General features: G+C 68.3%; 60 protein-coding genes (1 of these 60 only partly in view). 16 read left to right on the forward strand and 44 right to left on the reverse strand.

All coding sequences use genetic code 11. The features are described from left to right. Nucleotides 1-89 precede the first annotated feature (89 nt). The 8 genes from D7X32_RS10980 to D7X32_RS11015 all read right to left on the reverse strand — a co-directional run bounded on the left by D7X32_RS10980 (nt 90) and on the right by D7X32_RS11015 (nt 7,459). Complete coding sequence (locus tag D7X32_RS10980; protein ID WP_120602482.1) at nt 90-386, reverse strand: hypothetical protein; 297 nt, start codon at nt 384-386, stop codon at nt 90-92. Nucleotides 387-523: 137 nt separating this feature from the next. Continuing rightward, on the reverse strand, nt 524-961 hold the full coding sequence (locus tag D7X32_RS10985) for a hypothetical protein (RefSeq protein WP_120602483.1): 438 nt from the start codon (nt 959-961) through the stop codon (nt 524-526). A gap of 7 nt (nt 962-968) precedes the next feature. Beyond that, nucleotides 969-2,882, reverse strand: a complete 1,914-nt coding sequence (locus D7X32_RS10990; RefSeq protein WP_120602484.1) for a hypothetical protein — start codon at nt 2,880-2,882, stop codon at nt 969-971. Between the two features lie 64 nt (nt 2,883-2,946). Continuing rightward, complete coding sequence (locus D7X32_RS10995) at nt 2,947-4,284, reverse strand: phage tail protein (RefSeq protein ID WP_120602485.1); 1,338 nt, start codon at nt 4,282-4,284, stop codon at nt 2,947-2,949. Nucleotides 4,285-4,293: 9 nt separating this feature from the next. Continuing rightward, nucleotides 4,294-4,689 (reverse strand): hypothetical protein, encoded by a 396-nt coding sequence (locus tag D7X32_RS11000; RefSeq protein WP_120602486.1) that lies wholly within the window; start codon nt 4,687-4,689, stop codon nt 4,294-4,296. A gap of 5 nt (nt 4,690-4,694) precedes the next feature. Then, nucleotides 4,695-5,390 carry a hypothetical protein gene (locus tag D7X32_RS11005; protein ID WP_120602487.1) on the reverse strand — a complete coding sequence of 232 codons (696 nt, stop codon included), beginning with the start codon at nt 5,388-5,390 and terminating at the stop codon, nt 4,695-4,697. 7 nt (nt 5,391-5,397) lie between these two features. Next, nucleotides 5,398-5,928 carry a hypothetical protein gene (locus tag D7X32_RS11010; protein WP_120602488.1) on the reverse strand — a complete coding sequence of 177 codons (531 nt, stop codon included), beginning with the start codon at nt 5,926-5,928 and terminating at the stop codon, nt 5,398-5,400. Between the two features lies 1 nt (nt 5,929). Continuing rightward, nucleotides 5,930-7,459, reverse strand: a complete 1,530-nt coding sequence (locus D7X32_RS11015; RefSeq protein WP_208752389.1) for a baseplate J/gp47 family protein — start codon at nt 7,457-7,459, stop codon at nt 5,930-5,932. A 313-nt stretch (nt 7,460-7,772) separates the two neighbouring features. Here D7X32_RS11015 and D7X32_RS47820 point away from each other — a divergent pair, with 313 nt between their 5' ends. Then, nucleotides 7,773-8,066, forward strand: a complete 294-nt coding sequence (locus D7X32_RS47820; RefSeq protein ID WP_369333681.1) for a 4-fold beta flower protein — start codon at nt 7,773-7,775, stop codon at nt 8,064-8,066. Nucleotides 8,067-8,134: 68 nt separating this feature from the next. Here the strand turns inward: D7X32_RS47820 and D7X32_RS11020 are convergent, their stop codons facing one another. The 9 genes from D7X32_RS11020 to D7X32_RS11060 are packed head-to-tail and all read right to left on the reverse strand — an operon-like array spanning nt 8,135 to nt 15,544. Further along, complete coding sequence (locus D7X32_RS11020; RefSeq protein ID WP_120602489.1) at nt 8,135-8,515, reverse strand: GPW/gp25 family protein; 381 nt, start codon at nt 8,513-8,515, stop codon at nt 8,135-8,137. Nucleotides 8,516-8,525: 10 nt separating this feature from the next. Further along, a complete protein-coding gene (locus tag D7X32_RS11025; RefSeq protein ID WP_120602490.1) occupies nt 8,526-9,200 on the reverse strand; it encodes a hypothetical protein in 675 nt (224 codons plus the stop codon). Nucleotides 9,201-9,208: 8 nt separating this feature from the next. Next, nucleotides 9,209-9,787 (reverse strand): phage baseplate assembly protein V, encoded by a 579-nt coding sequence (locus D7X32_RS11030; RefSeq protein WP_120602491.1) that lies wholly within the window; start codon nt 9,785-9,787, stop codon nt 9,209-9,211. 10 nt (nt 9,788-9,797) lie between these two features. After that, on the reverse strand, nt 9,798-11,081 hold the full coding sequence (locus D7X32_RS11035; RefSeq protein ID WP_120602492.1) for a phage late control D family protein: 1,284 nt from the start codon (nt 11,079-11,081) through the stop codon (nt 9,798-9,800). Then, entirely contained in the window at nt 11,078-11,419 is a 342-nt protein-coding gene (locus D7X32_RS11040) for a LysM peptidoglycan-binding domain-containing protein (RefSeq protein WP_120602493.1), read from the reverse strand. The genes D7X32_RS11035 and D7X32_RS11040 overlap by 4 nt, the downstream gene beginning before the upstream one ends. Next, entirely contained in the window at nt 11,419-11,931 is a 513-nt protein-coding gene (locus D7X32_RS11045; RefSeq protein WP_120602494.1) for a CIS tube protein, read from the reverse strand. The genes D7X32_RS11040 and D7X32_RS11045 overlap by 1 nt, the downstream gene beginning before the upstream one ends. 14 nt (nt 11,932-11,945) lie before the next feature. Beyond that, entirely contained in the window at nt 11,946-14,630 is a 2,685-nt protein-coding gene (locus D7X32_RS11050; RefSeq protein ID WP_120602495.1) for a phage tail tape measure protein, read from the reverse strand. Nucleotides 14,631-14,633: 3 nt separating this feature from the next. Then, entirely contained in the window at nt 14,634-14,825 is a 192-nt protein-coding gene (locus D7X32_RS11055) for a hypothetical protein (RefSeq protein WP_120602496.1), read from the reverse strand. Then, complete coding sequence (locus tag D7X32_RS11060) at nt 14,822-15,544, reverse strand: hypothetical protein (RefSeq protein WP_244238952.1); 723 nt, start codon at nt 15,542-15,544, stop codon at nt 14,822-14,824. Before D7X32_RS11060 ends, D7X32_RS11055 begins: the two co-directional genes overlap by 4 nt. 141 nt (nt 15,545-15,685) lie before the next feature. On the opposite strand from D7X32_RS11060, the gene D7X32_RS44930 reads away from it, so the two are divergent. Beyond that, nucleotides 15,686-16,219, forward strand: coding sequence for a GIY-YIG nuclease family protein (locus tag D7X32_RS44930; RefSeq protein ID WP_147450103.1), 534 nt, complete (start codon nt 15,686-15,688; stop codon nt 16,217-16,219). 12 nt (nt 16,220-16,231) lie between these two features. Here D7X32_RS44930 and D7X32_RS11065 read toward each other — a convergent pair whose 3' ends face one another. From D7X32_RS11065 to D7X32_RS11150, 19 genes are read right to left on the reverse strand one after another with little or no spacing between them, the layout of a single operon-like run. After that, complete coding sequence (locus D7X32_RS11065) at nt 16,232-16,696, reverse strand: phage tail protein (protein ID WP_120602498.1); 465 nt, start codon at nt 16,694-16,696, stop codon at nt 16,232-16,234. 11 nt (nt 16,697-16,707) lie between these two features. Further along, nucleotides 16,708-17,577, reverse strand: a complete 870-nt coding sequence (locus tag D7X32_RS11070) for a phage tail sheath family protein (protein ID WP_244238953.1) — start codon at nt 17,575-17,577, stop codon at nt 16,708-16,710. Nucleotide 17,578: 1 nt separating this feature from the next. Further along, nucleotides 17,579-18,925 (reverse strand): phage tail sheath protein, encoded by a 1,347-nt coding sequence (locus tag D7X32_RS11075; protein ID WP_120602499.1) that lies wholly within the window; start codon nt 18,923-18,925, stop codon nt 17,579-17,581. Continuing rightward, nucleotides 18,922-19,251, reverse strand: a complete 330-nt coding sequence (locus D7X32_RS11080; protein ID WP_120602500.1) for a hypothetical protein — start codon at nt 19,249-19,251, stop codon at nt 18,922-18,924. The genes D7X32_RS11075 and D7X32_RS11080 overlap by 4 nt, the downstream gene beginning before the upstream one ends. Then, complete coding sequence (locus D7X32_RS11085) at nt 19,248-20,150, reverse strand: IPT/TIG domain-containing protein (RefSeq protein ID WP_120602501.1); 903 nt, start codon at nt 20,148-20,150, stop codon at nt 19,248-19,250. The genes D7X32_RS11080 and D7X32_RS11085 overlap by 4 nt, the downstream gene beginning before the upstream one ends. After that, nucleotides 20,150-20,755 (reverse strand): hypothetical protein, encoded by a 606-nt coding sequence (locus tag D7X32_RS11090; protein WP_120602502.1) that lies wholly within the window; start codon nt 20,753-20,755, stop codon nt 20,150-20,152. The genes D7X32_RS11085 and D7X32_RS11090 overlap by 1 nt, the downstream gene beginning before the upstream one ends. A 7-nt stretch (nt 20,756-20,762) precedes the next feature. After that, nucleotides 20,763-21,404 (reverse strand): hypothetical protein, encoded by a 642-nt coding sequence (locus D7X32_RS11095; protein WP_120602503.1) that lies wholly within the window; start codon nt 21,402-21,404, stop codon nt 20,763-20,765. Next, nucleotides 21,401-21,694 carry a hypothetical protein gene (locus tag D7X32_RS11100; RefSeq protein WP_120602504.1) on the reverse strand — a complete coding sequence of 98 codons (294 nt, stop codon included), beginning with the start codon at nt 21,692-21,694 and terminating at the stop codon, nt 21,401-21,403. The genes D7X32_RS11095 and D7X32_RS11100 overlap by 4 nt, the downstream gene beginning before the upstream one ends. Continuing rightward, nucleotides 21,691-22,215: a hypothetical protein gene (locus D7X32_RS11105; RefSeq protein WP_120602505.1), complete on the reverse strand. Its 525-nt coding sequence runs from the start codon at nt 22,213-22,215 to the stop codon at nt 21,691-21,693. Before D7X32_RS11105 ends, D7X32_RS11100 begins: the two co-directional genes overlap by 4 nt. Further along, on the reverse strand, nt 22,215-22,853 hold the full coding sequence (locus D7X32_RS11110; RefSeq protein WP_120602506.1) for a hypothetical protein: 639 nt from the start codon (nt 22,851-22,853) through the stop codon (nt 22,215-22,217). The genes D7X32_RS11105 and D7X32_RS11110 overlap by 1 nt, the downstream gene beginning before the upstream one ends. Before the next feature lies 1 nt (nt 22,854). Further along, nucleotides 22,855-23,232, reverse strand: coding sequence for a hypothetical protein (locus tag D7X32_RS11115; RefSeq protein WP_120602540.1), 378 nt, complete (start codon nt 23,230-23,232; stop codon nt 22,855-22,857). 8 nt (nt 23,233-23,240) lie between these two features. Then, a complete protein-coding gene (locus tag D7X32_RS45405) occupies nt 23,241-23,411 on the reverse strand; it encodes a hypothetical protein (RefSeq protein WP_158625657.1) in 171 nt (56 codons plus the stop codon). Next, nucleotides 23,402-24,181 carry a phage major capsid protein gene (locus tag D7X32_RS11120; RefSeq protein WP_120602507.1) on the reverse strand — a complete coding sequence of 260 codons (780 nt, stop codon included), beginning with the start codon at nt 24,179-24,181 and terminating at the stop codon, nt 23,402-23,404. Before D7X32_RS11120 ends, D7X32_RS45405 begins: the two co-directional genes overlap by 10 nt. 45 nt (nt 24,182-24,226) lie before the next feature. Further along, a complete protein-coding gene (locus D7X32_RS11125; protein ID WP_120602508.1) occupies nt 24,227-24,925 on the reverse strand; it encodes a hypothetical protein in 699 nt (232 codons plus the stop codon). Further along, the gene (locus D7X32_RS11130) at nt 24,922-26,277 is read right to left on the reverse strand and encodes an XkdF-like putative serine protease domain-containing protein (protein ID WP_120602509.1); all 1,356 of its coding nucleotides are present in this window, start codon (nt 26,275-26,277) and stop codon (nt 24,922-24,924) included. The genes D7X32_RS11125 and D7X32_RS11130 overlap by 4 nt, the downstream gene beginning before the upstream one ends. Continuing rightward, nucleotides 26,270-26,455 (reverse strand): hypothetical protein, encoded by a 186-nt coding sequence (locus D7X32_RS11135; protein ID WP_120602510.1) that lies wholly within the window; start codon nt 26,453-26,455, stop codon nt 26,270-26,272. The genes D7X32_RS11130 and D7X32_RS11135 overlap by 8 nt, the downstream gene beginning before the upstream one ends. 55 nt (nt 26,456-26,510) lie before the next feature. Then, nucleotides 26,511-27,590: a head morphogenesis protein gene (locus D7X32_RS11140; RefSeq protein WP_120602511.1), complete on the reverse strand. Its 1,080-nt coding sequence runs from the start codon at nt 27,588-27,590 to the stop codon at nt 26,511-26,513. Beyond that, complete coding sequence (locus tag D7X32_RS11145; RefSeq protein ID WP_120602512.1) at nt 27,571-27,852, reverse strand: hypothetical protein; 282 nt, start codon at nt 27,850-27,852, stop codon at nt 27,571-27,573. The genes D7X32_RS11140 and D7X32_RS11145 overlap by 20 nt, the downstream gene beginning before the upstream one ends. Beyond that, complete coding sequence (locus tag D7X32_RS11150; RefSeq protein ID WP_244238954.1) at nt 27,849-29,648, reverse strand: phage portal protein; 1,800 nt, start codon at nt 29,646-29,648, stop codon at nt 27,849-27,851. Before D7X32_RS11150 ends, D7X32_RS11145 begins: the two co-directional genes overlap by 4 nt. 522 nt (nt 29,649-30,170) lie before the next feature. Here D7X32_RS11150 and D7X32_RS11155 point away from each other — a divergent pair. From D7X32_RS11155 to D7X32_RS11180, 5 genes are all read left to right on the forward strand, one after another. Further along, on the forward strand, nt 30,171-30,428 hold the full coding sequence (locus D7X32_RS11155; protein WP_244238955.1) for a hypothetical protein: 258 nt from the start codon (nt 30,171-30,173) through the stop codon (nt 30,426-30,428). Between the two features lie 48 nt (nt 30,429-30,476). Then, nucleotides 30,477-31,238, forward strand: a complete 762-nt coding sequence (locus tag D7X32_RS46655; protein WP_244238956.1) for a hypothetical protein — start codon at nt 30,477-30,479, stop codon at nt 31,236-31,238. A gap of 228 nt (nt 31,239-31,466) precedes the next feature. After that, nucleotides 31,467-33,836, forward strand: a complete 2,370-nt coding sequence (locus tag D7X32_RS11165; protein WP_147450105.1) for a nucleotide exchange factor GrpE — start codon at nt 31,467-31,469, stop codon at nt 33,834-33,836. 487 nt (nt 33,837-34,323) lie between these two features. Beyond that, nucleotides 34,324-34,542: a hypothetical protein gene (locus tag D7X32_RS46660; protein ID WP_244238957.1), complete on the forward strand. Its 219-nt coding sequence runs from the start codon at nt 34,324-34,326 to the stop codon at nt 34,540-34,542. 576 nt (nt 34,543-35,118) lie between these two features. Continuing rightward, on the forward strand, nt 35,119-35,577 hold the full coding sequence (locus D7X32_RS11180) for a hypothetical protein (RefSeq protein ID WP_244238958.1): 459 nt from the start codon (nt 35,119-35,121) through the stop codon (nt 35,575-35,577). Nucleotides 35,578-35,709: 132 nt separating this feature from the next. Here D7X32_RS11180 and D7X32_RS44940 read toward each other — a convergent pair whose 3' ends face one another. Further along, nucleotides 35,710-37,182 carry a P-loop ATPase, Sll1717 family gene (locus D7X32_RS44940; protein WP_147450106.1) on the reverse strand — a complete coding sequence of 491 codons (1,473 nt, stop codon included), beginning with the start codon at nt 37,180-37,182 and terminating at the stop codon, nt 35,710-35,712. Nucleotides 37,183-37,300: 118 nt separating this feature from the next. After that, nucleotides 37,301-37,945 carry a phage terminase large subunit family protein gene (locus D7X32_RS46215; RefSeq protein WP_244238959.1) on the reverse strand — a complete coding sequence of 215 codons (645 nt, stop codon included), beginning with the start codon at nt 37,943-37,945 and terminating at the stop codon, nt 37,301-37,303. A gap of 404 nt (nt 37,946-38,349) precedes the next feature. Here D7X32_RS46215 and D7X32_RS46220 point away from each other — a divergent pair, with 404 nt between their 5' ends. Then, nucleotides 38,350-38,619 (forward strand): hypothetical protein, encoded by a 270-nt coding sequence (locus tag D7X32_RS46220; RefSeq protein WP_208752393.1) that lies wholly within the window; start codon nt 38,350-38,352, stop codon nt 38,617-38,619. A 196-nt stretch (nt 38,620-38,815) separates the two neighbouring features. Next, nucleotides 38,816-39,430, forward strand: a complete 615-nt coding sequence (locus D7X32_RS11195; RefSeq protein ID WP_120602518.1) for a tyrosine-type recombinase/integrase — start codon at nt 38,816-38,818, stop codon at nt 39,428-39,430. A 1,038-nt stretch (nt 39,431-40,468) separates the two neighbouring features. Here the strand turns inward: D7X32_RS11195 and D7X32_RS11200 are convergent. The 6 genes from D7X32_RS11200 to D7X32_RS11225 all read right to left on the reverse strand — a co-directional run bounded on the left by D7X32_RS11200 (nt 40,469) and on the right by D7X32_RS11225 (nt 45,191). Next, nucleotides 40,469-41,464, reverse strand: a complete 996-nt coding sequence (locus D7X32_RS11200) for an AT hook motif domain protein (protein ID WP_120602519.1) — start codon at nt 41,462-41,464, stop codon at nt 40,469-40,471. Between the two features lie 8 nt (nt 41,465-41,472). Continuing rightward, nucleotides 41,473-42,303, reverse strand: a complete 831-nt coding sequence (locus D7X32_RS11205) for a hypothetical protein (protein WP_120602520.1) — start codon at nt 42,301-42,303, stop codon at nt 41,473-41,475. Beyond that, nucleotides 42,279-42,617: a hypothetical protein gene (locus D7X32_RS11210; RefSeq protein ID WP_120602521.1), complete on the reverse strand. Its 339-nt coding sequence runs from the start codon at nt 42,615-42,617 to the stop codon at nt 42,279-42,281. Before D7X32_RS11210 ends, D7X32_RS11205 begins: the two co-directional genes overlap by 25 nt. Beyond that, nucleotides 42,614-43,273: a 3'-5' exonuclease gene (locus D7X32_RS11215; RefSeq protein ID WP_120602522.1), complete on the reverse strand. Its 660-nt coding sequence runs from the start codon at nt 43,271-43,273 to the stop codon at nt 42,614-42,616. The genes D7X32_RS11210 and D7X32_RS11215 overlap by 4 nt, the downstream gene beginning before the upstream one ends. After that, the gene (locus D7X32_RS11220) at nt 43,274-44,449 is read right to left on the reverse strand and encodes a RecB family exonuclease (protein ID WP_120602523.1); all 1,176 of its coding nucleotides are present in this window, start codon (nt 44,447-44,449) and stop codon (nt 43,274-43,276) included. 130 nt (nt 44,450-44,579) lie between these two features. After that, nucleotides 44,580-45,191 carry a hypothetical protein gene (locus D7X32_RS11225; RefSeq protein ID WP_120602524.1) on the reverse strand — a complete coding sequence of 204 codons (612 nt, stop codon included), beginning with the start codon at nt 45,189-45,191 and terminating at the stop codon, nt 44,580-44,582. A 1,581-nt stretch (nt 45,192-46,772) separates the two neighbouring features. On the opposite strand from D7X32_RS11225, the gene D7X32_RS11230 reads away from it, so the two are divergent. From D7X32_RS11230 to D7X32_RS11265, 7 genes are all read left to right on the forward strand, one after another. Further along, nucleotides 46,773-47,582, forward strand: a complete 810-nt coding sequence (locus D7X32_RS11230; protein ID WP_120602525.1) for a sigma-70 family RNA polymerase sigma factor — start codon at nt 46,773-46,775, stop codon at nt 47,580-47,582. A gap of 155 nt (nt 47,583-47,737) precedes the next feature. Next, nucleotides 47,738-48,073 (forward strand): hypothetical protein, encoded by a 336-nt coding sequence (locus tag D7X32_RS11235; protein ID WP_120602526.1) that lies wholly within the window; start codon nt 47,738-47,740, stop codon nt 48,071-48,073. Between the two features lie 6 nt (nt 48,074-48,079). Next, nucleotides 48,080-48,817 (forward strand): hypothetical protein, encoded by a 738-nt coding sequence (locus D7X32_RS11240; RefSeq protein WP_120602527.1) that lies wholly within the window; start codon nt 48,080-48,082, stop codon nt 48,815-48,817. 87 nt (nt 48,818-48,904) lie between these two features. Further along, nucleotides 48,905-50,416 carry a DEAD/DEAH box helicase gene (locus tag D7X32_RS11245; RefSeq protein WP_120602528.1) on the forward strand — a complete coding sequence of 504 codons (1,512 nt, stop codon included), beginning with the start codon at nt 48,905-48,907 and terminating at the stop codon, nt 50,414-50,416. A gap of 28 nt (nt 50,417-50,444) precedes the next feature. Further along, nucleotides 50,445-53,645 (forward strand): hypothetical protein, encoded by a 3,201-nt coding sequence (locus D7X32_RS11250; protein ID WP_120602529.1) that lies wholly within the window; start codon nt 50,445-50,447, stop codon nt 53,643-53,645. A gap of 276 nt (nt 53,646-53,921) precedes the next feature. Continuing rightward, entirely contained in the window at nt 53,922-54,527 is a 606-nt protein-coding gene (locus tag D7X32_RS11260; RefSeq protein ID WP_120602530.1) for a DUF2924 domain-containing protein, read from the forward strand. Beyond that, a protein-coding gene (locus tag D7X32_RS11265; RefSeq protein WP_120602531.1) for a hypothetical protein crosses the window boundary here: on the forward strand, nt 54,524-54,636 show its 5' portion. Its footprint extends 91 nt past the window's final position; the window shows 113 of its 204 coding nt (coding positions 1-113); its start codon is at nt 54,524-54,526; the stop codon falls past the right edge of the window. The genes D7X32_RS11260 and D7X32_RS11265 overlap by 4 nt, the downstream gene beginning before the upstream one ends.

The raw sequence follows: 54,636 nt of genomic DNA on the forward strand, positions 1-54,636 counted from the left end.
GGGCTTGCGGGGTGTCATTGTCTAGTCCTTTCGTGCGCCTTGGGCGGCGCGCGTGAGGCATGTGCGCTCTGTTTTTCGTGTATGACAAGTCATTGTGCGCTGGGGTTTTGTAGATGCGCGAAGCACTCCAGGTCGATGGCGCGCGGGTCGAGATGCACGAAGGAGGTGGTTCCGTCCGGGTGAATGGGGGCCGCGTCGATGCAGTCCTCGGCCGTGACACCCCCGAGGCGCGCCAGCTTTTCGTTGTCATTCACGTAGTAGTCATCTGCGTCCGGGTTGGCGTCGGAGCGGAGGCTACCGCGCAACACCGCGAAGATGCGGACCCTCTGCCCCCGGAGACCGGGGATTTCGTTGCCGAGGTAGGTGGTGTCGGTGCCGATAAACATGCGTGTCTCCCTGGCGCGCGGTGGGCAGCGCGTGAAGGCATACACGCTCTGCCTTGGGGGCATAGCAAGTCGAGGAACGAGGGATTCGCGACGTCCCGGGGCATCGCGGCGCGGGGGGGGGTGCTGACAGTGTATGTCTACTGACTGGACTCTTCAGGGGTGCGGGGCTGCTCGTCGGCGAGCACCGCGATTCGGAGGCCCTGCGGGAACCAGCGCTCGCGAGCCTCCTGTGACAGGGGATGCGTCACCACCTGTGGGGCGCTTCCACCCTTCGGCTTGAGTGCCCTGTGTAGGCGCCCGCGCTGGACGAGCTCTGCATGGAGATGGCCGACGAGGAGTCGGTGCAGGTGGCCGAAGCTGCCAGGCGCTGGATGCTCCGGCTCTCCTTCGGCCGCGCGAATGAGGAACTCGGAGGAGCGGCAAGAAGCGCACGGAGGAAGTTGGACGAGGCCGTCGTCCACGTTCTCACGGCGGGCGACGCCTACCTCCAGGGAGTCGAGTGCGGAGCGGTTGGTGCTGTCACACCGCGCACAGCGCTGCAGGACGTGCGTCTCGGCGATTTCGAGGAGGGCCATGGAGTCCTCAAGCGATGGCGATGTACGCGCCGAACCAGTACGTGGCCCCAAGCGCGGGGATGGTTTGGTGGCTGTAGAAGGCGAAGCCGTCCCGGTCCGGCACCATGACGGTGGGGTTGCCGGCGAAGCTGCCGCTGGTGGCGTAGGGGGTGAAGGTGAGGGAGGAGGGCGCTGTGGGAAAGCGACTTCGAAACGTCACGGAGCCGCCGCCAGGAAGCAGGTCATGCGCCGCGGTGTCGCTGTTGCAGTACTCCATGCCGAAGCGGCCCTCCTCGCGCAGGCCGCTGCCCGTCAACTCGAAGGCGGAGTTGTTGGAGGCAGTGCCCATGGACAGCCTCCAGGTGCGCGTCCACGTGGTGAAGGTGGCGGCCATGCTGTTGTCGTGGAGGAACTCGGCTTCATTGCGCGAGAGGCGGAAGCCCCCAGCGGAGAGGGCGGTGTCGTCCCGGGCCCAGGCACTGCCATTCCAGTCGGCATTCAACACGAACCACACGGAGGCATTGTCGGCGAAGAGGCGCAGCCTGCAGGCCGAGCTACCGGCACCTCGGGAGTCGAAGAGAAGGACGCGACCGGCGCCCAGGACGGGCTGGACGATGGCCTTGTGCTGGCCCGCCGCCGCCTCGTTGCCGCGGAAGTGCCCGCCGCTGAAGGCAGTGAGGGCTTCGGCGAGGGCCGCCTCGACGGTGCCTGCCGTGAGGAGGTTGCCCGTGTCCGCGACGGAGACAGCGGAGGCCGCGTGAACCCCAGCCCCCTGGGTGACGTGCCCGTTGAGGATGCCCAGCAGCGCGGCCAACTGCTGCTGCAGGCTGCTGGCAGGAAGGGCATGGGGCGTCCCGGCCAGCGCGTCTCCTCCGACGCGAGACGCCCCCGGGCTTCCGGCCGTCGTCTCGCCGAGGCGGGTGACGACCTCCTGGAGTTGGGCCTGCACGCTGGTGGCACTGACGTAGCCATGCGGCGAGGCGCCGATGGCGCTGGCATGGTGGGCCCCGGTGGCCGCGCCTTGGTGGGCGTTGAGGAAGCCCAGCAACGAGGAGAGCTGCGTGTCCACGGTGCCCGCCGGTAGGAGGTTGGGTGTGCCGGGCACCGCGTCCGCGCCGACACGGGAGGCGCCTGGGGCGCCTGCGACGGCGGTGGAGAGCTTGTCGACGACTTCGTCCACGGCCTCCTGCACGGTGGTGGAGGTGATGAAGCCGTGGGGCGCGTAGTCCACGGCATCGGCCCGGTGTCGCCGGGCGGCGCCGGAGAAGTGGCCGGCCAGCTCGGCGTCTACCTCGTCCAGCGTCGCCTGCACCGTGTCCGCGCTGGGGCTCAGGACGTCCCAGGTGCCACTCTCCACGGCCACGGAGGTGCCCCGGGCGAAGATGAAGGCCTGCCGGCGGGAGGTGTCCAAGTCCGCGGCGAGAATCTGCGTCTGCCCCGGGCGGCGCCGGACGTCACACAACAGCAGCTCGTCGGGCTGGATGGCGGGCTTGGGCGCCTGGCCGACGGGGCCCTCCGGGGCCTGGCGCACCACCAGCTCGAAGGCCTCGTCGCGGCGGAAGTACACCTGCTGGGAGTTGCCGTCCGTGCGTGGCTCGGACAGCAGTCGGGTGAAGCGCAGGAAGATGCCCACCCACCGCTCGCTGCCCGAGGTGGAGACGTCGGTGGGGATGCCGGAGACGTCCACCGCACAGTCCACTGTCTGCCCGGTGCCGAAGAAGATGCGCTGCCCGAGGTTGTCGTAGGCTCGGCCCGGGGCCGTCAGGTCGACAGAGAGGTTGGGCACGGGCGCGTGCGGCGCGGGCACCGCCCCGGAGATGACGCCGTGGACGCCCAAGTCAGAGGCGAGGTTTCGGTCCGCCTGCTCCGACTGCGCGAAAGCCAAATCCAACTCGGCCTCCGTCACGCGCTGCCTGAAGAAAAAATCCAGCCGGTTGCTCATGCCTGTGCCCTCCAGAGGAAGGCAAAGGCAGGGCGCGAGAAATCGGGGACATGCCGTAGGGCATTCAGTGCAGCGTCGTCGTCTCGCCCAGTTCGCTGAGTCCCAGCTCCCAGTGCTCCGGGAGAATGGGCGGCAGGGGCTCCACCAGGTCCACGAAGTGGGTGTGTGCGGGCTTGAGGTACTCGATGAGGGTGCGCAGGCGCTGGCGCTCCGCGGGCGAGAGGAGACGCTCCACCTCGACGTTGAAGGCGTAGCGGGCGAAGCGCTCCGAGGGGCCCAGCACCCAGTCCACGCCCAACTCGGACTCGCCCAGCACGAGGGTGTCCGAGGCGAAGGGGGAGATGGCCCTCACCTCGATGCCGAGGAAGAAGCGAATGGCGTTGCGCAGGCCCAGTGCGGTGCCCTTCTGCTTGTACATGTCCACGAGGATGGCGCCCAGGCGGCGCCGGGCGAGGCCGTCCAAATCGAAGGCGAAGGGGTTGCCCAAGTCCTGGAGGATAGCGTCCAGGAAGGCCTCCGGCGCGCGCTCCAGGTCAAAGACGTCGGGGAAGGCGTCCAAGTCGGCGAGGAGCAGGTCCGTCACCTCCTGGAGGCAGGAGATGAAGCGGCGCAGGTCGCCCGTCACGTCGTCCCGGCGGTTGTGGCGGGGCAGCATGTCCCAGAGCTGGAAGTGCCGGGAGGGCGGCCGGGCTGGCCGGAAGCCAGGAAAAGTGGCGCGGTGGTAGGGGGCGAGCACCGGGTTGCCGTGTGCGTCCGTCACGCCCTCTACTCGCACTTCGTACACCACGTCCGGCGTCAGCTCCGTGTCGAGGACGAGGTGGACGAGGGGGCCGTCCGCCGCAGCCTCGAGGGATGCGACTGGGACTGCGGGCGCACCGCGAGGCGTGAAGGTGAAGCGCGCCGAGGGCGGCACCCGGACGGACTCGTCGAAGGCGAGGCGCACGGACTTCGGCGCCAGGGCCTGGGCGCCCACGAGACGGGGGGCCGTCCTGTCCTCCACAGTGAAGGTGTACGTCTCGTCGAGGAGGTGCGCGGCGCCTGCCGTGGCCGAGACGACGCGCACGGAGACGGGGGCCTGGCTGGCCAGCGGCACCGCCGGGTGCAGCACCACGCGCAAGGTGTCCGCCGACTGCGTCACCTCCGCCAGAGGCCCCGCGAAGGCGGGTGTCACCTCTGCGCTGGCGCCGCCCTCGAATGCGAGGACTCCACCCACCCAGACGCGTGTGGCCGCCCGGGCGATGCCGTCCACGCCGACGTCCACCAGCTCCAGTTCCAGCACGGAGTCGACGGAGACGTCCTCCTCCCCTGGGCCCGGAGCGCGGTTGAGGAGAAGGGTGCGGCGCGTCTCGGCGAAGAGGGAGACGGTGTCGACGTAGAGGGTGGGCAGCTCAACCGTGGCCATGGGGCTTCCTCACTGGGAGACGAGCTCCAGGCGGACGCCCACCGTGTGGACACCGGAGAGCTTCGAGACGTTGGCGGCCAGGTCCGCGACGAGGCGCTCGCGGCCGGGGCGCCCGAGGCAGCGGGCGTACTTCACCCCGCCCACGACGAGGGACGCTTCCCAGGCCAGGCCCGCGGGGGCGCCTGAAGGCACACGGAGGCGCAAGGCGGCGCGGAACAGGTCCACGCCGGTGACGTCCACGGCTTGCGTCACCTCGGCGAAGTCCCCAGGGGCCAACTCGAATCGGCGCCCGGGCTCCTCGTCGCCGAGGACGAGGAGGTACTCGCCCGAGGCGGGCGTGCCCCGCTGGGGCCGGATGCGTCCCTGGCCCAGGCCGAGGCGGCTGGTAAAGGCGGTGAGGGCCATGGGCGTCACACCTGCCGGGACAGATCGAGCGAGTCGAAGTAAGCCCGGCGGGTGACGTCCCGCACGGCGAAGCCGAAGCCGCCACGGCCCGAGGTGAGGGGCTGGCTGCCGGAGTTGATGCCGAGGGCGTCGTCGATGAAATCGGCCATGCCCGGCACGGGCTGCCAGTCGGGAGGCGTACCGAGCGGGTGCGCGGCCAAGTCGCTGTGGAAGGCCTTGAGGACGACGTCGCCGTTGGCGTTGACGATGACGTCCAGCCGCAGGTGCAGCCAGGTGCCCTGCGAGAAGCTGGCCGAGGACTTCAGGAGGACGCCGGGGCCGTCCGCGTCAGGCAGGCCCGTGGCCACCGCGCCCTTGCGCAGCACCACCCGGTGCGGCTCGTCGTCGGAGAGGCCCAGGAGGTAGGCGGAGTCGTTGACGGAGGTGCCCTGGCCGCACAGGAAGAGGAAGGGCGAGAAGCCGGTGGGACCGCCACCGGTTCCGCGCTGGAGGCAGCCGCGGATGCTGCCTCCCTTGGCCATGGGGGCGAAATCGGGGAGGTTGGCGAAGAGACCCACTGCGCCCTGCGCGGCGGTGAGGGAGTTGAAGGCGAAGAGGAAGTTGCCACCGCCCGGGGGACGGGCAATGCCCGCCGTCACGCCCCTGTCCACGGTGGCGATGTCCAGTCCGCCGTTGAGGTAAGTCCAGTCTGCGAGTGCCATGGTGTCCTCATTGCGTGGCGGCCAGAGGCCACCCGGTGTCGAAGTCCTCGGTGGGCTGCGTGGTGCTGAAGAGGGCCTCGCGCGCCGTCACGTCTTCCCAGCGCCAGGCGTAGGTCTCGTTGGTGTGCCAGCGCTGCCCGAAGTCCTCCTGCGGTGAGTTGCTGAAGAGGCCCGCCAGGGAGGTGACGTCCGTCCAGTCCTTGAGGAAGAGCCCTTGGCCCCACGTCTCGACGGCCTGCCCCTCGAAGCGGTGCGGGACGAGTTGCGCGGGCGGCAGCTCGAAGAGGAAGCCGTCGTTGTCCCAACCTCGGGAGAAGGCCTCGAAGCCCTCGCGCTGGCCGGAGAAGAAGGCAAGGGCAACAGCGCCGTCGGAGAGAGAGGCACGCCACGTGTACCAGCGCTCGAAGTCCTCGCAGGACTCCTCCAGCACACCGAAGCCCGCCAGGGCTTCGAGGCGAGCCACCGCCGTCAGTGTCCAGTGGGCAGCCTCGCCGGGCCGTCCGCCCGCGTCCTCGAAGCTGGGGTTGAGGAGGGCCATGTCAGAGGAGCCCTCCGGTGTCCCCGTCCTGCAGGGTGACGCTGCCCAGCACCGACAGCTCCCGCACCGTCAGCTTCACGTCCGCCGGCAGGCCGTTCAGCGTCAGGTCCATGCGTGAGTCGCCCATCTTCCGCACTCCAGGCACATCGCGGATGACGTTGAAGACGTCCGACCAGGCCACCTCGCCGGCCGGGAAGCCCTGGGCGTCCTTGAGGTTGAATCCAAAGTCGATGCGCGGGTTGGGTGTGCCGTCAGGCTCGCTGACGCGGAAGTGGGCAGCCAGCGCCTGGCGGACGCGCGCGGCGACGTCCTGGGCTGAGGCGCCCTGGCGCAGGAAGAGGCGCGCGGAGATGTCCACGCGCCGGTACACCGGCTCCTGGACGGCCACCTGGAAGGTGAGGGTGCAGGGGTAGACTTCCGTCACCTGCCGCAGCACCTGGGCCTTGAGGGCGGGCGTGGGGACTCCGCCGCCCTGGGGCACCACGTAGAGGATGCCGGCATTCTCGGCGATGGTGGCGTCCTCGTTGGACGTCAGCATCAGGGCGCGCGCTACTCCGGGGAGGCGCCGGGCGTTGATTTCGAAGTCCTCGCGGGAGACGGTGCGCGTCAGGGCCCGGAGACTCTCGGGGGCGAGCAGCTTCGCGGAGGCCACCGTCTGCCTGTCCGCGCCGCCGGAGGCAGGGGCGGCGTTGCTGACGGACACCTGCACCGCGTGGCCGTGGGCGTCCCGGAAGCTGCCCTCCACGACGACGAGGCGCCCCGCGTCTACGTTGCCGGCCGCGCCGCCACCCGTCCTGTACACCACCGCCACGGTGCCAACGGGCGGCAGGCCGTTGACGCCGTTGCCGAAGCGGACGGTGGCCTTGTCCCCCTGGTCCACACTGACGAGGAAGTGGGCGTCGGAGGCGCGGGAGTTGAGGAAGGTGTCCACCTCGCTGAATGCACCCTGGGCAGTGGACACGAGGGCGGTGCCATCGAGGTAGGGCGCGAAGTCCAGGTGCGCCTCGAAGTCGGCGAGGCCGCGCGCGTCGAAGAGCTGGGTATGCGCCTTCGAGTGCTCCACGACGGCGAGGACGCGCGGTGGGTTGGCGCCGGCCGGAAGGGTGACGGACGAGAGGAGCTGGAAGCGGACGGCCTCCGTCACCTCCTGGGTGCGGACGACGGTGCCGGTGGGGAAGGTGACAGGGGCGGCGGGAGGCTGGGCCAGGCGCAGCTCCACTTCGGCTGTGGCCGCCTGCGCGCCGTGAAGCCGGTAGCCCAGCATGCGCGCCAGGGCGATGACGTTACGGCGCTGAGTGGCCGTGGAGAGGCGTGATTCGCGGGCGAGGTTGTCCTGGTAGAAGCCGAGGACGTCGCCGAGAAAGGCGTGCATCTCCAGCAGGACGTTGCCGAAGCTGGCGACGTCGAAGTCGCTCCAGTCCGGGAAGACGCTCTTCGTCAGCGCCACGAGGCGCGCGCGCAGGGCGTCGAAGTCGCGGTGGGTGTAGTCGGTGGACGCAGGAAGAAGTGGCACGTCGGCGAAGGCCTCCACCAGGAGACAAAGACCTTCGGCCCACTTCTTCAGGGGACACTGGAGGCACTTCTCCTGGTGATTGCCGCCCAGTGCAGTACTGTTTTGGTGCGTGGCGGTGACTGCTGCGGGATAGGGCGCGCCGTGTAGCGCCGTTCGCGCGTGTCTCGCCGGGCACAACCTCAAATGGTAGTCCCTGCTGCGTAATGATATCAGATGCGCAGCACCGTGCCTATTGCACTTGAGTGCCGAGCCGGAGCGCTCCCAGACATAGATAGTACGAGGGTCGGCTCTATGTCGCTTGGTCGGGTTACAGCAATGGAGGAACTCCGAAATGGCTCAGTGGCTCTACAACTCGTCGGGTCAACCGGTTGCATTCGTTAGTGGTGGAGACAAGGTGTTTTCACACAGCGGCCAGTTCATTGGTCGCCTGGATAAGGACGAAGTGTGGCATGGCGCCTACAAAGGTGAGGTCGTCCAGGGCGACTTGTTTCTCTATAAGAATGGCAAGGGTTCAACGATGAGGGGTACCCCTGGCACCCCTGGCACCCCTGGCATACCAGGGAGGCCTGGGACGCGCGGGGCGCGCGGACTGCCATTCGGATATTCCGACGTCGACCTCGATTAAAGATCGGTTCAGGTAAGTGGCAGTACTGCTGGAACTAACTCTTCGGATGCCCAGTAGACTGCCGCTGCTCAGCCAGGGAGGGGAACGTCGAAGTCCGCTGTCGTGTCACCCTCGCGTACTCGCACACAAAGCGTCAGCATGGCTGCATCCTGCTCGACGCGGACCTGCACGAACTGGACGCCAGGCAGCCAGCGAGCGAGGGCATCACGGACGTACACACGCGCCAGCTCCGCCAGCACGGTGTCGTTGCGCTGGTGGCGAAGGCGCGAGAGTCCGGCCCCGAAGCTGGTGCGCCAGGGCAGCTCGCCGGTGGAGTGGGGCGTGGCGCCTTCCGTCAGCAGCACCTGCCGCACCTTCGAGGCGAGCAGCTCGGCCCCGGTGCCGGAGGCGAAGTCGCGCTTCTTGTCTCTGCGGAAGGGGACAAGGAGATTCTGGAGCGCCCGACTCATGACGTCCTCCTCACGGAATGGGGATGGCCGCGCGCACCTGCTGCAGCGCGCGGACGATGGCGTCGAGGGGCGCAGTGGCCTCTTCCAGGGCGCTCCCCTCGAGGCTGGAGAAGTCCGGCACCTGGGGGCCGCCCACCAGCCCCAGGAAGACGTTGAGGAGGGCCATGAGCTGGGAGAGGGCGGCCAGGGCCTTGCCGACGTTGGCGGCCTCCTGGGCGACGTTTGCCTCCGCGCAGCCGGCCACCGCGAGGAGGCCCGCGTCCCCAATCTGGGCGGCACGTTGCCGGGCCCGCGCCACACTCGAAAGGCGCAGCTGCAGGTGCAGGAGTTGACCACGGGCATGGCCCAACTCGCCCAGGACGATGTCGATGACGCCGACCACCGTGTACGGCACCGAGAGCTGGGGGACGAGACGGAGCAGCTTGGACACCTTCTCGGCCAGCTTCGGCAGTGCTGCTGCGATGGCCGTCGGATCCGGCGGAGGTCCCAGCGCGTCAGGTATCGCCTTCACGACGTCGACGAGGGCCAGCACCGCGCCGATGATGTCGAAGAGGGGCGTGAGCGGCGCGAGCGCTGGCTGGACGGCCTGCAGGAGCTGGTGGTGCTGTAGGGTGGCGCCGCCGGGCAGGGTGAGCGTGGGCGCTTCGGGAAGCGGGGGGATGTGGATGCAGATGGGCAGCGCCATGGGCTTCCTCAAATCGGCTCGGCGATGGGTCGCACCACCCGCCCGGCAATGGTGACTTGGGCTGCTTCCAGAGAGATGGCTCCCACCGCACGCAGACTGAGGGCGGTGGTGGCTTCCAAGGTGACGGTGTTCTCCTCCGCGTCGAAGGTGAGGCAGTCGCCCGTCTTCCGGTTGGTGAGCTTCAGCTTTCGGTGGCCAACCGACTCGTTCAACTCCACGCGGAAGGTGGGCGTAGCGAGGACGCGGTTGTCGGGCGGAGACACCTGGGCTTCTTCGGGCACCTCGCTCTGACCGCCGGGCCGCCCCCAGTGCGCGCTGAGGTAGTAGGGGGCGTCCACGTCTCCCTGGTTGAAGAAGACGGCCACCTCGGCGCCCACGTGCGGCACCGCGAAGAAGCCCGTGTCCTTGGCGCCCCCGCCGGAGGTGCCCAGGGGCCAGGCCCAGGCGGACTCAGGCTCGAGGACGCCGGGGATGCACACGCGGACGCGGCCGAGTCTCTCCGCGTCCTCGCGCTGCGTGACGTAGCCGACGTACATGCCCAACAGGCGCGTGTCGTGGGTGAGGAGGTCGTCGTCGAAGGTGCTCATGGTGCGTTTCTCATGGTGGGGGACTGCCGCTCGCCTCGGGGTCTCCCGCGCCGAGAGGCTGCCCGTTAGCGCGGTACTCGACGTGTGTGCGTCCCGACTTCTCGTCGACGACTTCCAGCTCCGTCAGCACACCGCCCGTCGCGGGCGCACAGACGTTGGGCTGACCGCCCTGGGGCTGGCCCTGCTTCTCAGCGCTGGCTTGCTGACGCTGCCCCGTGCCGTCACGCGACAGCTTCAAGTCCGTGGTGTAGCCGGAGGAGGAGAGGACGTGCTTCGCCTCGGTGACGTAATACTTCCCGGACAGGAAGCTGGAGATGCCGCGCACCTCCACGACGGACTTCGCGCGCAAGCTGGGGTTGCCCACCACCTGGAGGGACAGCTTTACGGTGCCGGCTTCCGCGCGCCGGAAGCGGGCCTCGGACTCGCGCTGGGCCTGGGCAGGTGTCGACGCCGAGGTGGGCTGGACGCTGGTTGTGCTGTTGCGAAGTTGCAGCGAAGTGGTGCCCGTGCGCTTGTCCACCACCTCGAGGAAGTCCGCGAGGGTGGTGCGCTCCACGGTGGCGCTGCTCGCCTGGGCTTCGATGTTCGCCTTGGCCATGGCGTCCCGGCCACGCACTTGAGCCTTCCCCACGCGGCGGCCCAGTTCGGACTCGACGTTGACGGAGAGGATGTCGCCCCGGCCCGCGTCGGAGTACCACCACAGCACATGGGTGGGGGCTGAGGCCTGGTTTCGCGGGGCGAAGGTGAGGCCCCTGTCGTCGACGTGGAACTCGAACTCCTCCCGCGCGGCCAGGCGCCGGAGGAGGCGCGCATCCGTCTCCCCAGCCTGATGGATGGTGTCGAGGGGCTCTCCCGTGTCCTCGACGTGGACGGAGTTCCCCTCGTAGCCGTACTCGGCGGCCACCTCGCGCACCACCTGGCCGCGCGTCTTGCCCGTCCAGGTGCGCGTCTTCGCCTCTCGGTGCATGAGGGTGCTGAGGGCTTGCCCCTCGACGGTGAGCACCTGGAAGCCCTTCAGCTTCTTCACGACGACTCGCCGCGGAGGAGCCATGAGCCCCGGGTAGCCCCAGGACACCTCCAGCACCGCGCCGCCCACCAGCTCCACCCTGTCGAAGAGGGCCAAGTCGAAGTTGTCCAACTGGAGAGACAGCTTGTCGGCCTTCTTCGCGGAGTCCTCGAAGGTGAGGCTGAGGACGCGGCCCTCGAGGGAGAGGGGCTCGCCGCTGCGGGCCTTCTCATGTGCCAGCAGCGTGAGGCGCACGCCAGGCGCGCTCCTGTCGAGGGGGGACGTCATTCGGACACCCTCCGCCGCTGCTCGCTGAGGATGACGTCGGTGAGGACGCGCAGCGAAGGGATGAAGAGGCGCCGGCCAGTCTCCAACTCCAGCGTCGCGTCGATGATGGGCTCCGGCTGGAAGTCGGCGAGTGCCCACCAGAATCCGCAAGCGCGCGGCAGGGGCGCGAAGTAGCGGCCGGCCAGCCCCCAAAGGGAGTCACCCTGGGCGACGAGGTGGACGCGCGTGTCCGCATGCGGCTGGAAGCCGTAGGGGACTCTCTCGGTGAGGAAGAGGCAGCCCACCTCGTCCCGCACACCGAGGCAGAAGGAGTAGCGGCTGCCGGCGTGAGGGGCCACTACGGCACCTCCTGCCGGAACTGCTCGGAGGTGACGCGCGTGTCCAACACCTCCTCGAAGGTGACGGTGGCGGTGTAAACGAGGACGCGGCCGTCGACGGCGAACTGGCGGTACTGGAACTCCACGCTGGCGACGACGCACTCCACGGTGAGGACGCCGGGCCAGAGGACGAGGACGCGCGGTGGCACCGTCGTCAGCACACCCTCGGTACCGGCCGGGGGCACGGTGAGAGCGCGCAAGAAGGCACGGAACGCCATGATGTTGGACGTGTCGGCCTGCTGGGTGGCGAAGAAGGCGTCCAGGTAGAACTCCACGCCCGCCAGTTGCCGGTTGGAGGTGCTCTGAAATTGGAGCACCTGGTGGGAGAGGCCCGGCACCGCGAGGCGGTTCCAGTTCACCTGGAGCTTCTCCACCAACTGCGTGGGGTTGAAGAGGCACTCCATGGCCTCGCCGGTGAGGACATTCGCCAGCACGCAGCGAGGAGGACGGGCGAGGCCAGCAGCGAAGGACACGTGGGGCCTGCCTTTCAGTAAGACGCCATGGGGGAGAAGCTGCGGGAGGCGGCGTCCCTCTCGGCGCGCGCCGTGGCTTGGGCAAGCACCTCTCCGTCCACCTGGACACTCACGAGGACGGGGTTGCTGGCAGGTGCGCCCGGCTGCGAGGAGAGCACCTCGGCCTGGGGCAGCGAGGCCTGGAGGGCCGCCACCGCCGGCATGGACGAGGACTCCAGGGGCCACTCCGCCGGCAAGGTGGAAGCCATGGTGGCGACGGGCGTCGGGGCCGCGTCGGGAGAGCCCTCGAGGCCGAAGGCGACGGACAAGTCCCGGTGGAGGGTAAGCCGAGCCGTCCGCAGCGCCTGCTGGAGGCCCGTGTCCTTGCCGAAGAGGCTCGCCACGGCGTCCACGACGCCGAGGATGGCGCCCACCAATTCCAAGAGGACGCCCGAGATGGCGTCCACCACCCCGAAGACGATGAGCTTCAGGCCCGTCCACGCCTCGGCCCAGTTGCCGGTGAGGGCGCCACTGAGCGTGAGCACGACGCCCCAGAAGACGTCTAGCACGCCGGAGAAGGCCGCCAGGGCCGCGTTGAGGATGCCCCCTACCACCGACACCACGAGGGAGACGGCGGACACCAACACGCCAATGACGGTGGTGATGTTGCCGATGGCAAACCCGATGGCTTCCCCCATGAGCGTCCACCCACTGGTGCCCTGCTGGACAGCGGAGGTGGTGCCAAAAAGGCCTGAGAGCGCCCCGCCGAGGACGCGGCCCAGGTGCCCCAAGCTGCCCAGGAGGACGTCGACGCCGGCCTTCATGTAGTGCCATTGCCCCGCCAGGCCTTCCGCCACCTCTGCACCGGCCGTCATGCCCATGACGACGAAGTCGAAGACGCGGGCGAGGGCGCGTCCCACCGTGGCCCCCGCGTCGCCGAAGGCGGCGAACTTCGCGGCGGCCGTGGCCGCGTCGTCCCTCTCGGAGAGGAAACCCAGCGCTTCGCCCACCCGCCCTAGCGTCGCCTGGAAGGCCTCGAGGGTGGGGCGCGCGGCTTCGAGTCCGGAGGAGAAACCGTCGGCGAGGCCCGAGAAGAAGCTGTGGATGCGATGGCCCCACAGGTAGATGTTGATGAGGAAGTCCTTCAGCCCGGCATTCTCGGCCCGGCCCAACTCCTCCCGAACCGCGTTGGAGAAGCCTCCGTCAGTGAAGAGCTGGACGAGGCCGCGGAAGGCGAGCGTCACCCGCTCCTGCACACGCTGGACGAAGTCGCCCAGGCCGCCGAGGTTGTTACGGCTGGCGTAGGCGAGGCCCGCCACCGCGACACCCAGGAGGACGACAGCGGCCACGGCCGGAAGCACCGTGGCCAGGAGGCCCCCCAGCGTGAGGCCCAGCACCTTGAGGCCCACCACCATCAGCGCCAGGCCCACCTGGCCTGAGACGACGGCGCCGACGAGGGCGATGACGCCTCCGGCCGCCAAGGTGAAGGCCGCGAGGGCGCGCTTCACCGGACCGGGCATTGCGTCGAAGACGCCCAGCACCTGCTTCACGGCGTCGGCGACGAGGGTGACGAGGGGCTTCAACACCTCGTCGAAGGGCTCGCCCAGGACGACGGCCAAGGCCTCCATGCGTCCGGCCAGCAGCTTCTTCTGCCCTTCGTAGGTGTCCAACATCTGCTGTCGGAACTTCTCGGCCGTGCCGCCTGCATGCTTGAACTCGTCGCGCAGGTACTCGAGGGCCGCGGCGCCGCGGACGACTTCGCCGGTTTGCTTGCGAACGCCGCCAGTGAGCTGCGTGAGGATGGCGTTGACGCCGCCGAGCGCCTCGCGGCCGAACGTCTTCAAGAGGAAGGCGGACCGTTGCGCCTCCGTCATGTGCTCAAGGGCGGGGGACAGCTCGTTGAGGATGCCGAGGAAGCTGACGAAGTTGCCTCCAGCGTCCGTGACGGCGACCCCGACGCCGCGCAACTGCTGCTGCACCTCCGGGTCCGCCATGCGCTCCATGGCCACGGCCACGGCGGTGGAGGCGCGCTCCACACCCGGGACGACATTCTTCACGAGACCCAGGGCGATGAGCGTCTCGGGCAGCTCCTGGTTGAGTGCCTGCGCGCCTCGGGCTGCGGTGCCGAGGGCCAGGGGCAACTCATTCGCGCTGAGGGCGAAGACGTTGACGGCCTGGAGCATCTGGTCGACGGAGAGGGAGGCCTTGTCGGTGGAGATGCCGAAGGCCTTCATCGCCTGGGACGCGAGGCCGGCCGCACCCTGGGGTGTCAACTCTCCCAGCGAGCCACCGGCCAGGTCCAACACGGGCTCCAGCAGCTTCATGGCCTCGGCGGCGGTGAAGCCGGCCTGGGTGAGCTCGCGCAGGCCCAGCACGGACTCGGTGGGGGTGAACTGCGTGGCGAGGCTTGCCTCGAGGGCGGCGTCACGCAGCTGCCGCAGCTCCTCGGCCGAGGCGCCGGAGACGGCTGCCACCCCCGCCACGGCCTGCTCGAACTCCCCGGCGGCGTTGGCCAGGGAGAAGGAGGCGCCGATGGTGACGGCGCCGGCCGTGAAGAGGGCCATCGCGACACCGAGTCGCTGGAAGGCGCCCTCAATTCGCGCCGTGCCCAGCCCCACGCGCCTGTCCAGGCGCGTGAAGTTGACCTCGAGCTGGGTGAAAACTCCGGAGGCCAAGTCTCTCGCGGTGAAGACGAAGCCCATGCCGAGGTTGTTGAGCACGTGCTACCTCCGCTTCGCGGACTTCTCCAAGGCCTTCGCCTCGCGACTGCGCTGCTGGCCGACGCGCTCGAGGAGCCAATCCCTGTCCGAGATGGGCAGCTCCAGGGCGTCACCGAGGGGGACTGCGAGGCCGCTGCCGCCGTGCTGGTGCCAGCACAGGTTGAAGAGGCCCTCGCGCCACGTCTCCAACGTCACGCCTGGGAAGAGGTGGAGCGCTCCCGGCGCCTCGCTGTCCGGGCTTGCCCCGGAAGGAAGAAACCCCGGTCGAAAGGGAGCTCCACCTCCTGGCGCATGAAGCACTCGGGGCACTCGACTTCGAGGGTGGTGTCCACGCCGCAGTCCACGCGGTCGAACTCGTCGACGAGGTAGTCGGCGTCGCGCAGGGTGAGGTCCTCGAGGAAGCGGCGCTTGTCGCGCGCGTCCACGCCATCAACGTCCTGCACCCGGTAGGCGAGGACGGAGGACAACAGCTTCTCCGGCGCCGCGCGCTGCAACTGCGGCAGGCGCCGCTCGTCCTCACCCGTCATCAGCTTGAAGCGCACGCGCTTGCCGGCGTCGGGCAGCGTCGTCTCGAAGCGGTTGCCGGCCATGAAGGCCGCGCGGCTGGCGTCCGAGAGGGAGCGCACCGGCAACTGCGTCAAGTCCAGCTCCCAGTCGATACGGGCCCGGCAGGTGGCAGCCTGACAGGGGACGGCGAAGGCGTACTCCGGCCCGTAGGTGAGGACGCGCACCTGGAGGAGCGCGTAGAAGCGGTCCCCCTGCAGCACCTTGCCCCAGTCCACCTTCGTGTCGGCGAACGTGTAGGGGCCTGCCTCCTGCGTTTCCTCCCAGCACGCGGAGAGCAGCTCGTCCACCTGGCCGCCGCTCTTCGCCAGCTTCCTGTCCGCGAGGACGCGCTCCTCCCGCACTCGCATTCCCCGAATACGGCCCGCCAGCCCCGAGGGGCATGAAATGATGTCCGCCATGTCGTCCTTCCTCCAGGAAGGACAAAGGCCTCGAACTACAAATCGGGGACATCACGAACCTCGTCGACACCACTCATGCAGGGGAACTCTATGGCACAGAAGAAGAGCCAGTTTGAGATGAAGGCGTTCAAGGTACATGGCCCGTTCAAGGTGCCACTGGAGCCAGACAAGCACGGGAAGATGGTTGCTCGCGACCTCTCAGGATTTTGGACTGGGGTTGGCGATGTGCGAACGATGCGAGGGGTCTATGTGTTCGCGATGCGTGCTGGTCGTGGCTATACCCCGCTCTATGTCGGTAAGGCAGCGAAGCAGTCATTCGAATGCGAAGCCTTCGCACATCACAAGCTGGCGGATCACTATGTCCCCTCGCTCCTAGACTACAAAAGAGGCAGCGCGGTCATGTTCTTTGTCGTGCACCCTTCAGGTCGAGGTGCGATTAATAAGAGGCTTATCGATCAAGTTGAGACGTTCATGATTGATGCCGCTTCAGCCAAAAATCCAAGCCTTAGCAATGTTCGCAAGAGGCAGGTCCATGAGTGGCGAGTATGCGGAGTTGTTCGTGGAGGTCGTGGTGAGGCAACATGGTCTACAGGAGCACTGAAGAAGGCCGTTGGGCTCCTGTAGTCGGGAGTATGGCTATCGCATGGCCAGCTCGAAAAAGTCGTAGGTGAGGGTGACGCTTTCGATGACATTTTCATCGGACTCGTTGTCCCACTCGCCCGCGACGAACTTCACCGGCCAGGCCCGGGAGAGGCTCCACCGACGCAGCGTGGTGCCGTCCCTGTCTTGCTGGACGATGTCGAGGTTGCGCTTGTAGAGGCTGCCCGGCAGGCCCAGGCCGCTGGTGGTGTGCACGACGTCCTGGAACCAGTCGAAGAGTTCGTGGTCCTGCGTGGCGCCGCGCTCGAGGGTGACGTCGGAGAAGGTGAGACGCCCCGGCGACTTATTGGGGATGAGGCTGCCGCCTTCGAAGTATTGGACGTTGGCGACCTCGACGGACAACTCGCTGCACTTCTGGAAACCGGAGTGCCCGAGGCCGTCAGCCTCACAGAGAAACTTGAAGCGCTTATGGAAGCTGCGCGGCTGTCCGATGATGGCCATGGAGAGGCTCCTCACAGGCCCGCTGAAGCCAGCTCGGCTTCGAGGGCGCGGGTGTCCTGGGCAATGCGCAGGACGATGAATTCGGCGGGCTTGTTCGTGGCGAGCCCGATGCGCGCCACCAGCTTGCCGGCGAAGACGACGGACGGTGGGTTGAGGGCGTCCGAGACGTCGACGAAGAAGGCCTTGGCGGGCTCCTGGCTGCGGAAGGCCCCGTTTCGCAGCTGCGCGAGGAGGAAGGCCGCAATGGTGCGCCGCACCTGCGCGCGCAGCCCCTCGGTGTTGTTGCGGTGCCGGGCGAATTGCAGGCCCGACTTGAGACTCCTCTCAATGAAGGACACCCCGCGCCGCTCGGCGACGTAGGGGAAGTTGCCGCTGGCCTTCAGCGTGCGGCTGCCATCGATGAAGCGCGGCAGGCCGGGCCCGGTGGTGAGGGGATTGATGCGGCGGGGGTAGACGACGTCCCGCTTCTTCTCTTCGAGGCACTCCTTGGACTCGAAGCCCAGGACGCCGAACATGCGCCCGGCCTCGATGCCCGCGGGCGCGTCATACACACCACCGGGGCGCGCGCCGTCGTTGCGCGCGAAGACGCCGGCGATGATGCCGGAGGGCGGGACGACGAACTGCTCCACGTTGCCGAAGACGCCGCGAGCGGGGTTGAGCACCGTCACGCGAGGCCAGTAGAGGGCCGCGTGCTCAGAGAGCCCTTCGAGGGCGGCCTCCTGCGAGACGTAAGAGACGATGTCCGTGGCGCTGTAGCCCGCGGGCGAGTCGAGGATGGCGAAGACGAGCCCGTCGCGTGCCACCTCGCAGTAGCGCACCATGGCGTTGTGGACGGCGGGCGTGGCGCGCCCGGGCACCAGGAGGAGGGAGAGGTCCTGCACTTCATCGAGCGCGTAAAAGACCGCTCCGGCCGGCCTCGGAGCCGATGAAGTCCGTGTCGTCCAAGCCGACGAGGCCGTCCGCGCCGCCCGAGAGGGCCACCGTCTGCACGTCCGGAATCGCGTCCGGCTGCACCATGAAGGCCCGGACGTAGGTGGAGCCGGTGCGCTCGTCATTGAGGACGCGCTCGACGTAGCGCGCGTCGCCATCGACGGTGGAGAGGTTGGGGAAGGACTCGCGGTAGGCGCCGTCCTCGAGGACGAGGACGTCGAAGGTGTCGGGAGCGCCATTCGTCGGGGGCCGCACCTCCACCTCGAGGCGGTTGGCGTAGGCGCCCGCGTCCTTCGCCTCCAGGTGGAGGACGTCGGTGGCGCCGGAGGCGTCGCCCGTGTGCAGGAGCGCGTCGAGTCCGAGGCCGGAGCCCGCGTCTCCCTGCACACGCAAGGAGGCACCAGGCCCCGTGGACTGGGTGAGCAACTGCAGGGCCCCCAGGGAGGACGGGGCCACGCGGACACCCGCCACCGCCGCCTCCACGAGGGCGCGCACCTCGGCCAGCTCGACGGCGCGCAGGCTCTGGACGTTGCCGCTCCCCACCTGCGGGCCGCCCGCGAAGCCGAAGACGGTGTTGGCCACCGCGTCGCCCACCTCCAGGCGACTGGAGGCGCCCTGGGTGTCGCTGGCGATTCTCAGCACACCGGCCTCCACGGTGGCGCGTCCGCCGATGAGTCCCGCGTTGAGGACGGCGGCCACCTGCTGGGCAGTGGCCTGGGCGATGTCGCCGAAGTCCTCCTCGCTGAAGGGGATGAAGACGTCCCGCCCGTCGTCGACGCGCACCCGGAGCGACTGCCCGGCGGTGAGGGTGTAGGGGCCGGGGCGGCCCGCGGAGACGGAAGCCGCGGTGCCGGAGAAGACGACGTCCACCGCCTCGGCGCCGTTGGCGGACACCTCCAGGCGCTGGCCGTCGGCCAGGGTGAAGGGGGGACGCAAGGTGCCGCGCACGACGGCGGGCGTGGGCCCGCCGCCCGTGGTGAGTGCCGCCGCAGCAGGCGTGGCCGTGTGCGACTCGGGGTCGGAGGCGTCCTCGTAGTGGGCGGTGCGGACCGCCCACAAGTGAGTCCCTCCGTTCTCGAAGAAGCCCATGGCGGCGAGGGTCAAGTCCGAGTCCGGCGTGAAGCCGCCGAAGGTGGCCTGGTACTCCTCGAAGGAGGTGCACAGCACCGCCTGGCCGATGGGGCCGCGCTCCGCCAGGCCCACGGCGCCGGCCACGGAGGTGGGCGCCGAGGGAATGCCACGGACGCGCGGCTCCTCCTCCTCCACGACGATTTTCGACGACAGCAACTCACGACTCATGAGGCACCTCGCTTCTTGCGGGACGCGCGCGCCGACACCTCCGGCGCGGCAGAGGGTGGCGACGACGGCGGGGCCGTGGGGGCTTGCCGCTTCAGGGCGACTTCGCCGCGGCGAATGGCAGCAGCCACCGCGGGCACGCAGAGAGTGGCCTCGGGCACGTCCTCCAGCGACACACCCGTGGCCAGGGTGAGGGAGGAGGGCAGGCGTCGGCCGCCACGGCCTGGCTGCACGCCGCAGGCGCACTCGCCGCGCGCGACGCAGTACGACTCATGGGGCAGGAGGAAGGTGACGAGCCTGCCCAGGGCGTTGGTGAGGGTGACACTCATGAGGTGCCTCCAGAGAGAGAGTCCGTTTCGAGGTGCGTCCCGGCGACGGCCTTGCCGAGGTCGAGGGGCAGGCCCGAGTCCACGTCGAAGCCGCGCACCACCAAGCCCCAGGTGAAGGCGCGCACGTTGTCGCGGCTGCCGAGCTGCGTGCGCACCTCGCCGTCCGCGTCCATCTCCCAGCGGACGGTGCCGCGCGAGGCGTCCTCGGCGTCCCTCGGCATGGCCAGCCAGCGGTTACGGTTGAGGAAGGTGGCCACGGCGGCCATGAGGTTGAAGAGTTCGGCGGTGCGCTCGGAGGCCACCGTGAGGGTGAAGGCCAGGTCCACCGTGTACGCGGGGCGCCTGCGCACCAGCTCCGCGCCGGAGGGGCCCTGCACGACGTCCTCGTGCAAGACGTTGGTGGAGTAGCGACGACTCGTGCGCATCGTGGGGCCTGACAGCACCACGGAGGGCAGCGCGGCCATGGCGATGACGTTGAGGCCGTCTGCCACCGTGTCGTCGTAGTCGACGGAGACGCTGGCGCTGACGTTGGCCACCACCTGGCGCTTCAACTCGCGCAGCAAGGTGCGCACGAGTCGGGTGAGGTCCGCTTCCTTCGTGACGCGTGGGCGCAGGTAGCGGTACGCGCCCGGAAGGACAGCGGCCTCGCCTGGGATGGGGCTGCCCTCCGCGGAGAGGTTGAACACCTCGACGTCGACGGTGCCCACCGCGTGGGCCGGCGTCCTCACGTCCGCGAAGTGAGTGCCCAACTCCACACGAAGCGACAGCACTTCGGCGGGCACTCCTCCCAAGCGCACGGCCACCCGCGCGGCGAAGCCAGTGCCGGCGAGGCGGAGAATGTCGCCGCCGCTGGTGGGCCCCGAGGAGGGCGTCACGGAGGTGAGGGAGGGGAGGGCCATTACCCGGGCCCTCCGAGGCCCAGCTCTTTCGCGACGCGCGCGAGGAAGCGGCGGCTGGCGCCCTGGCGAAACCGTGCGAAGGCTGGCCGCAGGAAGGGGCGCGCTGGCGTCTGCGTCACAATGACGCCGCGCCCCCTGCCGCTGTTACGCGACTCGCCGGCCAGGCCGGCTTGGCGCAGCAGCGCGAAGAGGAAGCGCCGCATCTTCGGCGTCATGGGGATGACGACGGGTGGGCCTCCGTACTCCTGGAGCTGCGCCACGTCGACGAGGGACTCGCCGTCCGGGCTCTTCGCCGAGCGCGAGACGCCGATGAAGGCCTCGTCGCCCTCCAGGACGACACTGATTGAGTTGCGCAGCGCGCCCGAGACGAGGAGGGACTTCGTCCCGCCGAATCCCGCGAACTGGCGCGCCGCGAGCGTGAGGGGGGAGGGCGGGCGGAGTGGCTCGCCACCCGGTGCCTGCTGGGTGAGGCCCTGCACCACCTCCTTGCGCAGGGCGTGCGCCTCCTGGCGCAGGGCCGTCTGCAACGCCCCTTCAAGGCGCGACGAGCCCGCCGCCAGCAGTTGGCGGGCCCGTTCCCAGTCTCCGGTGCGCGAGACGGCCATGGACGCCTCAGCCCTGCTTGGCCCGCAGGTGGGGGACGTGCGAGTTGAGCCACTCCAGGGCCACGTTCGTGGCCTCACTCACCACCGCGCCGTGGCGGACGGACACCGAGGTGAGGGCCAGGGTGTGGGCGGTGACTTCCACGTCCTCCGGCCGGCAGCCGTAGTGCTTGAGGCCCTCGGCGATGGGGCGCACGGCGGGCAGGGTGCCGTAGCGCCAGGAGTGCAGCTCCAGGTTGCAGGTGTACGCCTCGGCCTCGTAGCGGGCGCGCGCGGAGGCGCTGGTGAGGTAGGCCAGCTCGTAGCTGGGGCCCTCCTCGTCGTGCTGGACGACATGCTGGTGCTCGTGGACGCACACCACCACCTGGGCCCACAAATCCCAGCCCCCCTTCGGCACGCCCACCTCGAAGGGCAGGTAGAGGGTGCGGCCCACGGTGGTGGCGTACTTCTCCAGGAAGCGCTGCCTGTCGAGGATGCCCATGCGCTGCAGCGCCTCGGCCGCCAACTGCATCTCGAGGGAGTCGGTCTTGTTGGCCGTCTTGGTGCGCAGGCGCGACTGCATGTGCTGGTAGAAGGCCCACACCTCGGCGGGCTGGATGTCGCGCTGGAAGAGAGTGCCCACGCCGGGGAGGGACTGGAGGTAGCCCTTCACAGAGCACCCCCTTCCTCGACACCCGCGTCGACGGTGCCAGCGTCCACAGTGGTGGGCAGGCACGTGTGGCCGGTGACGCCCTCCTCGTTGACGTAGGCGCAGGTGAAGGCAGCGTTGCTGTGCTCGCTGACCGCGTCGCAGTCGGCGAGCACCTGCCAGTTGCCGTCGCCGTTGCAGATTTCGGCGACATTACCGGCGCAGCGCGTGGATACCGGCGCGCACCCGTCTGGCGCGCGGCAGCGGGTGAGGAGGGCGGTGGCGAGAAGTGGGGCGAGTAGCAGTGCTTTCATGCGAGTCCTCGGGCTTGGGGCCTGTCGTTGAATGTGACGAGAAGGAGGTTTCTGCGAGGCCTCCGGCGGTGGAGTCCGAAGCCCGTGGGGCGCGCCTCCGTGACGTACAGCCCGGGAGGCGTCCTCACGGCCTGCACGAGTGCGCCCATGACGTCGTAGAGGGCCCCCAGCCTGTCGCTGGGGCGGATGAGGGCGTCACCCGTGGCCGCGTCGACGAGGCCGAGGCGCTCCAAGTCGCGGAAGTGGAAGACGAGTTCGAAGCTCGTCCGGGGGCTGTTGCCGGAAGGAGTCATGCGCAATGACTCAAAGGCATCCGGCTCCACCTGGCAGGGGACACGCACGGGCGGAAATTCGCGGCGGAAGGCTTCGGCCAGGCCGTCGTCGTCCTCGTCCACCAGCACCGGCTCGCGGAAGTCCGCGTCGTACCCGCTGGCATGAGGGCCCGGGCCGGGCCCCGCCATGGCGACGGAGTCCAGGCGGTGCATCTCGGCCAAGAAGGGGAAGATGAGCTTGCCCCTCATCAGGCGGCCCCGGGCAAGGAGGGCTTCACGTAGGGGGCAAGGAGGGTGTCCACCTCCGGCTCGCCGGTGAGAGGCCGCACCGCAGGGCGGATGCTGTCCAGGCGGTAGCTCTGCTCGCGCGTCCTCTCCTCCACCACCCGCCAGCGCGTGCGCTCCTCCAACGAGTCTTCATCCGCCAGGGGCGAGAGGCTGCGCAGGACGAGGAGCATGCAGGCCCGGCGGATGGCGAGCGGTGTGCGCCCCTCCGGCGTCCCGTCCGTCTCCGTGTAGCCCCAGCGCGCGCCCACCGTGACGTTGCCCTCGCCGCGCGGGAAGACACGGCCATGGCGGAAGGTGAGGCGGGGCCCGTCGAAGCCCGGGCCCACCGGGGCACCCACCACCACCAGGCGCTCCTTGGAGAAGGACACGTCCTCCCCGTACAGCGCCAGGCGGTAGAGGCGGATGGGCGGTACCGGCGGCCAGAGAGAAGGAGTGCCGCGCCCGTCGAAGTGCAACGTCGCCGAGCGCGGCTCGAAGTGCCACCCCGTCACCTTGTCGATGGTGCGCGTCGCCTCCTCGAGGAGGACGGCCAGTCGGGTGTCGCCCGCCATGGCCGGTGTGACGCCCTCGGCGCGCATGTCGGCCACCGTGGCGTACACGTCAGTCCTTCTCCCGCTTGCCGCGGCGCGTGTCCTTCTCCTCGCTGGCCTTCGGCAGGTCCTCCGTCGTCAGCGTGCCGGCGGGCCGCGCCGCACTCAGCTTCAGCTCGTCGCTGGCGCTGCGCTTCACGCGGGCCTCGTCGGCCTCGGTGGCGTCGAGGGCCTTCGCCTCGGCCTCCGTGGACACGTCGAAGGCGAGCGGCGAGTAGCTGTCGCCGGGCAGTTGGTGGACGGTGCGCAGGTAGTCCGCCACCGGCTTCTCCACCCTGTACCAGCCGCGCTCCTCCTGGAACTTGATGCCGGCATACGTGTAGCGCCGCAGCACGTGGCCGCGGCGCGCGTCGTAAGCCTTGAGTCGGACGAGATAGGAGTTGTCCATGGTGAGCCTCACAACTGCACGTTGATGGCCTTGGCCGTGCCGGACTCCTCGGCGAACTTCGCGTCGAAGCGCAGCGTGGCCACCACCTTCAGCGTGCCCTCGGAGATGTCGCGCGCCGACTCGATGCGAATCTGCCGCCAGATGCCGACGTGGATGTTCTTGGGATTGGTCAGCAACACCGCCGTGCGGTCATTCGTCGCACCGAGGTTCTCCGGCCAGAGGGGGATGGGCCGCACCGGGACGCCCGAGTAGAGGACCGGCGCATCGCCCTCGAGGAACTTGTCGCCGACCGCCGTGGCCCGCTCCGCGAGCGAGTTCCGGTAGTCCAGGTCCGCGTCGACGCTGGTAAGAGGAACCCCATGCTGCCCTTGTCGCGCAGGTGCTCCGAGGGCAGCGACTTGAGCAGGTCGCCGAGGACGTCCTTGCTGATGGGGGCGCCGGCCGCGTCGACGACGTTGCTGGTGGCCTGCTTCAGCACGCCATCCATCGTGGCGAGGAAGGGGTCCGCCGAGGCCGTGTCCCCGTTGACGAGGATCTCCTCCATGTCCCTGGAGATGGCGTCCGCGAGCATCTCCATGAGCGTCTGTCGCAGCTCGCCGCGCTCGACGCTGTCTTCGAGCACTTCGTCGGAGAGGCGCACCTCGCCCTTGAAGAGCTTGGCGTCCAGCTCCACCTGGGAGAGGTCCGGCTTCACGCGCTGGGCGGCGGGGACGGCGGTGGCCTCCTGACCCGGGCGCAAGATTCGGCTCCCGAACTTCAGCTTGGAGAACTGCTGCTTGGGGGCCGCCATCGGGACGACGGTGCACTGCTGCAGCAGGACGGACTGCTTGATGAGCAGGCGCAAGAACTTCTGCGCCTGGGCGGGCTGGAGGATGCCGCCGCCGGCCGTGAGGTCGGCGAGGGCCAGGTCCGCCTTGGCCAAGAGGGTGCTGTTGTCGATACGACTCATGGGGATTCCTTCGGCGTTGAGGCTTCCTGGTGGCGGGTGGGGACGTCAGACGTCGTGGAAGGAGAGGGCCTTGTCGACGCTCTCCCGGTTGAGGGGCTTGTTCATGTCGAGGGGCCAGCCGACGTCCTCGACGGCGGGCTTGGGCGGGCGCTCCGCGGGGGCGCTGCTGTTGGGCAGGCCGTGCTGCTTCTCCACGCGCCCCAGTCGCTGGTGCTGCTCCTTCACGGAGCCCTCCAGAGCGCGGACGGCGTCGGTGAGCTTCGTCAGTCCTTCCATGACGCCGGAGGCGTCGGGGCTCGGCGCGGGCGGAGTCGGCTGAGGAGCCGGCACGGGGTTGGCGGCCTTGGCGCGCGCCTCGACGTCCTCCTCGACCTCGTCCTCGGAGTCGTCTTCGTCCTCTTCCAGGGCGTCGGCGAGCGCGCGCAGGTGCTGGGCCACCTCCACCACGCGCACGCAGTCGATGCCGTCCGTGGAGGTCAACGCCTCGACGAGTGCCGTCACTGCTTCGAGGGCCTGTTGGGCTGCGGCGAGGACTGCGTCATTGGCCTTGGAGGTGTCCGAGGCGGCGTGGTTGTCGCCCTCGGCCTGCGAGGTGTCCTGGGGAGCGTCGTGCATGGTGTCTCCGTCTCGCTTCACCAAGAGGAAGCGGTGCTTGTTGGCGGCCCTGTCCACGAGGGACACCTCCTCCACCACCATGTCGACGAGGCGGTGGACGGAGGCGGGGCCTTGGGTGGTGCTCGTCATGTGGCCTCCGGCTGGGAGTCAGCGGCAGGTGTGTCGGAAGGGGGCGGCTCGGTGGCGGGGGAGGCCTCGGGGAGACGGCGCGCGGTGCCGCCAATGCTGAAGCCCGTCAGTTGCCCGTCCTTCACACGCCCCCAGAGCTCGTCGGAGAGGACGCGCACCGCGAGCAGCCAGGTGCCCTTGCGCACCGGCACCTCGCCCAGGTTGAAGTCGACGGGAGCGAGGTAGCTCTCCAGCACCTTGACGTGCCCGTTGACGCGCATCTGGTGCATGAGGCCCAGGCCGCCGAACTCCTCCATGAAGCGGTGCGCGGCCTGGCGAATCTCCGCGGCGGAGTAGATGTCGCCCTGCGCGTCCACTGTCTCCGGCTCCAGGACGACACCCAGGACGTACCGCTCGTCGTCGGGCTCGACGCCCTTGAGGAGGGACGTCGTGGTGGCGAAGGGAGCGGTGCCGGGCGGCTCCTCCGGCTTCCATTCGTCCACGGCGAAGTCGCTGCCGCCTTCCAGCGCCTTCGCGGCGGGCTGGTAGTTGCTGACGAGGAGCTGCGTCAGCACGGAGGAGCCGCCCACGCCGCGCATGGCGGCGATGGTGCGAGGCGTGCGGATCCGCTTCACCACGAAGCCGGAGTCCTTCAGCATCCCGGGCAACTTCCCCCGGATGCCATACGTCATGAGCCAGCGACCCTTGAGTGACTTGAGGACGCCGTAGAAGCGCTCCTCGTCGAAGTCACCCTCGCCGACGTCGACGTTGTAGCCAGGATACGGAGGGTCGAGAAAGAGGACGGTGTCCTTCCCGTCGTACTTGCGGACCACCTTCTCGTAGTCGCCGCTGTACACCTTCACGCGCTTGAGGCGAGGGGCGTGCTGCTCGATGCGGGCGAGCGTCTTCGCCTCGACGCCCATGCTGTTGGGGCTGACGCTGCGACCGCGCAGCTTCCCGTAGGAGAAGTGCGTCAGGTAGAGGAAGCGGTGCAGGCGCTCCACGTCCCCCTTCGGCTTGGAGTCGAAGAGGCTCTTGAAGGTCTTCTCGTCGCCGACCCACGGCAGCTTCTTCAGCTTGGCGAGGCCCGCTGGCGTCAGCTTCTGGATGAGCCGGTACGCGTCGGCGATTTCGGGGTCCGCGTCGTTGATGGCCTCGACGTCCGAAGGGGCTTTCTCGAAGAGAACGGCGGCGCTACCGGCGAAGGGCTCCACATACGTCTTGTGTGCGGGCAGCATCGCCACCAGCCGCTTCGCCAGGCGCTTCTTGCCCGCTGGGCTCCCCCAGATGGTCTTCTCCACCGGCTCACTACCCTGGAGGGACTCCAGGACGTGGCGGGCACGAGCGAGGGCCTTCGTGAGGGCGTTACCCATCGCGCAGTCCCTCCGGGTCGAAGCCCCACGCCAGCTCTCCCGAGGTGGGGAGGTTGAGGTCGCGAGGCCAGACGACGGGCGTCGCCTCGGCCTTGGCCGTGGAGGTCGACTCCTGCGTCGTCGCGTTGCCCTCCGGCGTCGGAGGTGAGGTGGGGGTAGGTGTCGAGGTGGCCTGCATGGCGTTTCGTCTCCGAAAGAGACAAAGGCCTGCGACGCGAAATCGGGGACATCACTCAAGTGACGGCGAGCGTCGTCGTGCGGCAGAGGCCGTGGTACGGCGGGAAGCCCACGCCCGCGTCCGCGAGCTGCCTGTCCGAAGCGAGCGCGCGGAACTCGCCGACGTCGTCGCGTGTGCCGGCGGCCGAGCGGAGCACCTCGGCCAGGCGCGTCTCCTGGCCTCCTCGGTTGACGTAGAGGAGCGAGCGCCCCGTGTCCGCGTCGAGGCGTTCGCGCACCCAGGGCAGCTCCTGCTTCACATCCTCCGGGCGCTCGAGGGACTCCAGTCGCTCGAAGCGCTGGAGGGCCTCGCCCACGGAGAATGCCTTCCCGTGGAGGAAACGGCACACCTGGGTGGTGGCCTCGTCGAGGATGGCCTCGATGCGGTAGCGGCGGATGCCGGCCTCGGCGTAGCTGCTCACCTGGGCGAAGGAGCGCCCCTGGCCAATGAAGTGGCTCGCCACCACCTCCCAGTAGAAGGGGGCACGCTCGATGAGTGTGCCGCGTGCGGCCCGCTCCAAGGACTCGGCGATGTCGCTTCGCCCGAGGCCGGCCTCCAGCCCCTCGGCCACGAGGCGCCGGGCCTCCTCGCCGAAGGCGTCCAGCCGGCGCCCATACTCGTCCCGCACAAAGTTGCCCTGGGTCCGGACGATGTGTTGGGCCACGCGCCTGTCGACGGCGTTGAAGCGGGCGGCGAGGGCGAGGCCCTGCTCTCGCCGGGCGTGGCTGCGCGTGGACGCCACCACCTCGTCGGCTGCGTCGCCGAGGGGCGCCTGGATGCGGGAAGGGATGACGGCCGTCCGCCGGCCCGCAGCCTCCAGGGATTGGGCGACGAGGCGCCTGCGCTGGGCGGCCGTCGTCTTCCTCCAGTCCACGTCGAGGACGGCCACCGCCTCTCGCATGGCGTCCACGTCCGCGCGCCCGACGGCGCGGCGCAGGCGCGCGGCAAGCAGGGCCACGGCGCGGTCCATGCCTGCAGCGGTGCCGACGTCCAGGGCCTTGGCCACCGGCAGCCGGAGGACGTCTCCCAGGAGAGCGTCCGCCACCTCCCGCGCCTCGTGCAGGAGGAGGAGGCTGTCAGCGGGAGCCGTGCACATGGGGGGGCTCCTGCGTCACCAACTCCACGGAGCTGCGGCGCTTGGCGCGCACTTCGACTCCTGCCGTAGTGGGGGAGAAGACGACGTCGTGGCTGGCCGCGCACCTGTCACACAGGGCGAAGACGAGGAGGCCGTTGCGCCAGAGCGTCGTCGTCTCCTCCAGGGGGCCGCGCCTTCGGCACATGCGGCACTCCAGGACACCGCGCTCGGCGTCGGCCTGGGCCTGGAGTACCCACGCGCGCTGAAGCTGCTCAGGCATCATGTGGGTTGCCCCGAGAACCAGGTGTCGAACTCCTCGCGGGGGACGGGGACGTGCTCGGTGTCCATGTACCTGCGGGCCAGCGCCAGGCGTCCTTGGGCCAGGCGCTCCTCCTCGGCTCGAAGTTCTTCTCGCAGCCCCAAGAGGCGCTTGGCCTCGCCCAGCAGAGAGCCCTTGTCCTTCTGGGGCTTCAAGTCTTCGACGCCCGTCTGAATGCCCGCCAGCGTGAGGGTGATGGGGCGCTTCACCCAGTCGTCCGCAATCTTGCGGAACTCGCGGTGGAAGATGTCGCCGGCCAGGTGGCGGCCCTCCTCGGGAGTCAGCACGCCCACGCGGACCAGGCGCTCCACCATCTCCGTCATGCGCTCCGGGTCTCTCGTGGCCGTCGTCTGCGACCTGAAGCGCCAGAAGCGCACGCCCATGTCCGCGAGCACCTTCCGATTCAACAAAAAGTCGAACTCGTCTCTTTCGGGCTGGAAGACCTGGTCCTCGGCGAAGCGCAGCTGAGCCTCTGCCACGGAGCGATTGAAGTCGCGCCCGTCTCCGCGCAGCAGCGGCGGCAGGCGGAAGGCGGCGCCCACCTTGTCGATGTTGCGCTGGTCGTACTGCTGGAAGAGAGCGTCCTGCTGCTGGGCGTCCGTCAAGGGGCGCAGCTCAATCTTCGCGCGGCCTCCCTCGCCGGTGCCGGCGCCGTCCGCCTCGAGGATGAGGATTTTGTGGAAGTTCGCCTTCCCTTTGAGGTTCTCCTCGATGAAGCGCTCGATGCGCGGCACGGATGCGTCGGAGAGCCTTCCGCCGGAGACGAGGAGGGCCAGGGGCGGGACGGACTTGTTTGAGAAGTAAAGGTAGTTGACCTCCTCCATTTGCCGGGAGCCGAGGACGGACAGCAGGGTGCCCACCCAGCGCGGAATGCCGTAGGGCGAGCGCGGCGAGTGGATGGCGAAGTGGATGAGTTCCGTGGCGGGACCGTCGGAGGCGTCCGCGGCCTTGAGGGTGGTGACATCCGCGAAGGCGCGGCCGGTGAGGCGGGAGATGACGCGCGAGTCCCCGAAGGACTTGAAGAACACCCGCTCGCTGCCCTGCACCTGGATGTAGCGGCGTAGGCGCCGACGGGTGGTGACGGTGTCGAAGCTGACGGCGGAGATGCGCACGCGCTCGCGCACCTCGACGGCCTCCTTGTCCAAGGGAAGGAGGCGCACCGTGTACGAGGGGACGTAGACGAAGCGGGCGATGTCGCCCTTGCCGTCGCGCAGCACCTCCCAATAGGCGTTGCCCGTCACCTCCACGTCGTGCCGGGTGCGACGGCGCAACTCGACGAAACTGCCGTCGAAGCAGCAGAAGTCAAAGAAGGACTCCAGGCGGGCCTTCTCCACTCGGGCCTGCTGCCGCACCTCCTCGGCATGGGCGGTGACTTCCTCGTCCGTGGGAAGCGGGGGCGTCCCCGAGGGCAGCGTGCCCGCGTCACGCGCGGCCAGGCGCTCCAAGGCCATGGCGTCGGCCACCTTCTCCCGGGCGCCGTCGGCGTCGAAGTCGATGGAGGGTTCGAAGCGGTACCCGAAGCCATCGATGTTCGTCGCGTAGGCATCGACGTTCTGCCGCAGCGAGTTGGAGTGCTCGACGAGAAGGCAGAGGGCCTCCGGCTCATACGGGGGCTGGAGCGCGCCGGCATCGTTGAAGGCCAAGGCGTCCTCGCCCCCGGGGCGGCTGGCGGGCTCGTCGACGCGGGCGCCCACCACCACGGCCTTCAGGATGGACTGGAGGCGCTCCTCGGCCTGGTGGACTTCCAGGGGCACCGTCACGGACGGTCCTCCACGTAAGCCAGGAGGCCCGTGGGGGTGTGAGAAACGGCGCGCACGCGCTGGCCGCGTGCCGCCAACTCGGCGTGGACTGCCTCCAGCAGTCCGTCGTGGGTGGAGGCCTCGACGGTGAACTCCGGCCCGGGGTGTGGCGCGCCCGAGGGAGAGGCGAGGACGAAGACTCTGACGACGCTCTGCACACGGGCCTCCCGGACCAAGTGGAGGCAAGGCGCGCGGTGGGAGGGGTGCCCTCGATGTGCGAGGGCGTTGGGGGCCGCGCGCCTCACCTCCAGCGAGGACAAAGGCTTCGGGCCCAATTTCGGGGACATCCGGCGCGCGCTTTTCGCTCAAGGCCCGCGCCTCAATGAGTTGCCTTCGTCGGGGGACAGAGCGCTATTGGCGACACCTGCGGCTGACGCGGGAGCCCGCGCGCGAGCCGAAGCGCATGCGTGAAGGCACCTGCACTGCCGAGAGTCACAGAGACGATTGGGAGGGCTGCTGATGAATTCAAACCCTGAGTGCTTGATGCGAGAAGAGGACGCGCGCGGCATCGCGCCCGCCGGTGACGTTGCCGCCATGATGGCCGACGTGACGACGTGCCCATGTCCGTGCTCCGAGCGAGAGGACGAGGCACACCATCCGAGCGACTACCTCGTGGCGGCCGAGGAGTACCCCGAGCACCCTGCTGCCCAGGCCGGCTACGTAGGGTGGGTGTTCTGCCTCCACTGCGGCGCGTGGCGCGCGGACGATGACGACGCGCCCGACGCGGACTGGGTGCCCTGACGCGCGCTGCGCCCGTGCGGAGAGCGGGCTGCACGAACCCCGCTCCTCATGGCAGGACCGGCTCTGTCCTTCGTCCATGGCGAACACGTTGGAGCCCCTCTTCAACGTGGAGGAGACACCAGAGACGCCTACCGTGTCGCGAAACTGCCCGCGCGCCTGCGCGGCTTCGCGCAGCCGGACACGAGCACGCAGCCCGAAGGCTACGTCGAAGCGGGCGGCTACCTCGTGCTCGAGGAGAAGGCTCGCCACCCCACGCCCGACACCGACTACGTCCGGTTGCTGGTGCCGCAGTTGCGCGGGCTCGACACCTGGGTGTGCACGCGCTGGCACACCCAGCGCTACGCGACGCTCGTCTCCCAGGAGCGCTCGCCCGCCATGGCCCGGCTGTTGTTCGACAGCGAGCCGCTCGCCGTCTTGGAGGAGCGGCTCACCACGCTCCTGGGGGCGTTCCTCGACTACAGGTATGACGGGAGCAGGGCGTACTACCCGCGGGCGCTGCCGGGCGTTCGCGTCCCACTCGCGCCGCCTCGGCTGAACAACTGCTGCACCTTCGTCGAGGCCCTGCTGGTGAAGGACTTCTCCGAGGCGCATGGCGCGTGGGACCGCGTCGCGCGTGCGGACGGTCATCAGCGACCGTCGGGCGGCGGAGGAGGTGCTCGGCAACCTGGGGGGCCTATCGTCGCACTCGCAGCCCACGCGAGCGCAGTCGCCGCCGCAGCCGTGTCCTTGGGGCTTGACCGACCGCGCGGGAGACGCGGAGAGAGCTGCCTGAGGAGCCCCCGGGAAAGGGCCGGTATGCCCTGCGCCTGAAAGTCTCCCCGACCGCCTGAACCAAGAATCTCTGCCGGGTCCCGTGGCAGCGATGTGGGGTTGCCCCCGACCGTCGTCGCCCGGCAGAGTCCGAGGATACGGAGCATTGTCCTTCCTTCACCTTCGCTGGCACAAGCACTCATGGAGAGACGTCGAAGCGCCGATCCGGGCCGTCCGCCTCGACGGGAAGCCGCCGGAAGCAGCCGCCATCCCACGGCGCAGGACGTGGTGGGCGTTCTGAAGGAGGTGCGGCCCAGCGGGTTCGGCTTCGCGCAGCCGCTCACCGGCGAATCTCGCGACGACATCTTCCTCAACGAAACCCGGCTGGCCGCCCTGGGCCCGGCGCAGGAACGACGTCCCCAGGCGCTGCTCCTGCTGGGCGTCATCGAGAAGGGCGACGGAAAGCGCTCGGCCGTGCGCGCTCGACCGCTCGACCTCCGAGATGCGCGCACAGCCTCGCTCCTATGGGACCGGGTGTTACAGGGAGGGAGTCGAGGGCTCGACGTCGAGCGTCTGCGAACGCTGGTGCCCTCCTTGCCCGTTGCGCTGCCGCTGCTCTTTGTTCTGCTCGACGAGCGGCCGGGCGACATGGGCCTCTTCGACACCATCGTGTCCCTGATGCCGGGCAGCATCTGGCATGAGCCGGCGCTGCGGCCGATTCTGCACCTGGCGCCTTCTGCAGCGCGTGGCGACGTCTTCCTCGAAGCGCTGCGGCACGATCCCGAAGCGGCGCTCTCCCTGCTCGTGGATTGGAACGCGAAGCGCCGGCTGTTGGTGAAGGCGGCCTGGCTGGAGACGTTGTGGCGGCAACTGCCCGCCCGGTGCGCGACGCTGGTCGAACTCGCCCAGAGCACCGGCCCGAGCGGCGAACCCGAAGAGAGGCTCCAGTGGGCGCGCCGTGGCATCGACCTGGGTGTCGGCGACCGCGCGACCTGGTGGGAACGGATCGCCAACGCGGTGGGCGAGCTGGCCGCCGCACCGGCGAGCCGAAAGAACGCGCCCGACGCGGCCATGGACGATTGGACGCCGCTTGCCGTTGCACCGTCGTCCGTCGTCCGCGCACTGCTGCGGCGGTGGTATCCGGACATCGCCGCTGCCCTGCAAACCCTGGAGTCGGTGGCTAACTGGAGCCGCGAACAGGCGGCGATCCGGGCGGACGCGTTGTTGAAGGACCTCGACGCGCAGGACCGTGAGCTGGCTGAACAGTGGGTGCAATCACGAGCGCTCGGCGAGAACACGGAGCTGCCGGTCCGCGCGCAGATGCTCACGGCGCGCGCCGCCGAGAAGTGGGCATCGCGCTATCTGCAGTCGCTGGGACTCGGGGTGCGTGATGTCTCCATCGAGCAGCTCCAGCCGTCACTGAAAGAGTGGGTAGCGATGGACCTGCAGGTCGACGGGCGCCACGGCGTCGACGTGAAGAACTGTAGGCGTACCGTGAACGGCGGCATGCGCAGCGGCCGCTGGAAAGTGAAGACGTTCAAGGCGGACGCCGCGGGACGGAAGGTGACCCTCTGTGGCGTCAGCAGCCCATACACGCGGTGCGCCGACGACGGAACGCTGTCGGTCTCCGGGGTTGAGTACATGGTGGTGCTGGGGGTGACGCACGCGGCGGAGGTGGATCAGTTGCTGCGGAGCTTCCGCGACGTCTTCGACGCGCACACGCCCGCGCGCACCACCCTGAAGGAAATGCCTGCCTGGGCGTGGGACTATCCCGACGCGCACTACCGCAAGCGCAATGACGCGCTGATTGCGCTGCGGGCCGCTGCAGGCGACGGCGTGTCGGTGCTCGCGCGCCGGTGGCATCGGGAGCTGCCGCCACTGCTTTGGTCCATCTGGAACGTGGAGTCGCCGGGCTTTGCGCAACTCGATGATCAGCAGCGTGCCTTCCTGCGCGATCTCGGGGAAGCCTGGCGCAAGACGCAGACCGGCGATGCCGTTCCGTCGTCCGTGCCACGCCTGCCCTGGCTCTACCTTTTCACCCTGCATGCGTGGTTGCGATGGCGCCGGTCGGGACGCCCGTCGGATGCAGGTCGTTTGAAGGCGCTGTTCACGTCATGCCCAGAGCCTTCTGCCGAGACAGACGAACCGTTCGAGGAGCTGCATGATGCGGTCGACGAGGACGAGCAGGACGGAGAGGTGACCGAGGAGCCATCCCTGTCGACTCGAACCGGCGGTGCGCCGCTGGCCGCGGGCATCGGCATTGCCGATCCCGCTCACACCCTAGACTATCTGCTCGATGCCCTGGGAGTGCTGGATCAGCACCTGTCGGCCGCGGAGTTCCAGCGCATCGAGCGGTTCACGTTCCACCCGAATGGCGTGCTGACGGGCACGTATGGCGATGGCAAGCGGCGGACGTTGCTCGCGCACTGCGGAGGCCAGCTAGAGAAGCGGATGGTGGATTGCGGCCACTGGCCGCTGACCTTTGGCCGCAACGAGACTTGCGCATGCGGCCGGCTAATCTGCCATATGTGCTCGTGCTGTACGGCATTTGGTCAACCCACCTGCCCACATGAAGTCGAACGGAAAGAGCGTGCGCGCGAAGCCCTCAGCCGCCTGATGTCACCCCGGGCCAGGAGACGACACTCGAGTCGCTCGTGACGCTCTCCGCAGACGCCGCAGCCGGTTGCTGGCGCGGATGGAGCGGCGGCTAGTGCGCACGGTGTGGGCCTGGTAGGGGCGATGCGCAAAGCGGCTGGAGGCGACGGGCAAGCCGGGCGCGGGAACTGGGCACACTGGGTGGAGCGATGTAACAGCTCGCCCTGCCCCGGGGTGGAGCAACCCGCCAAGCAGCCGCGTTCCACTCGGAGTGGGAACTGGGCGCGGCGAACGCTGACTCGGTGTCCGTCTGGCGGGCTCCCCACGCTCGGCAGGCCGCTGCTTCTCCGCTTCTCGGACGGGGTACGGCGATCAGATACGATCTCTCCTCCTCCGTGACGGCTACATACCGTCGAGTCCGGAATGGCCCTGCCAGCACCGTCGGCGGATGTGCCGCCCCAGCCCTCGACGCTCATCCAGGGCTGGCGCGGCCAGTGGCGCTCCGGGCACACCTTCCTCGCGGTGGACTACCAACCCGGAGACGGACAAGGTGCTGGTGCTGGAGTCCAACGCTGCCTACGGCCTCGACGGCGTCAGCTACCGTGGCCTCGGCAACCTGCGGGACGTCGGCCTCCAGCCGCTTGCGCAGTGGTGGACGCGGAGCGAGGTGTGGACGTGGCGCCGCATCTGCTCGACGTACTCCTTCCGGAGGCAGGCTTGGTTGAAGGTCAATGAGCGTGGAGCGGCGCGGCTAATCGGGAGATTCTGAACATCGAAAGGGAGCAGGCGGCGCATCGACGGTTCCTGCGGAAGTTCAAGAACGTCGTGGTACTGACGCGGCAGGATGCAGCGGAGTTGCGCAACGCGAGCCGCATCAAGGAGGTCGAGAAGATCCTTCGCGATGCCGCGAACAGGTTAATGGCGGGCTTGGGAAACAGGGCTCGGAAGTACTGTGAGTCAGACCAATGGCTTTATTTGGCGCTGTATCTGCGCGGTCTGTCGTGCTGAGGCTGATGTGGTGTTCCATGCCCACGTGGGGCTCCTGGACGATGAGGACTTCGCTCCGGGCGAAGACGTCTTCGGGCGCACGACGAACAAGAGGCGGCCCGTCTATGGCCCGAAGTACGAACTGCGCGACGGAAGTTTCTGGGCCTATGGCGTGGGCAAGTGCTCGTGCTGCCGGACCGAGTTCTGGGGAAAGGTCGTGGTGAGGGGCGGGCGGTTTGATTCCGTAGCGCTCGTATCCCCGCCAGAGAATTCCCTGGATTGGGGGGAGTTGTGACCGTAGGGCCGGGGGAAAGGAGTTGCCGATCTTGCGGCGGCCTATCCCCTGGCGCCGCCTCGGTTGAACAACTGCTGCGCCTTCGTCGAGGCCCTGCTGGTGAAGGCCTTCTCCGAGGCGCGCGGCGCGGCCTTCTCTTGGGACGCGCGTCGTCACCGGCAGATGATGATCGCCTCCACGACCGACTACTTCTCCCCGGTGACGGCAGCCATCGAGTCCGGCATGGCCCTGCAGGCGCCGTCGGCGGATGTGCCTCCCCACCCCTGGACACTCATCCAGGGGTGGCGCAGCCAGTGGCGTTCGGGGCACACCTTCCTCGTCCTGGACCACCACGCGGAGACGGACAATGTGCTGGTGTTGGAGTCCAACGCTGGCTTCGGGCTCGACGGCGTCGGCTACCGTGGCCTCGGCAACCTGCGCGACGTCGGCCTCCAGCCGCCTGCGGACTGGTGGACGCGGAGCGACGTGTGGACGTGGCGCCGCATCTGCTCGACGTACCCTTCCGGCGGCAGGCTTGGCTGAAGGTCAAGGCGCGCAAGATGTAGAGGCTCTAGAACGGTGAGCACTGCGGCAGCTCGAAAGAGCATTCCGACGGTCCAAGAACTTTCAGGGCAGCAGCCTGATTACAGAGTCCCGGTTGGCCTGCGATGGGCGTTATTCCTCTTCAACGCTATCATTGGTCTGACGCCCCTCTCGCAGCTTGCAGTACTCCTTGAGACCTTGGTGAACCTTGCCCTTGGTTGCTCCTTGGTCCCATCGCGCCCCTGGTTGCTGATATCGGAAGATCCAGCTGCTCCCACCGTATCCAGAGGCCTGTTGATAGCCAATGATTGAGAAATTAAAGAGAAGTTCAAGTGCGAGGGCGGTGGTTGGTGAGTCCGGACTGCGACGACTTTCGTATTCTCGGGCGAAATCGGAGACGTTGAATGTGATTGTTCGGATTGCGCTCAAGGCATCAAGGGCGACTGTCCAGTTCTTCCAGTGGGGGACTACCTCGTCGTCGAGTTCGAGTTTTAGATAGGTTGAATAGTCGGAGCGTGCCTCGGAGATGTCCGGATTTGTGAAGTAAGGGGGCGGCTGCTGTCGGGACTTCGTTATTTCGAGTGCCACGTTGCAGTATTTGATGACGTCTCTGGGGCGAAGATAAGTTCGTGCGCAGATGTGGTTCCATTTGCTTTGGGAGCCTCTCATTAGCTCGGAGTCTTCCATGTCGGACCAAGAGACCTTTTGGTCGAGTTTGACGCGCGCACGCTCCTCAAGAAGCTTCCGGAGTTCTTCGGTTGTCCATTCAATTGTTATTGCTTGAGATTCGGCTAGCTTGTTTTTGTCGGAAAATTTCAGGTCTTCCCAGAGGTCGGTTCGTAAATACACTATGGGGGAGATGGTTGGCGTGGTGCGCTCAAATCTCCTTCGGACCTGTCGCGCTGCCAGGATTAAGCCGATCAGCATGTTGGCGCGGCTTTCGTCAAGCACGGACAGGCCTTGGTCTAGTTCATCGAAGTGCAGAAGTATTGTATGGCTGCCCAATTCTTCGCTGGCAACCTGCTCGATGCTCTCAAATATTGCGCTCGACAAGGCGTCGAGTTCTCGACCTAGCTTGGTGTCTCCGGAGCTTCTTTTGAAGTCTAGCTTCCCAAGCTTATTCCCAAGGATGGTTGGTTCAAATGAGCCATCAATCTGGAGTTCATCGGGTAGGAGGATGTTGCCTGTTTCGGTATTTATTGAGCCGTAGTTACTCTTTAGGAATTTCTCTATCTTCTTTGCGTGCGGTCGACTGGGATCTTGGGCTCGCGCAAGAACTAAGGAGCTGAGTTCGACTGCTATGAAGAACTCCCACGATGCTCTGTATGCTTCGATGGCGCTGGCCCCGGCGTCGATGCGCTTTGCATGCATTGACCAGGGGTATGATTTGAACTTCAGTGCTTTTGAGACGATATTTCCGGCCGTGCGCTCTGTGAATGCCCTGACCAAGGCTGTTTTGCCGGAACCTTTTCGGCCGAGCACCAAGAGTCTAGTCCCAGCCGCGATCGATTTGTGTGCGTTGGTTGAGAGGAAGTATTCTAGGACCGCATCATCTTCTGCGGCGACTTGGCCGAACTCATCGATGCGAGTGATGTCGACGGGCATATGGTGCCTCGGATTGGATACTTGCGCTGGCGCAGTACGTTACCCTATGTCACTGCGCGTTGAATAGCGTGGTCCGATGGACTGGTGGGTCTTTCGCGATATCGTCGAAGGACAAGCTTCAGCCAAGCACGCGCACGCCGATCTCCCCGCTACCTCGCCGCTCCGGCCCCCGTTCGCGCTGGCAGGCCAAGGCCACGGCCCAGAACTTGTCCGCGTGCCCACGGTTGGTGCGCTCGGCGTCGAAGGAGACCTTCCCGGAAGGGAGCACCCGGCGCTTGATGGAGTGAACCTGCCCGACAAGCTCACGCTCTCGCGGAAGGGTGACGTCGCGCCGCTGGAGGAGAATCTTGAAGTCGGTGGCCCAGCGCTCCTTGGACTCGTTCGTGAAGTTCTCCGCCACCACCTGGGGGAAATCCCGAGCGAGGTTCTCCGCGAGATTCATGCCGATGCCGCTGCGGTCGACGGACATGCGCGCCACGGGCAGGACGGAGAGGATTCTGCGGAGGTGGGCCTCCTGCTCCGCGAAGGGGACACCCTCGAAGCTCTTCAGCATGCGGCAGGTGAAGCGGCCCTGCGCTTCCTCGAAGACGGCTAGCTCGGAGCGGTCTCGGGTGCGCCCCACGTCGAAGCCCGCCACTAGGCGGCCCTGGGGCGCGGGCATGTCGGAAGCGTCCTGGGCCAACACCAACTCGTCGGTGGTGCACGGGAGGATGAGCTCGTAGGGGAGGAAGCTGTAGGACTCGTCGACGTAAAAGGCATTCAAACTCCTGCTGGAAGTCCTCCTGCGGCAGGGAGTCGAACTGCTCCACCAGCACGGGGCGCCCGAAGCGAACGACGCGCTCCTCGGTGGGCATGAGAGGGGCTTCCACCGCGGCGCGTCTCACGTCCAGGCTGAAGAATCGGCACAGCCACCAGGGCACCTGCTGGCGCGTGTGGTGCGGGTACTTGCGCAACTCCTGCGAAGCGATTTCCCAGAAGATGCCTCGCCGGCCCAGCGGCGTGCTGCAGCCCGTGAGCTGCCCGTGGGAGCGGAGGATGAGTGCGGTGCTTCCGGTGTAGACCTCGCGGTCGTTCACGTAGTGGGCCAACTCGTCGAGGTACGCGTCGCCGCGCTTGCCGCGAGGTGGCTTCGAGGGCACGGAGATGATGCGCGAGAGGCGGCGGCCCTTGGCGTTGGACTCGAAGGCCAACTCCGTCTTCGCGTCGGTGACGAGCTTCTTCTTGAATGCGGTTGGCAGCTCCTCGTACACCTGCCGGGCGATGAGCACCTTCTCCACGGCGTCGCTCAAGTTGTACGAGACGAACACCGCCGTATGGCCGTCACGCAGGTGGCAGCGCGCGAGGGCTTCCAACGCGAAGAGGAAGGAGAAGCCCACCTGGCGGCTCTTCGCCACCCAGCGGAAGCGGGAGCGGTTGTCCAGCAGCGCCTGCTGGTAGGGCTCCAGCACCACGGGCTCGCTGTCGTAGTGGCACAGGCCGGAGATGAATCCCGACTCGGTGGCGAGCCACTGAGTGAGGTCGTTCTCGGTGCGTTTGACGATGCTGAGCGTCACGCTGTCCTCCCTGCTTGTGTCGTTGCTTTCTCTCGGCACCAGAGCGTGCATGGCCGCGTCCTCTTCACGAAGGAGTCGCCATGTCTGCCTATGCTGCTGTCGCCCGCGCACCCCGCACCCTCACGGAGAAGGAGGTGGCGCTCCTGCTGCGCGCCACGGGGGAGCACCGGGATGGATTCCGGGACCACTGCCTGTACAGCCTCGCGCTGGCCTCGGGCCTGCGTGAGCACGAACTGGTGGCCCTCAACATCGGTGACATCTTTGACGAGCGCGGGCGCGCACGCCGGCACGTGCTGCTGCACGTCTTCAAGGGCTCCCGCCGGCACCCGCGCCCCCAGGAGGTTGTCCTCTCGGACACGGTGCGCGCGAAGCTGGAGAAGCTGCTGCGGCTGAAGCGCTCGCAGGGGCACGACGTGGGGCCCCTGGCACCGCTCTTCCTGAGCCGCCTGGGACTGCGCCTGTCCACGCGGCAGGTGCGCCACGGCTTCGGAGTCTGGCAGCAACGCGCGGGCTTGGAGAGACACCTCAACTTCCACGCCGTGCGCCACACCGCATGCACCGGGGTGTACCGGAGGACGAAGGACATCCGCCTCACTCAGCGCTTCGCGCGCCAGCGCAGCATCGACTCCACCGTCATCTACACGCACCCCTCGGACGACGAGCTGGTGCGCGTGACGCAGGACCTGCCCTGCTGATGGGGAATGCCGCCTCCGCGCTGAGGGCCCGCGAGAGCCCCTGGTTGGGCCGGGGTGCCGCGCGGAGGCGGCGAGGCGCGGCTTTGCCCGGGGCCCGCGCGAGCTGGCCCAGACGCGGCCGGCGAAAGTGAACAGCGCGAGGCGTTCACTTACCGGCCGCAAATGATCAGGGGAGGGGTGTTCACTTTTTCGGGGCTGACCCTCTCGAAAAGGGCCCCAGGTACACGCCCCGGCGGCGAGGCTCGCACGAAAAAACGCACCACCCCCCACCCTGGCGTCAGGGGTAGGCGGGGTAGGCGTGCTGGCGTCATCGGTAGGCATGGTTGCGCCCGGCAGGGGCAGGCAGTGAAGGTGACGGGGAGGAGCTGCGCCGCGCGGCGGGCGGCAGGCGGCCCCAACCAGCGGAAAGCGGCCATTGGCCTCGGCGCTTCGGCCCCCCACGAGGGCTCGTAAGCGCGCGAAACAGCGTGGGGGCGGTGACGCCGAATGGCCGCCTTTGCCTATTTTCGGCCATTCGGCTCGGCCCTGGTAACGGCACGCGCGCCCAGGTGCGCGCGGGGCGGAGGGCCGGTGCTTCGAGGGCAGCTCGGGGGCTCGTGGGGCTCACGAGGAAGACAAAGGCCTGCGACGCGAAGCGCGCGGGGACACGCGGGCACGAACGGGGCGCCACGCGGCGGAGGCGTTGGCGCGCGGGGCTGACCGGGGGCTCGCGCCAGGTGGGCCACGTGGCGGCCAGCGGGGCGCAGCGGAGCAGGGCGTCCCGGGCCGGGGAAGTGAACGGCGCGCTGGCGTCCGGCCCGCTGGACGGAGTGTGCTTCCGGGCGCGAGTTCAGGCCCAAACTCGTACCGCGGCGCTCATGGACCTGGTGGCTGTCCGCCCTAACCTCGCGAAACTACGAAGGCTGTGGCGCCAGGCGTGTGCTTCTGCGCGCTAGGTGGAGCTCCCGGGGGAAAGTGACCAGGCCAGGCCTGGCGCGGCGAAAGTGAACGGCGAAACTGAACGCGAAAGTGCCCGCGTTCACTTACCGGAGGGCACTCTCAGGCGGGGTCGGCGGGGGGCGCGACGTCCGTCGGTGGATCCACGAGGACGTCGTCCTTGGGGCTTTCCGAGGAGGCCGTGTCGAGGTCCTCGTCGTCACTCGCCGTCACCTCCGCGTCCACCTCGCCGCGCACGGCGGGCGTCGTCTCGCGCGCAGCTCGCAGGGCCTGGGCGTGTCGGGCCTGGAGGCCCTCCAGCGAGAAGCTGGCGTGCAGCTCCTGGCGGGAGTCGGCGCCGCCTTGGACGAACTCCTTGAGCCTCACCATGGTGTTGAAATCGGTGGGGTTGTCGACGCGCACGCGGCCCTCGGACAGCGCCTCCTCGAAGCCGAGGAGGTAGCCGTCAATCATCTTCAGGGCGTCGTCCTTGGAGACGGCGATGGCGTTGGCGCGCAGTTCAATCAGCTTCTGGTCCGCCTTGGTGGCGATGCGCGTCTTGGCCTCCTCGCGGCGGCGCAGGCAGTTGTGCTCCTTCGCGTAGTTGGCGACGAGCGAGGTGGCGACACCGAAGCGCTCCGCCAACTCGCGGTACGAGGCGTAGGACGTCATGGTGGAGCCGTCGGGAAACGTCTTCACGTCGCCGAAGACGAGGGCGCGGTCCAGCTCCTGGCGCGGGAGCGCGGGCTCCTCGGACTTGCGGGGGCGGCCCGTTTTTCGCTTCGGAGGAGGAGGAGGCGCTTCGTCCAGTGCGGCCATCTCGTCCGGCGCAGGCGTCTCGTCCGGCGCGTGCGTCTCGGCCGGCTGCTGGCCCGCGAGGAGGCGCTTGCGGCGGCCGAGGCAGTCGTGCTGCTGGGCGTACTTGGCGACGGCGCTGTGGGCGACGCCGAAGCGCTCGGCCAACTCGCGGAGAGAGGGGAAGCGCCGCTTCACACGGCCCCGCGTGGTGGGCACCTCTTCGCCCTCCACGAGGAGCCGATCCACCTCGTCATGAGGAAGCCGGGGGCCTTCGGCCTTGGTGGGGCGCCCCAGCTTCTTGAGGGGCTTCTTCTGGGCCATGCCTTCCCTCAGCAGCCACTGGAGGGCTGCGCTGCGGTGTCCACGGCCTGGGTGCGCAGGCGCTGCATCAGCCGCGTGCGCTGGCGCTTCAGGCGCTGGTACACCCGCTCGACCTCGGTGGTGTCGCCCTCGACGAGGCGGCTGGCGTAGGCACGCAACTTCTCTCGCCGGACGACGGTGGCCATGAGGACCTCGACGTCGCTGCGAGGCAGGGTGGCCTGGGCCAGATGCACCAGCACGGCGTCGCGCTTCACGAAGCTGCGGCGGACGCTGGGCCGCCTGGGGCTCTCCACCAGCGTGGCGTGACGGGTGTCCGGCAGCCACTCGGCGAGCTGCGCCTGCGTGTACGTCTCGTGCTGTTCCGCGCGCTCCTTACGGAGGTGCCGGAACACCTCGCGCGCTGTCTGCTGGCGCAGGCGGACGGCCGTCCAGTCACCCCAGCGGGAGAGAGGGAAGGCGCGCGCGACGGAGAGGAAGGTGGCGAGAACGAGCTGGTCCAGGTCCTCCCGGGGCACCGCGCTGCCGAGGAGGCGGCGGCGCAGGCGCCGCAACATGGGGGCGTAGGCTGCGGCGAGGCCCGCCGTCCACGCGGGGCTGGAGGAGGCCTGCATTTCGGCCACCAAGGCCCGAGTGAGGGCTTCCCGCTCCGGGTACGTCTCCTCCCGCGCGTCAGCCAACGCGACCAGCACCGATTCGAGAGTGGAGTGGCGCGCGAAGGCGGGCCGCCGCGTGCGCGCAGCCGCGAAGACGGCGTGGTGCCGAGGGGAGAGCGCCTCCACACGCAGCAGGCCGAGGAGGTGGCCGAAGAAGTCATTCACCGAGGACGGGCCTCCCACCACTCGCGCACCAGTTCGAGGAAGTCATCCAACTGCATGGTGACGAGGGGCGGCTGCCCGTCGTCCTTGCACACGGCGAGCGGCCAGCGACCCTGCGGGCACGTCTCCACCGCCTGACGCATGGCCTCGCGGACGTTGGTGCGCTGGTGGGCCTTGGCCTCGACCCAGAAGCACGGCACCTCGACGTCGGACATCTCCTGCCCGGTGCGGTACTGGAGGCCGCGGCGAATGAGGGCCTCGGGCATCGCCTCACGGAAGCGGTGGACGAGGGCGCGCTCGAAGTCGGCACCCTTGCGACGGGAGGACGCGCCGCTCACGAGACACCTCCTGACTCTTCTAGCAGCCGCTCCATGTGCCCGCCACGGCTCATGCGCACGGCGAGGCGGCGAGCCACCTCCAGTGCGCAGCGGGCGTCCGCCATGGCGCGGTGAGGCGTGGGGCGGTGGATGCCGAAGTGCTTGGCCAGGGCGTTGAGGGAGAGGGACTCCACCTCGCCCGTGGCGAGCAGCGGCCATGCGAGGCTGGCGGTGTCGAGGCGGTGGTAGTCGACGCTGGGCAGAGCCAGCCCGGTACGGCGATACCCCTCGGTGAGGAAGCCCCAGTCAAAGCTGGGGACGTGACCGGCCACGAGGGTGCCCGCAAGCAGCGGCGTTGCGGTGGCCAAGACTTCCGGCAGGGGCAGCGCGTCCCGCCACTCCTCGTCGGAGTAGCCGCACACGGCCAGGGCTTCGGGCTGGGCGTCCGCCAGCCGGGTGGGCAGCACGCGCGCCTCATACTCCGCCAGCACCTTGAGGCTGCGGGCGTCGACGCGGAGGATGGCCACCTCCAGCACTTCGTGCCGGGAGGCGTCCAGCCCCGTCGTTTCCAGGTCGACGAAGCAGAGCGTCCGCAGGTGCGGTGGGAGGCTGGGGAAGAGCGGCGGGTGGAGGGCAGAGGCAGGGGTGGTGTCGGAAGCAGGGTGAGCGGACAGCATCTATGCGACCTCCTTGGCCCAGAAGCGGGGCGAGTGGTGTTTGGCGGCGAGGGAGTCCAGCTCGGCCTTCAGCAGCGCGACGCGCGCGGTGCCCAGGCGCTTGCCCGCGTCCTTCAGCAGCGCATCGAGGGCCTTCTTCTCGACGCTGGCGAGGCGCTGCATCAGCTCTTCACGGGGGAGGTCGGTGGCCCGGGCCAGCACCGCGACGGTGGGCTCCAGCGGGTAGTCGAGGCTGGTGGTGTTGAACATGCGGTAGCGCGTGCCGGCGAGGACGAGTTCGTCCTGTTCGGCGAGGTGGGCCCGGAGGACGCCCTCCAGCTCCGCCTTGCGCGCGTTGAGAATCTTCGCGAGGTGGGCGACTTCCTGGCGCTCGCGGGCGACGGACTCCAGGTCGGCCGTGTCCTCGCAGACGACGTCACGCTGTCCCTCCAGCGCCTTGGCGTAGGCGGGGCAGTTGCTCCGGTGGTCGCAGTACACGCAGTTGGGGTTGAGGCGGGCGGGGAAGGACTCCGCCTTCTCCATCTGCTGGCCCAGCGTCTCGACGTAGGCGAGGGCGGCGTCCAACTGCTCCTCGGTGCGTGTCGTCTCCTGCCGCACGCCGTGGCGCAGCATCCACATGGAGAGGCGCACCTTCTTGGCCCAGGGCCACATGCGGCGCGCGGCGAGGGCGTAGAGACTGAGCTGGAGGCTGGAGTCCAGCTCCTCGCGGGTGAAGAGCTGGTGGTTGGACTTGTAGTCCATGACGTGGACCGTCTCGTCGTCCACCCAGTCGACGCGGTCGATGAAGCCCAGGACGCTGAAGGGTCCCACCGGCAGGCGGAACTCCTTTTCCACGGCGAGGATGTCGCGGGAGTCCACGCGGCCCTGCTGGCGGACGAAGTCCTGGAGGATGCCGAGGCCCTGCTGGAAGAGGTCCAGGCCGGAGAGGCCAGAGGTGGCCCACTCTTCACGGTAGAGCTGGAGGGCACGCTCCTCGGAGAGCGGACCCGCGTACTCGGTGTCGATGACTTCCTGGAGGAGTCGCTCGAGGACGGCGTGCAATGCCTTCCCGAAGCTCAGCGGGATGCCGGGCTCGGCGGTGTGCTTGTCGAGGTAGTGGAGCCGGTAGGAAAGCGGGCAGGCCTCGAAGCGGCTCAGCCGGCTGTATGACAAATGCTCGTTTCGCAGGGCGCTCATGACGTGGGCCTCCGGGCCGGTGCAGTGGCGTGTCGCGAGTCAGTCATCACGCTCTTTTCGAGAGACACATCAAGTCGAAGGAGACAGGCGGCGCGGCCACCTGCGTGTGTTTCACAGGCGCGGGGCACCCTCATTGCGACACCTCATCCGCGGAGGCTTGCCGTTTCTCAAAGGACATGACGCGCGAGCCCGGGAAGGCAGACAGGACGCGCACCAGGGTGGCGGCGTGCTCCGGGGTGAGCTCCTTCCTGGCCTGGCCGGTGTAGGCCGGGACGAGCCACACCTCGCCGTAGGTTTCGGAGGCGAAGCACACCTCGGCACCAAGAGCCTTGAAGCTGGTGATGTCCTCGTCGGTGAGGCCGCGCAGGGCGGAGAGCGGGGACTCCGCGTCCAGCTCCTTCACATTGGGAGACGGAGCTGGCGGCGAGGGCCTGGAGGCGGGGGCGGGGGCGTTCTTCTTCGAGCCAGCCTCGGTCAGCGGATGACCGAAGAGATCCACAGCGCCCGTGGCGGACTTCGCTGGAGGAACGGAGGAAGGGGGCGCGACCTCTTCACGAGGAGCACGGGGCTGCCGATTCACCTTCAGCCACTCGGTGCACGTGGAGATGCTGGCCAGGGTGCAGCCCCCGCCAGTCCGGTAGTGCAGGCAGTGCTTGCCCTCGCCGCGGACATACGCTTCGCACGTCACGCCTGGCGGACGATGCTGTGCGGCGGTGGGCTGGAGGTAGTGCGTAAGGGCCATGCGCGGGTGTCGGCGGCGCGTGTTTGCCGATACACCCTAAAAGCACCCCATCCCTCCGTTTCGGGACAGGATTTCTTTTTGCCCGATTTCTTTTTTGATTTTCCGGGGCGAGCGACACGCGGCCATAAGGCAGAGCAAAGGCCTCCGGCGCGATTTCGGGGACACCTGTATCGTCACCCTTTCTTCTCGCGTGCTTCAAAAGCCAACGAGGAGCTGGAGGGTGGCAGTGATGGCAGGCGCGATTCAAAAGACTGCCACGAAATTCCCCAGTGAAATCGCTGGAGTGGCGGAGGTGGCAGTGGTGGCAGTGTTTTCTGGGGTAATGCCGCCTAGGGAGAGTGTTCTTCTGAACCCCTATTGAATAGTGCCATTCAAATATGCGCGCGCCTGCTACGTAGGGGTACTTTTTGAAACACTGCCACCACTGCCAATTTAAGATAAGATAATGAATTTATAGAAGAAAAGAGTGGCAGGTAGGGCTGCCACCAGCTGCCACCGACTGCCATCATCTTTGACTTTAGGTGAAAGTGTTGTGGCTGGTTGTGAAGAGGCTTGGAGGGCGTGGCTGGACGCGGTGGGGCCAATGCCTGTGAATGGCCGCTGGACGGCCGGAAACGGCCTCCACGTGCGTCGAAGCGGGCTGGGAGCTGCCCAGGGGCAGGGCGAAGGCCTTCCTCGTCACCTGCGCCCTGTCAGGGGGCTGTCGCTTCCCACCGTGAGGGGCGCAGCCCCCGACAACGGTCAGGTGCTCCCGTGACGCGACGGCGATGATACGGAGAGAGAACGTGTTTCACTTGGCGCGTGTCCGGCTGCGTGGACGGTCCCCGAGTGGCGACGTGCGGGCATGAAAGTCGCAAGCCGCGCGGCCGTGTCGCCGACTTCAATGCAGTCGGCTCGGATATCCCCACTGGAAAAGTCGGATGCGACGGAAGCGCCATTGAATGCGTGGCTGTCTGGGTATTGGGGACTTGGGGAGGGCTTGAGACATGAATAATAAGTATCACCCTGAAGTGCGGAGGGGGTGTTGGCGGTATGGGAGGAGTGGGCACGCGTTTTCTTCACGCCGTCACGCTTCCGTCACGCCCAGGATGCACGCTGTCGCACGTATTCCTTGAGGCCCTGTCGCGGCGCGGTGTCGTCCTTGGGCTGTGAAGGGAAGCTGCGTGAATTACGGTTTCAGCACGATGTGCTGTTTTGTTGTGAGCGGCTCGGCCCTAATGCCGAAGCGGTGCGCCGTCCGGATAGGACTGGGCCTGCGCCGTGAAAGCCGCGTCTTGGCCTTCCTGGGCACGCCGCGCTCCGGTTGTCGTGCCCCCATTCGGAAGGGGGCTCGCCCGTTACCCTAGCGAGGCCGCTCGGGGCTCGGGCGCGTGGAGCGCTCTCCTCTTCCGACGACTGACGCGCCGCAGCCACGAGGCTCCCACCGAAGGCGGGGCCACCTCGGAGGCGCTGGCGCCATTCCCTCAACGGGGCTCGGCCTTGTCTCCTCTCTCACCCGGCACCTCCCGCGCGCCGAGCGCAGGACCGGGACGGCATGCACCTGTGAGTCGTGGTTGGGATGCTCTCCATCAAGAGCTTGGCGTGGCCCTCCGGACGGCCGAGGCGCAGCGCGCCTATCGCCTGGTGCGACGCAACTGGGAGGCGCTCGCCGACTTCGAGCAGCCGGAGGCCCTTGTTTCGTTTCTCACCGCGCGTGAAGGCGAGTCTCACGTCAAGGATGGCTTGCTCGCGGGGCTCGTCGTCATGGTTCAGACGGGGGCCGCTGCCAGCTTCTTCGTGGCCTTGTTGTGGCTGAGCCTGTGGCCCGGGTTGGACAGCGTGTATCGCCGATGTCTCAGGCGAACGGAGCAACCGCCCGCGGAGGTGGTGTCCTCGGTGGCCGCGTCCTTCATGGCCCTCGTGGCACGCGTCAATTTGTCAGGCGTCCATCGCGTGGCTGGGACACTTGTGCGCGGGACGGAGCGCGACGTCCTCAAGACCTGGCGAAAGGAGCTGGTGGAGCAACGCCAGCGCGCGCGCCTTGAGTCGCTGACGGACGTGGACGGTGGGGCGCCCTCGGTGCCGTGGCTCACTCCCTTCGCCTCGCGAGCCCGCTCCTTCAACGCCGAGGTGGAGGAACTGCGCGCATGGCTCCTCCCGCTGACGGGGGAGGACACTGACCTGGTGGTGTCCCTCGTCCTTCGCGAAGAGGACGCTGTCGAGGTGGCAGCGAGCCTTGGGCTGTCGCCCGAAACGGCGCGCAAGCGCGTCCGGCGGGCCCTGGCTCGCCTGCGGAAAATGAAGAATAAAATCCCCGAAAAAGATTTCTTGTCCCGAAACGGCGGGTGGGGGTGCTTTTTAGAGTTTGTGGATTCTGAAACAACCGAGAGGGCACCGGGAGGGGGCGGCTGACGGGCTGCGCGAATCGTATGTCCCCTACGCGCGCCGCCTGACTTTGGGGGAGTAACGGGGGCGCGTCGCGCCCCAATCCACGCCTGCTTTGACACGCCCTGTCCGCCGACGCGGACAGCGACGCCACTGTATTGCCTTCAACCTGGAAGGACTGAATGAAGACAGCCGCGCGAAACAGCTTCGAGCACGATGAAACATACGTGCGCTTCTTCGCTCGCATCGACGGGCACCGCCTCCGGGTGGTGAGCCGGGGCAACGCAGGGCCGGAAGCGGAGGGGCGCGCCGCGTGCCCCTGCTGCGAGTGCGAAGGGGCCAACGACTACGTCCGCATGCCGGGCCTCTTCCGCCGCTGGGAACTCGAGCACGTCGTCGACAGCGAGGCGGACTTCAACGTCGAGCCGGCGGGCTGCACCGCGGACGGCACCGAGTTGTTCTCGGTGTACCGGCGCGAGCGCCACGCCTCCACCACGCACTGCCAGAAGGAGGAGTGAAGCACCATGGCGAACAACATGTGGGAGCAGACGGCCGCGATGGCCAAGCAGCACGAGCAGCAGGGCGGCGCCTGGCTGAAGCTCGCGAATGACGGGGACACCGCCGTCGTCGTCTTCCTCGGGGAACCGCATCCGCGCGAGGTGGTTTTCATCGACAACAAGTTCGTCCCCTTCGACGAGAAGCTGAAGGCCCAGGGCCACAAGCCCTCGCTGCGCGTGGCTCTCAACGTCGGCGTCTATGGGACGCGCGAGGTCAAGGTGATGGAGCAGGCCGTCACCTTTTTCAACACGCTGATGGAGCTCCGGGCGAAGTACGGCCTGGAGAAGTGGGCCTTCGAGGTCAAGCGCCGAGGGGCGGCCAAGGACACGAAGACGACGTACTCCATCCTCCCGGACCGGCAGCTCACCCACGAGGAGACGGCGGCCTTCCAGTCGTTGCAGCAACATGACCTGCCGAAGCTGTACGCGGCGGAGGCGGAGGGCGCGGCGAGCGGCGCGTCGCCCGCGGGCGCTCCCAACGCGAAAGCGAACGAGCCCATCGACGTGAAGCTGGCGCAAGGAATCGCCACGGCCCTGAAGGCACTGCCGCGCGAGGCCGTGGATCGCTTCCTTCAGAAGTTCGCCGTGCAGCGCATCCGGGACTTGCCGGCGTCGAAGGGCGAACTGGCGCGCGCCTTCGTCGACTCCCTCGTCGCTGAATACTCCGCGGAGAGTGTCGCGGACGTGGACCCCTTCGGGCCGTGAGCGTGCCCCGCTGAAGCTGGTTGCCGTAGCCATGCGCGGAGGGGGCCTGCTGCGTGCCCCCGACGCGCCTCACTGAGGACGACAGAAATGGTGGAAGACTTCTCCGAAATGCACGGGGACGGGGGACGTGTTGTCTCTCGCACCCAGGACTCCAGCGTGGGGGCCGCGCCGTCCGCGCCTGCGCGCGACACGAGCATGGGCACGCGGACGTTGCGCGTGCGCGTGGATGCCGGGCTGCGGCTCGCGGTGGGCGACGTGCCGCCGAAGATGGGGGAGGCCCTCTGCCGGGCGCTCTCCCTTCCCAACCCCGCGTATTTGAAGCTGGTGCGGCTGCGCAAGCGCCCCGGTGCGGAGCCCCAGACGCTGTACTTCTTCCGCCAGCAGGAGCGGGAGTTGGTGTTGCCGCGCGGGGCCATTCACGTGCTGCGACGGGCCGCGGACGAGGCGGGCCTGACGCTGTCCTTCGAGGACGCGCGGGTGCTGCCGCCCAATCGCCTGCCGAAGCTGCCGGCGGTGTCACTGCGCGACTACCAGGCCGCGGCCGTGGAGCGGCTGGCGAAGGCCACACAGGGGACGGCGGTGCTGCCATGCGGGGCCGGGAAGAGCGTCCTGGCCGTGGGGGCCATTGCGCGCTTGCGCACGCCGGCACTCATCCTCGTCCACACCTTGGATTTGGCGGAGCAGTGGCGAGAGCACGTGCGCGAGCGTCTGGGCCTGGAGGCGGGCCTCGTGGGCGCGGGGGAGGAGGAGGTGCGGCCCGTCACCGTGGCCGTCGTCCAGTCCCTGGCCCGGTGGGACGAGGCGAAGCTCGACGCCTTCCTCCACGGCTTCGGCCTGCTCGTCCTCGATGAGGCCCACCACATCGCCGCCAGCGCCTTCCACCGAATCGTGGACCGATGCCCGGCGCGCTACCGACTGGGCCTGACGGCGACGCCCGAGCGGGAGGACGGGCTGACGCCCCTGTTGCGCCTGTACCTGGGCGCGCTCCTGGCCGTGGTGAAGCACGAGGACCTCGTCGCGCGCGGCGTGCTGGTGGTGCCCGAGGTGCGCGCCGTGGAGACGGCCTTCGACTACCCCTACTTCCGCGCCGCGGACTACGCGCCCATGCTGGAGGCGCTGGCGGAGGACAAGGCGCGCAATGACCTCGTCCTCGGCGCAGTGGCCCGCGAAGCGTGGGCAGGCCACCTGTGCCTTGTCCTCACGGGCCGGGTGGACCACTGCGAACTGCTGGCGCATCGACTCTCGGCCGCCGGCCTGTCGGCTGCCGCGTTGACGAGCGAGGTGCCGCGCGAAGCGCGCAAGACCCTCCTGGACCAGGCCCGCGCCGGGCGCGTCCGTGTGCTGGTGGCCACCAGCCTGGCGGATGAGGGGCTCGACTTGCCGCGCCTCTCGCGCGTCTTCCTGGTGTACCCCGGCCGCGCGCGTGGACGCACCGTCCAGCGTCTCGGACGCCTCATGCGTCCCCACCCGGAGAAGAAGAGCGCAGTCCTCATCGACTTCGTCGACGGGCAGGTACCGCTCTTGCGGCGCCACCACGCGGAGCGCCGCCAGCAGTACGCCACGGTGTTGGGAGTGGCCACCGCAGCCAATGCACGTTGAGCCAACACAGAGAGAGCGAGCACCTTCGATGACGACACCTTCTGACATCACTCCAAGCACTCCCAACCCCGACTCCATCCGCGCCACCTGGCAGTGGCTCGCGCACGCCCCACACGGCGTCAGCGAAGTCCGCGTCATCCGCCCGGGCGGCGGTGGCATCGTCGGCCTGGGCTTCTTCGACGACGAGGAGGCCTTCGTCGCTTCCTGCGTAGCCGCCAATGCCGGCGGCAACGTGTATGTGGGCATCCAGCCGCGCCCTCGGCGCCTGCTCGAACTGGCCCCGAACGTCCTCCGCCCGTTGAAGACGGGGGCGGGCAGCAAGGACATCGAGGTGGTGACGGCCACGGTGGTGGACCTGGACCCCGTGCGCCCCAAGGACACGGCCAGCACCGAGGACGAGCTCTCGCTGACGATCCAGGTGGCGGAAGCCGCCGCGGCCTGGTGTGGAGCGCAGGGGCTTGTCCGGCCGCGGCTGATGATGAGCGGCAACGGGGCGCAGCTCTGGTTCGCCCTGCCGCCGCAGTCCCTGGAGGGCGAGAGCCACGAGCGAGTGCAGGCGGGCTTGAAGTCCTTCGAGGCCGAGTTCCGTGCCCGCTTCGCCTCCGAGCGCGTGCGCGTGGACTCCATCCACGACGTGGCCCGCATCATCAAGGTGGTGGGCACCGTCGCCCGGAAGGGGGCGGGGACAGCGGAGCGGCCTCATCGAGCAGCTCAGGCGCTCGCTGGCTTCGAGCGCGTGGAAGACGCAGGCCTCATGGCTCGCGTGCTGAGCGCGCCGGTGCAGCAGCAGGTGGCGAGCCAGGCGCGTCCAGCCCAGGTGGCGCTGCCGCTGGCGCCCTCGTCCTCTGCGCCTCAGGGGACGGTGAAGGCCCGCCGGACGGAGACTGGGGAGCATGACTGGGCGCGCCCGGTGGAGATGTGCGGGCCGGTGCAGCGCCTGTGGGAGCAGGGGGCGGAGGACCGGAGCGTCGCCATCTTCAACATGGTGCGCTTCTTCGCGCACAAGCAGCTCGGCCTCGATGAAATCACCGAGCTTGTCCTCGAGTACGACCGCCGGGGCCTCGGAAAGCTGAAGGGGAGAGACGGCAAGGCGTACATCTCCAAGGCTTACGAGAAGGTGATGGCCACCGCCCGCGAGGACGGCGCCGTGGCGCCGCCCTGCCACTCCCTCCAGGGCTTGGGCTACTGCCGCGTGAACCGCGAGCCCGACGTGCGCTGCGAGCTCTACGACGTCGTCTTCGACATCGAGAAGGCCGTGGAGGCGTTGGCCTCCGTGCCGGCCCAGGACGTGGAGTACCGCCTCAGGCCCATTCTCGAGGCGATTGCTCACCGTCCGCCGTCCGCGCAGGAGAAGTACTTGGCGCTGCTGGAGGTGCGCACGGGCCAGCCCGCGCAGAAGCTTCGGCTGTCCATGGCTCGCGCCGTGCGCACCCAGGCCGCAGGTGAAGGCGCGGACACCAAGGGCGGAGGGAAGAGCAGCAGCGGCGACGACACCATCGACGGCGAGGTGTTCGAGGACGCGTACTGCTACTACACGGTGACGCAGCGCGGAGAAGCGAAGGCGATTTCCTCCTTCACCTTCACGCCCAGGGCCGTTGTCGAAACCGAGGAGGGGGAGGTGTTCCTCGGAGACATCCGCACGGACAAGGGCACCAGCATGGAGGGAGCCCGGCTGCCGAGGCGGGCCTTCAACTCGCGCAAGGAGCTGCTGCACCACCTGCCCTCCGTCCACACGCAGTGGACGGGCAGCGACAACAACGTGCAGGGCCTGCTGCGCGCGGTGGCGAGGCGCGCGGTGCCGCGGCTGCCGGGCACCAGCGTACTGGGAGACTTCAAGCGGGGGGCACACCATGTCTGGGTGGCGCCTGGGTGCACCATTGGGCGGGAGGGTTTTCTCTCGGCCTCCCCCGTGGCGTACCTGCCCAATGGGGCGTCGCTTGAGTCGCGCGTCCGCTACGAGGCCGCGGACGACGACGCCTTCCATGAAGTGGCCAGCACGGTTTTCGAGTGCCTGCTCAAAATCAACACGCCCCAAGTGGTGCTGCCGATGCTGGGGTGGTTCTTCGCGACGCCGATGAAGCCGCGCTTCATGGAGAAGGTGGGCTCCTTCCCTCTTCTCTTTCCTTATGGGACGCAGGGCAGCGGGAAATCCAGCACCTGCACCGAAGTCTTCTGGCCGCTCTTCGGAGTGCCGAAATCAGACGCCTACAGCGTGACGGAGACGGAGTTCGCCCTGGTGAAGCTGCTGTCCGCCACGCGCTCGGTGCCGGTGGTGCTGGATGAGTACAAGCCCAGCGATATGCCGCTGCCCCGTCTCCACCTGGTGCACCGCTACATGCGGCGTCTCTACCGAGGGGAGACGGAGGAGCGGGGGCGCCCGGACTTGTCTGTGACGAGCTACCGCCTCCAGGCGCCGCTGTGCATCTGCGGCGAGACGCGTCCCACCGAGGCGGCACTCGTTGAGCGCATTCTCCCCGTCAGCCCGGACAAGGCGACGGTGCAGCGCCGTGAGTACCGGGCTGTCTTTCGCAAGCTGACTTCCGTCAACCTTGCCCTCTTCGCCCCTCGCTACATTCAATTCTGCCTGGGGCGTGACTTCGACAAGGACTACAGCCTGGCCCGTGCTGTCGCGGACTCCTTCGTGAAGGGGCGACAGGTGCCTCCGCGCGTCGCCGACAACGTGACGGCCATGTTGCTGGGCATTCACCTCTTCGAGCAGTTTGCCCAGGAGTGTGGCTACCCGTTGCCCGCCGACTTGGGCGCTCGTGAGGCCGTGGACGCCGTGCTGAAGGACGTCCTCGAGGAAGAGACGGGTGTCCGTAACGCGCTGGATGCCTTTCTCCAAATGCTGAGTGTCATGGCGATTCAGGGGGAGCTGAAGCACCGCGTCCACTACGCCTTCGACGAGGGGCGCCTGTGCCTCCACTTGGAATCCGCCTACGACGCATACCGCGCGCACTGCAAGCGCATCGACTATCGAGGGGAGTTGGTGGACACGAAGGCGCTGCGGCGACTCATCCATGAGAATCATCGCGCCGGAGAGTATGTCCTCTCGCCCAGTGAACGCGTCTGTTTTGCCGGCAAGGCCGTGCGTCGGTGTGCCCTCGTGATTGATGCCTCCAAGGCCTCCTTCATCTCCGCGGAGGACTTCCCGCACGCTGACGACGCAGGCCGCGGCTGGCGTTGGCGTGGCCACGACGAAGGCAGTCCCGAGGAGGTGGCCTCGTGACGGGGGTGGACGGGAAGCCCGGGCCTCCGGCAGATGAGTCCGACGCTTCTCACCACCAGCTCCATCGCCAGGATGACGCGGTGGACGTCCTCACCGAGGCCCTCTGGGAGTTGTGGCTGCGTCGACATGCGCAGCCGCAACGACAGGCGCCCGCGTGGAGCGCGGAGGAGAGCGCGCATGGCTGAGCCGCGGACTCTCGACTTGTCTTCTTCTGGGGACAGAGCGTCCATGGTTTTCGCCCGAGGGCCTGCTGCCCTGGACGAAGGAGAAACCACCATGGCGAAGAGAGGGACTGCACGTGCCGCGCGCACGCAGTTGGCGGACGTGCCACAGCAACTGGCCGCGCTGGCCAGCATGTCGGTGCCGGAGCTGGCGGAGAAGTATCAGGAGCTGTACGGCGAGCCCACGCGCAGCCGCAACCGGGACTACCTGAAGAAGCGCCTGGCCTTCCGGATTCAGGAACTGGCCGAAGGGGGACTCTCCTCGCGCGCCGTCGCACGCATCTCGGAGTTGGGCGACAAACTGCCCGAGCGCTGGAGGATGCGGCAGGTGGAGGAGGCGAACCCCGCCGCGCCGTCTCCTCCAGCCGCTGCCGACGGGCGCGCAGCCGCTGCCGACGGGCGCGCAGCCGCTGCGGATGGGGGCGCAGCCGCTGCCGACGGGCGCGACGCGCGCCTGCCGCCGCCGGGCACGGTGCTGACGCGCGTGTTCAAGGGGGCACAGCACCGGGTGACGGTGCGCGAGGGCGGGATTGAATACGAAGGCCAGCTCCACCGCAGCCTCTCCTTCGTGGCCAAGCTGATTACGGGCACGGCCTGGAATGGCTACAGCTTCTTCGGCCTCAAGGACGGCGGCTCGAAGCAGAAGGCGGTGACGCGATGAGCGGCCCCTCCTTCTTCCAGACGCACATGGGGCAGCGCTTCTACGAGGGGACGATGCCGGCGCTCGTCCGTGAGTTGAAGCGCCTCAACGACAACATGGAGCGACTGGT

Source organism: Corallococcus carmarthensis (assembly GCF_003611695.1).
In the GTDB taxonomy this organism is placed as follows: domain Bacteria; phylum Myxococcota; class Myxococcia; order Myxococcales; family Myxococcaceae; genus Corallococcus; species Corallococcus carmarthensis.

Coding starts and splice junctions, on each gene's coding strand:
- D7X32_RS11105 (WP_120602505.1), bottom strand. CDS start 22,215: ATGAGGGGCAAGCTCATCTTCCCCTTCTTGGCCGAGATGCACCGCCTG.
- D7X32_RS11225 (WP_120602524.1), bottom strand. CDS start 45,191: ATGGCCCTTACGCACTACCTCCAGCCCACCGCCGCACAGCATCGTCCG.
- D7X32_RS11065 (WP_120602498.1), bottom strand. CDS start 16,696: ATGGCCATCATCGGACAGCCGCGCAGCTTCCATAAGCGCTTCAAGTTT.
- D7X32_RS11220 (WP_120602523.1), bottom strand. CDS start 44,449: ATGAGCGCCCTGCGAAACGAGCATTTGTCATACAGCCGGCTGAGCCGC.
- D7X32_RS10985 (WP_120602483.1), bottom strand. CDS start 961: ATGGCCCTCCTCGAAATCGCCGAGACGCACGTCCTGCAGCGCTGTGCG.
- D7X32_RS11030 (WP_120602491.1), bottom strand. CDS start 9,787: ATGAGCACCTTCGACGACGACCTCCTCACCCACGACACGCGCCTGTTG.
- D7X32_RS11075 (WP_120602499.1), bottom strand. CDS start 18,925: ATGAGTCGTGAGTTGCTGTCGTCGAAAATCGTCGTGGAGGAGGAGGAG.
- D7X32_RS11060 (WP_244238952.1), bottom strand. CDS start 15,544: ATGCGAGTGCGGGAGGAGCGCGTCCTCGCGGACAGGAAGCTGGCGAAG.
- D7X32_RS11005 (WP_120602487.1), bottom strand. CDS start 5,390: ATGGCACTCGCAGACTGGACTTACCTCAACGGCGGACTGGACATCGCC.
- D7X32_RS11130 (WP_120602509.1), bottom strand. CDS start 26,277: ATGGGTAACGCCCTCACGAAGGCCCTCGCTCGTGCCCGCCACGTCCTG.
- D7X32_RS11085 (WP_120602501.1), bottom strand. CDS start 20,150: ATGGCCCTCCCCTCCCTCACCTCCGTGACGCCCTCCTCGGGGCCCACC.
- D7X32_RS47820 (WP_369333681.1), top strand. CDS start 7,773: ATGGCTCAGTGGCTCTACAACTCGTCGGGTCAACCGGTTGCATTCGTT.
- D7X32_RS11260 (WP_120602530.1), top strand. CDS start 53,922: ATGGCGAAGAGAGGGACTGCACGTGCCGCGCGCACGCAGTTGGCGGAC.
- D7X32_RS11115 (WP_120602540.1), bottom strand. CDS start 23,232: ATGGACAACTCCTATCTCGTCCGACTCAAGGCTTACGACGCGCGCCGC.
- D7X32_RS10990 (WP_120602484.1), bottom strand. CDS start 2,882: ATGAGCAACCGGCTGGATTTTTTCTTCAGGCAGCGCGTGACGGAGGCC.
- D7X32_RS11200 (WP_120602519.1), bottom strand. CDS start 41,464: ATGGCCCAGAAGAAGCCCCTCAAGAAGCTGGGGCGCCCCACCAAGGCC.
- D7X32_RS11010 (WP_120602488.1), bottom strand. CDS start 5,928: ATGGCCCTCCTCAACCCCAGCTTCGAGGACGCGGGCGGACGGCCCGGC.
- D7X32_RS11215 (WP_120602522.1), bottom strand. CDS start 43,273: ATGCTGTCCGCTCACCCTGCTTCCGACACCACCCCTGCCTCTGCCCTC.
- D7X32_RS11080 (WP_120602500.1), bottom strand. CDS start 19,251: ATGAGTGTCACCCTCACCAACGCCCTGGGCAGGCTCGTCACCTTCCTC.
- D7X32_RS11125 (WP_120602508.1), bottom strand. CDS start 24,925: ATGACGAGCACCACCCAAGGCCCCGCCTCCGTCCACCGCCTCGTCGAC.
- D7X32_RS11135 (WP_120602510.1), bottom strand. CDS start 26,455: ATGCAGGCCACCTCGACACCTACCCCCACCTCACCTCCGACGCCGGAG.
- D7X32_RS11235 (WP_120602526.1), top strand. CDS start 47,738: ATGAAGACAGCCGCGCGAAACAGCTTCGAGCACGATGAAACATACGTG.
- D7X32_RS44930 (WP_147450103.1), top strand. CDS start 15,686: ATGGCACAGAAGAAGAGCCAGTTTGAGATGAAGGCGTTCAAGGTACAT.
- D7X32_RS11140 (WP_120602511.1), bottom strand. CDS start 27,590: ATGTGCACGGCTCCCGCTGACAGCCTCCTCCTCCTGCACGAGGCGCGG.
- D7X32_RS11100 (WP_120602504.1), bottom strand. CDS start 21,694: ATGAAAGCACTGCTACTCGCCCCACTTCTCGCCACCGCCCTCCTCACC.
- D7X32_RS11120 (WP_120602507.1), bottom strand. CDS start 24,181: ATGAGTCGTATCGACAACAGCACCCTCTTGGCCAAGGCGGACCTGGCC.
- D7X32_RS11020 (WP_120602489.1), bottom strand. CDS start 8,515: ATGAGTCGGGCGCTCCAGAATCTCCTTGTCCCCTTCCGCAGAGACAAG.
- D7X32_RS11245 (WP_120602528.1), top strand. CDS start 48,905: ATGGTGGAAGACTTCTCCGAAATGCACGGGGACGGGGGACGTGTTGTC.
- D7X32_RS10980 (WP_120602482.1), bottom strand. CDS start 386: ATGTTTATCGGCACCGACACCACCTACCTCGGCAACGAAATCCCCGGT.
- D7X32_RS11000 (WP_120602486.1), bottom strand. CDS start 4,689: ATGGCCCTCACCGCCTTTACCAGCCGCCTCGGCCTGGGCCAGGGACGC.
- D7X32_RS11090 (WP_120602502.1), bottom strand. CDS start 20,755: ATGGCCGTCTCGCGCACCGGAGACTGGGAACGGGCCCGCCAACTGCTG.
- D7X32_RS46655 (WP_244238956.1), top strand. CDS start 30,477: ATGGCAGGACCGGCTCTGTCCTTCGTCCATGGCGAACACGTTGGAGCC.
- D7X32_RS11250 (WP_120602529.1), top strand. CDS start 50,445: ATGACGACACCTTCTGACATCACTCCAAGCACTCCCAACCCCGACTCC.
- D7X32_RS11035 (WP_120602492.1), bottom strand. CDS start 11,081: ATGACGTCCCCCCTCGACAGGAGCGCGCCTGGCGTGCGCCTCACGCTG.
- D7X32_RS10995 (WP_120602485.1), bottom strand. CDS start 4,284: ATGGCCACGGTTGAGCTGCCCACCCTCTACGTCGACACCGTCTCCCTC.
- D7X32_RS11155 (WP_244238955.1), top strand. CDS start 30,171: ATGCGAGAAGAGGACGCGCGCGGCATCGCGCCCGCCGGTGACGTTGCC.
- D7X32_RS11240 (WP_120602527.1), top strand. CDS start 48,080: ATGGCGAACAACATGTGGGAGCAGACGGCCGCGATGGCCAAGCAGCAC.
- D7X32_RS44940 (WP_147450106.1), bottom strand. CDS start 37,182: ATGCCCGTCGACATCACTCGCATCGATGAGTTCGGCCAAGTCGCCGCA.
- D7X32_RS11025 (WP_120602490.1), bottom strand. CDS start 9,200: ATGGCGCTGCCCATCTGCATCCACATCCCCCCGCTTCCCGAAGCGCCC.
- D7X32_RS11145 (WP_120602512.1), bottom strand. CDS start 27,852: ATGATGCCTGAGCAGCTTCAGCGCGCGTGGGTACTCCAGGCCCAGGCC.
- D7X32_RS11195 (WP_120602518.1), top strand. CDS start 38,816: ATGTCTGCCTATGCTGCTGTCGCCCGCGCACCCCGCACCCTCACGGAG.